Source organism: Escherichia sp. E1V33 (assembly GCF_004211955.1).
In the GTDB taxonomy this organism is placed as follows: Bacteria; Pseudomonadota; Gammaproteobacteria; order Enterobacterales; family Enterobacteriaceae; genus Escherichia.
Map to the genome: position 1 here is coordinate 1 of NZ_RHJI01000015.1, position 56,862 is coordinate 56,862.

A 56,862-nucleotide genomic window follows, 5' to 3' on the forward strand; every position below is an offset into this window, starting at 1 on the left:
GACAGCCTGACGGTTGACGATTTGGTGGCAGATATCGCCACCATCTTTCACTGGCCGCCATCCGTTACTGACGTTATGCCGCTGACCGAAGTGCTGGAATGGCGGTATAAAGCGATTCAGAGAAGCGGGGCCAGCCATGAGTGACAATAACCTGCGTCTGCAGGTGATTCTTAATGCGGTTGACAAACTCACCCGCCCATTTCGATCCGCGCAGGCCAGTTCAAGAGAACTGGCTGCTGCTGTCAAAAAATCCCGCGATGCAATAAAGCAGCTTGATCAGGCCGGGAGCAGTCTGGATAGCTTCCGAAAGTTGCAGGCAGAAAATCAGAAATTAGGCGACAGGCTGAACTATGCCCGCCAGCGTGCAAATTTGCTCAGTCAGGAACTGGGAGCGATGGGGCCGCCTTCGCAACGTCAGGTTGTTGCTCTGGGCCGTCAACGGCTGGCTGTTCAGCGCCTGGAAGAACGCCAGAAAAAGCTGCAGCAGCAGACGGCGCTTGTGCGTGCAGAACTTTATCGTGCTGGTATTTCAGCTAATGATGGCGCCAGTGCGACGGCCCGCATTACCCGTGAAACGATGCGTTATAACAGGCAGCTTTCTGAGCAGGAAGCGAGGTTACGACGTGTCGGGGAGCAACAGCGAAAAATGCACGCCGCCCGGGGGGCTTATTCCAGGCGTCTTGAAGTAAGGGATCGGATTGCAGGTGCCGGAGCCACCACCACGGCTGCAGGGCTGGCAATGGGCGCACCAGTGATGGCGGCAGTAAAAAGCTATACCAGCATGGAAGATGCCATGAAAGGTGTGGCAAAGCAGGTCAATGGTCTGCGTGACGATAATGGCAACCGCACTGCGCGTTTTTACGAAATGCAGGATGCCATCAAGGCTGCCAGCGAACAGTTGCCGATGGAAAACGGTGCTGTGGACTTCGCCGCACTGGTTGAAGGTGGGGCGCGCATGAACGTCGCAAACCCTGACGACAGCTGGGAAGACCAGAAACGTGACCTGCTGGCCTTCGCCAGCACGGCGGCAAAGGCGGCAACAGCCTTTGAGCTGCCAGCGGATGAACTGTCAGAAAGTCTGGGGAAAATCGCCCAGCTCTACAAAATACCTACCCGCAATATTGAACAGCTCGGTGATGCGCTGAACTTTCTGGATGATAACGCCATGTCGAAAGGGGCAGACATCATTGATGTCATGCAACGCCTGGGCGGTGTGGCTGATCGTCTGGATTACCGTAAAGCGGCGGCGCTGGGTTCCACCTTCCTGACACTGGGCGCTGCGCCGGAGGTTGCAGCCAGTGCAGCAAACGCGATGGTGCGTGAATTGTCCATTGCCACCATGCAAAGCAAGAGTTTCTTTGAAGGGATGAATCTGCTGAAACTCAATCCTGAAGTGATTGAAAAGCAGATGACGAAGGATGCGATGGGAACCATCCAGCGTGTGCTGGAGAAGGTAAATGCACTGCCGCAGGATAAGCGCCTGTCTGCCATGACCATGTTGTTTGGTAAAGAGTTTGGCGATGACGCAGCGAAACTGGCAAACAACCTGCCGGAACTGCAGCGCCAGTTAAAGCTGACAGCGGGCAATGATGCGCTCGGCTCCATGCAGAAAGAATCCGACATTAACAAGGATTCACTTTCTGCGCAGTGGTTGCTGGTCAAAACCACTGCACAGAATACCTTCAGCAGCCTGGGGGAAACGCTGCGCCAGCCGCTGATGGATATTCTGTACACGGTGAAAAGCGTCACGGGGGCGTTACGTCGCTGGGTGGAAGCTAACCCGGAACTGACGGGCACACTGATGAAAGTAGCAGCGGTTGTGGCTGCCGTTACCGTGGGCCTCGGCACATTAGCGGTGGTGCTGGCTGCAGTGCTGGGGCCGCTGGCAGTGATCCGTCTGGGATTCTCTGTGCTGGGTATCAAAACGTTACCTTCCGTTACGGATGCAGTAACACGAACCAGCAGCGCGTTGTCCGGGTTGGCAGGCGCGCCACTGGCAGTGCTTCGACGCGGGCTTGCTTCATCGGGGAGCACTGCGGGTTTGCTTACTGCGCCGCTGTTGTCTTTGCGCCGCACGGCATCACTGACGGGGAATGCCCTGAAAACTGTGGCAGCTGCGCCTGTTGCACTCTTGCGGTCCGGTTTATCCGGTTTACGTGCTGTTGCCGTGATGTTTATGAATCCACTGGCAGCACTACGCGGCGGGCTGACTGCCACAGGCGCGGTGCTTCGTGTGCTGGCATCCGGTCCGCTGGCGATGCTGCGCGTGGCCCTGTATGCCATATCTGGTCTGTTAGGTGCTCTGCTCAGTCCGATAGGTCTTGTGGTTACTGCACTGGCAGGCGTGGCGCTGGTTGTCTGGAAATACTGGCAACCCATCACCGCATTTCTCGGTGGCGTGGTGGAAGGATTCAAAGCAGCGGCTGGTCCCATCAGTGCCGCATTCGAACCACTTAAGCCTGTGTTTCAGTGGATTGGCGACAAAGTACAGGCGCTGTGGGGCTGGTTTACTGATCTGCTGACGCCCGTTAAGTCAACCTCTGCCGAACTGCAGAGTGCAGCGGCAATGGGGCGACGATTCGGGGAGGCACTGGCGGAAGGGCTGAATATGGTCATGCATCCGCTGGACTCCCTGAAATCCGGCGTTTCCTGGTTGCTGGAGAAACTCGGCATTGTCAGTAAAGAGGCTGCAAAAGCGAAACTGCCGGAAAGCGTGACGCGTCAGCAACCTGCGACGGTGAATGCAGACGGTAAAGTGATAATGCCATCGGGTGGTTTTCCGTCATGGGGATATGGCTTTGCGGGGATGTATGACAGCGGCGGGTATATCCCGCGCGGGCAGTTCGGCATTGTCGGTGAAAACGGGCCGGAAATTGTCAACGGTCCGGCAAACGTGACCAGCCGGAGAAATACCGCTGCACTGGCTGCGGTTGTCGCCGGAATGATGGGTGTTGCTGCCGCGCCAGCAGAGCTTCCACCGTTGCACCCTTTGGCACTTCCCGCGAAAGGCGGTGAAGCGATGGTGAGTCGCGCAGCTGCTGTGCCGCCCGTTCACCGGATTGAGGCACCGACGCAGATCATCATCCAGACGCAGCCAGGACAAAGTGCGCAGGATATTGCGCGGGAGGTGGCACGCCAGCTTGATGAACGTGAACGCAGACTGAAGGCAAAGGCCAGGAGTAACTACAGCGATCAGGGGGGATACGACGCATGATGATGGTGCTGGGATTGTACGTGTTTATGCTGCGCACCGTACCGTATCAGGAGCTGCAGTATCAACGCAGCTGGCGACATGCGGCAAACAGTCGGGTAAATCGTCGTCCGTCCACGCAGTTTCTGGGACCGGACAACGACATGCTGACGCTTTCCGGTGTTCTTATGCCGGAGATAACAGGCGGCAGGCTGTCGTTGCTGGCACTGGAGCAGATGGCAGAACAGGGGAAAGCATGGCCCCTGATTGAAGGCAGCGGCACGATTTATGGCATGTATGTGATTGAGGGACTGAATCAGACTAAAACGGAGTTTTTCCGCGACGGTATGCCGCGCCGGATTGAGTTCACCCTGTCGCTCAAACGGGTGGATGAATCCCTGTCCGATATGTTCGGTGATCTCAGTGCGCAGCTGAATAATCTGCAGGATACGGCAACATCTGCCTTAAGCGATATCAGTAAAACGGTGGGAGGGCTGCTGTCGTGAATTTCAGCTCTGAACTGCTTAACAAAGGCAACAAAACTCCGGCATTCAGTATCAGTATTGAAGGCAGGGATATCACTACTGTGCTGGACAACCGCCTGATGGGGCTGACGCTGACGGATAACCGGGGCTTTGAAGCGGACCAGCTTGATCTGGAACTGGATGATGCCGACGGAAAAATCGTGCTGCCGCGTCGTGGTGCGGTTATTACGCTGGCGCTGGGCTGGAAAGGGCAGCCGCTTTTCCCGAAAGGGGCATTCACGGTGGACGAGATTGAACACACTGGCGCACCGGATCGCCTGACTATCCGGGCGCGAAGTGCTGATTTTAGGGAAACGCTGAATACCCGTCGTGAAAAATCGTGGCACAAGACCACTGTCGGGGAAGTGGTGAAGGAAATAGCTGCGCGTCACAAACTGAAGATGGCACTGGGTAAAGACCTGTCTGATAAACCCGTGGATCATATAGACCAGACTAATGAGAGTGACGGCAGTTTTCTGATGCGGCTGGCGCGCCAGTACGGTGCTATTGCGTCGGTGAAAAATGGCAATCTGTTATTCATCCTGCAGGGTCAGGGTAAAAGTGCCAGCGGTAAACCTCTGCCGGTGATCACTATCACACGTAAGGACGGCGACAGTCACCGCTTTACCCTGGCGGATCGCGGAGCTTACACGGGCGTCATTGCCAGCTGGTTGCATACCCGTGAACCCGCGAAGAAAGAAAACACAACGGTGAAGCGTAAGCGCAGGACCAAGAAGCAGAAGAAAGAGCCGGAAGCGAAGCAGGGCGATTACCTGGTGGGGACGGATGAAAACGTGCTGGTACTTAATCGCACTTATGCCAACCGGAGCAACGCCGAACGAGCGGCAAAAATGCAGTGGGAACGCCTGCAACGCGGCGTTGCGTCATTCTCGCTGCAACTGGCAGAAGGACGGGCAGATCTTTATACGGAAATGCCTGTGAAAGTCAGTGGCTTTAAACAGCCGATAGATGATGCGGAATGGACCATTACGACTCTGACACATACCGTCAGCCCGGATAACGGTTTTACAACCAGTCTGGAACTTGAAGTGAGGATTGATGATTTCGAAATGGAATGAAATGTTCACAAAATAAATGTCTCGTGTATCATTATGTGATTGCACAATTTTGTGAGGGAGTTATACGGATATGATGAATTGCCCGAAATGCGGACACGCGGCACATACACGAAGTAGCTTTCGAGTATCTGAGCAAACTAAAGAGCGTTATTGCCAATGCCAAAACATAAATTGTGGTGCTACTTTTGTTACTCATGAGACGGTTGTGCGTTACATAGTTACTCCAAATTTAATCGACATTGCTCCTCCTCACCCTTCTACATGTGGTCAAGGACACATGAATTTTTGACAAAACTAACCCGCTGCGGCGGGTTTTTTCTTGGTTTTTTTTTAAATTCTGCTGCCATTTTGCTGCCATTTTGGTTATGGATAACAAAAAAGCCGCTCTAGTGAGCGGCTTAATTGTATGATTTTATTGATTAATTTGGTGGCCCCTGCTGGACTTGAACCAGCGACCAAGCGATTATGAGTCGCCTGCTCTAACCACTGAGCTAAGGGGCCATGGTAGCGGATTATAAAGTAACTCCGTGTCGCAATCCAGCCATTACCGCGCGCCTGCTGTTTTTATAAACAATGTATTTTCAATCCGTTATACTTTTCCTGGTGATGTTAGAAAGGAGTAAATATGGTTGAGGATATTTTGGCTCCAGGGTTACGGGTCGTGTTTTGCGGTATCAACCCTGGGCTTTCATCCGCCGGGACTGGTTTTCCCTTTGCTCATCCGGCAAATCGCTTCTGGAAGGTGATATATCAGGCCGGGTTTACCGACCGTCAGTTGAAGCCGCAGGAGGCACAGCATCTGCTGGATTATCGTTGTGGCGTCACCAAACTGGTAGACAGGCCAACGGTGCAAGCCAATGAAATTTCAAAGCAAGAGCTACACGCAGGTGGGCGTAAGCTGATTGAAAAAATTGAAGATTATCAGCCGCAAGCGTTGGCGATTCTGGGCAAACAAGCATATGAACAGGGATTCAGCCAGCGTGGTGCACAGTGGGGGAAACAAACGCTCAGCATTGGTTCGACGCAGATTTGGGTGCTGCCAAATCCCAGCGGTTTAAGTCGCGTTTCACTGGAGAAACTGGTTGAAGCGTATCGCGAGCTGGACCAGGCGCTGGTGGTGCGTGGGCGATAAAAAACGCCACCGAAAAGGTGGCGTTTGTGCAAAGGGACAGGTGCCGGGTGCGGCGTAACGCCTGATCCAGCCTACCGATTAATCGTCCAGGAAGCTACGCAGCACTTCAGAACGGCTCGGGTGACGCAGTTTGCGCAGCGCCTTCGCTTCGATCTGACGGATACGTTCACGGGTAACGTCGAACTGTTTACCCACTTCTTCCAGCGTGTGATCGGTGTTCATATCGATACCGAAACGCATACGCAGAACTTTCGCTTCACGCGCGGTCAGGCCAGCCAGCACGTCGTGTGTTGCCGCACGCAGGCTTTCGGTGGTCGCAGAATCCAGCGGCAGCTCGAGGGTGGTATCCTCGATGAAATCCCCCAGATGCGAATCTTCATCATCACCGATCGGCGTTTCCATGGAGATTGGCTCTTTGGCGATCTTCAGCACTTTGCGGATCTTGTCTTCCGGCATCAGCATACGTTCAGCCAGTTCTTCCGGCGTCGGTTCACGGCCCATCTCTTGCAGCATCTGGCGAGAAATACGGTTGAGTTTGTTGATAGTCTCAATCATATGCACCGGAATACGGATGGTGCGCGCCTGATCCGCGATAGAACGGGTGATCGCCTGACGGATCCACCAGGTTGCGTAGGTGGAGAACTTGTAACCACGGCGGTATTCGAATTTATCAACCGCTTTCATCAGACCGATGTTGCCTTCCTGAATCAGGTCAAGGAACTGCAAGCCACGGTTGGTGTATTTCTTGGCGATAGAAATAACCAGACGTAAGTTCGCTTCAACCATCTCTTTCTTCGCACGGCGGGCTTTCGCTTCACCGATGGACATACGACGGTTGATATCTTTAACCTGCTCGATGGTCAGGCCGGTTTCTTCTTCAATCTGCTGCAGTTTCTGCAGGGCGCGATGCACTTCTTCAGAGACATCGTGCAGTTTTTCCGACCACGGCTTGTTCATCGCAATTGCCGCGTTGAACCAGGTATCGCTGGTTTCGTTGCCGGTAAACAGGGTAATGAAGTTTTTCTTCGGCATTTTGCACTGCTCAACGCAGAGCTTCATGATCAGACGTTCTTGCGTACGAACGCGGTCCATCATGACGCGCATGCTGTTGACCAGGTAGTCAAACTGCTTCGGCACCAGGCGGAACTGTTTGAATACTTCAGACAGTTTCAGGATCTCTTCCTGAGCGGCGGCGTGACTGCGACCTTTCGCTTTGATGGTGTCACGCGTTACAACGTACTGAGCGCGCAGTTCCGCAAATTTTTCGCGAGCCAGTTCCGGGTCGATGCTGTTGTCATCATCGGCGCTGTCGTCATCGCCATCTTCTTCGTCTTCATCTTCGTCATCGTCCAGATCTTCCTGGGAAAGCTCAGAACCGACGTGAGTGGCGGTAGGTGCCAGATCTTCTTCTGCGTTCGGGTCAACAAAGCCGGTGATCAGATCGGACAGACGCGCTTCTTCTGCTTCAACACGATCGTACTGTTCCAGCAGATAGGTGATCGCTTCCGGATATTCAGCAACGGAGCATTGAACCTGGTTGATCCCGTCTTCAATACGCTTAGCGATGTCAATTTCGCCTTCGCGGGTCAACAGTTCAACGGTGCCCATTTCACGCATGTACATGCGTACCGGGTCAGTCGTGCGCCCGATTTCAGATTCCACGCTGGAAAGCACCTGCGCGGCGGCTTCGGCAGCATCTTCGTCCGCGGTGTTTTCAGCCAGCATCAGATCATCGGCATCCGGTGCTTCTTCCATCACCTGAATGCCCATGTCGTTGATCATTTGGATGATGTCTTCGATCTGATCTGAATCGACGATATCTTCCGGCAGATGGTCATTGACCTCGGCATAGGTCAGATAGCCTTGCTCCTTACCACGGGTGACAAGAAGTTTCAGCTGTGACTGCGGGTTTTGCTCCATAAGACGGTATCCACACTTATTTCATGAGGTTGGTGTTGGGCGATTGACCCGATGTCCTTCAGCCGTTAACGCTGAAATCCAACGGTTGTTTACCGCCAACGATAATTACGAGGGCGTACTTATATATTTGCCGCTGCCTCTCAGTGCGGCTGTCGGGGGCTTCCCGATCGCTCTTCGGCACTTAAGCCGTTAAATCACTTTTTCGCCAGCTCCTGGTTTAATGTCCAGAGCTCCAGGCGTTCTTCGTTGCTTAAACCATGCGTGCGCTCACGAGCGATTAACTCTTCCTGGCGCAGTTCAAGCAGCGAATCAAACATATGGTTGAGTGAGTCGGTGAAGGTTTGCTCAGCAATATTCTTATCTGCTATATCGTCCCACATCGACAGTTTTTCAAGGGTGGCAGCATTATTTGTACCACGATAGTGCTCTAAAAGTTGCCCGGTGGTCAGACCTGGCTGGGAGAGACAAGTGTTGACCAGTTCTCTGAATAAGCCAAGTCCAGGGAGCTTATTTTCATCCAGATTCTCAAGCGGCGGGACCAACGTCGCTAATTCTGGATTTTGCACCAGCAACCCTATAAGTATACGCATGGTCGTGCGTTTTAGCTGCGGAACAGGGCGAGAAACGCCGCTCTCTGCCGCTTTTGGCATTAATCGTTCAAGCTGGCTGTCATCAAGTATGCCTAATTTGTTGCCTAATTCCTGACGAAGATATATTCGCAGCGTTTCGCCCGGCACTTGCGATATCAATGGCAGTGCCAGCGTACTCAAACGTGCGCGCCCGTCAGGGGTACTCAGATCAACTTGCGGCATCAGGCTGTTAAACAGAAATGCGGAGAGTGGCATCGCCTGCTCCATCCGCGCTTCAAACGCTTCTTTACCTTCTTTTCGTACCAGCGTGTCAGGGTCTTCGCCATCAGGCAAAAACATAAAGCGTAGCTGACGGCCGTCTGTCATGTAAGGCAGCGCCGTTTCCAGCGCTCGCCAGGCGGCATCGCGGCCTGCACGGTCGCCGTCATAACAGCAAATGACATTGTTGGTCGCGCGGAACAACAGTTGTATGTGATCGGCGGTGGTTGACGTACCTAACGACGCAACGGCGTAATTAATGCCGTATTGCGCCAGCGCCACCACGTCCATATAGCCTTCGACCACAAGCAGACGATTGGGTTCAGCGTTATCCTGCTGCGCTTCATAAAGACCGTAAAGCTGGCGGCCTTTATGGAAAATGTCTGTTTCCGGCGAGTTCAGGTATTTGGGGGTATCGTTGCCCAGCACACGCCCGCCAAAACCAATCACCCGACCGCGTTTATCGCGAATGGGGAACATCACCCGCTCGCGGAAACGATCGTAACTGCGCCCCTGATCGTTAGTGACCAACATCCCCGCATCAATCAATGACTGGCGATTTTCTGGATTGCCGCCAAACCGCTTCAGGACGTTGTCCCAGCCGGGGGGCGCAAAACCAATCGCAAAGCGGGCGATAACCTCGTGGCTTAATCCGCGTTTTTCCAGATACTGGCGCGCAGACGTGGCAACAGGTTGCTGTAAAGATTGTTGGTAAAACGTATTCAGACCGTCCATCAACTGATAAAGCGTTTGCCGCTGATGGCGCTCGATCTGGCTGGGGCCGCTGCCTGCTTCAAATGGCACTTCAAGATTGTGCATTGCTGCCAGCTCTTCGACCGTTTCGACGAACTCAAGCTTGTCGTAGTTCATCAGGAAGTCGATCGCGTTGCCGTGCGCGCCACATCCAAAGCAGTGGTAAAACTGTTTCTCACCGTTAACGGTGAAGGACGGGGTTTTCTCGTTGTGGAATGGACAACACGCGTGGAAATTCTTGCCCTGCTTTTTCAGCTTCACACGGGCATCGATCAGATCGACGATGTCAGTGCGTGCCAGCAGATCATTAATGAATACGCGTGGGATTCGTCCAGCCATAGGCCCCGATTTTTAGCAATTCATAAACGAAAATAAGCCGCGCATTCCTTTCGGAAGCACGGCCTTACAACTACAACTCGGTCTGATCGGAGAGCAACGCTCTCGGGGAATTAGTACAGACGAGTGCGGCGTGCGTTTTCGCGAGCCAGTTTCTTCGCGTGACGTTTCACTGCAGAAGCTTTAGCGCGCTTACGTTCGGTAGTCGGTTTTTCATAGAACTCACGACGACGAACTTCCGCCAGAACACCTGCTTTTTCGCAGGAACGCTTGAAGCGACGCAGAGCTACGTCGAACGGCTCGTTTTCACGTACTTTAATTACCGGCATGTGCCTCTCACCTTTGATTAATTCGGTTTGCCGCTGGCATCAACGCCAGCTTATTTCAAAATGGTGCGGAATTTTACTGCAATTGCTGCTGCTTTGTAAAGCACCGCGGCCTTTTTTGAAAGGGACTTTTATAAGGGTGAGGAGTATACACGAGGCTTTCTCCAGGGGCGAACAAAGTTTTACATCAACCCGCATTGGTCCTACACTGCGCGGTAATAAAGCGAGGTAAAACAAGTCATGCGTGTACTGGGTATTGAAACTTCCTGCGATGAAACCGGCATCGCCATTTACGACGATGAAAAAGGTTTGTTAGCCAACCAATTGTATAGTCAGGTGAAATTGCACGCTGACTACGGCGGCGTCGTGCCTGAACTGGCCTCCCGCGATCATGTGCGTAAAACCGTACCGTTGATCCAGGCGGCGCTAAAGGAGTCTGGTTTAACGGCAAAAGACATTGATGCTGTGGCCTATACCGCAGGCCCTGGATTAGTCGGCGCGCTACTGGTTGGCGCGACCGTGGGGCGTTCTCTGGCGTTTGCCTGGGACGTTCCGGCGATCCCTGTACACCATATGGAAGGGCATCTGTTAGCGCCGATGCTGGAAGATAACCCGCCGGAATTTCCGTTTGTTGCGCTGCTGGTTTCCGGCGGTCATACGCAGTTAATCAGCGTGACTGGCATTGGTCAGTACGAGCTGCTCGGCGAGTCTATCGATGATGCCGCCGGTGAAGCGTTTGATAAAACCGCGAAGCTGCTGGGGCTGGATTATCCTGGCGGACCGTTACTGTCGAAAATGGCGGCTCAGGGTACTGCCGGGCGCTTTGTTTTCCCGCGTCCGATGACCGACCGTCCGGGGCTGGATTTCAGCTTTTCTGGTCTGAAAACCTTTGCGGCGAACACGATTCGTGACAACGGCACCGACGACCAGACGCGTGCTGATATCGCCCGCGCCTTTGAAGATGCGGTGGTCGATACGTTGATGATTAAGTGTAAGCGTGCGCTGGATCAGACGGGCTTTAAGCGACTGGTAATGGCCGGCGGCGTGAGTGCTAACCGCACGTTACGGGCGAAGCTGGCTGAAATGATGAAAAAACGCCGCGGCGAAGTGTTCTACGCGCGTCCGGAATTTTGTACTGATAACGGCGCGATGATCGCCTATGCCGGAATGGTGCGGTTTAAAGCAGGCGCGACGGCGGATCTCGGCGTTAGCGTGCGTCCACGCTGGCCGCTGGCGGAGCTACCGGCTGCGTAAAACTATTGGGTGCCGGAGAGCAGTTTCCGGCACCGTCCTCACTTAAAGCAATACCACGGGCATCCACAGTAAGCCGGTAATCACCAGCAACACGAGGAAGATCAGCCCAAAAATCGCCCCCAGTCGCCAGTAATCCACCGTTGGCAGATAACCACTGCCGTAGTAAATCGGGCTGGGTCCGGTGGCGTATGGTGTAAGAATGCTCCCCAGACCAATTGCCGCGCCAACCATCAGGCAGAACACCGGCAGCGGGATTTCCGGCATCGCCAGCGCGGCGGCGATCATCATCGGTGCGAGGGCGGAGGTATACGCCGTGGCGCTGGCGAAAAAGTAGCGCAGTAGATAAAAGACCACAATCAACGCCACCATCACCATCGTTGGCGAATAACCGCTTAAGCTGCCTGCTAACAGTTTGCCAAACCAGCTAATAAAACCGGTGTTGTTGAGTCCGGTGGCGAGGGTGATAAGCGAGGCTAGCCAGAAGAAAACGTTCCACGCGGCTTTATTACTGACAATGTCGTCCCAGCAGATAATGCGCAGCAGCAGCATCAGCGCTACCACGCTGTAACCGACCATCGCGGCATCGATATAATCACCGCCGAAAATCCACAGCACCAGCGCGCCTACCATCAGCCCCAGCATCCGTTTTTCACGCGAACAGAGCGGACCCATTGCCTGCAGTTCCGTCTCAGCCCAGCGCGGCACTTGATCGCCTGACTTCAGTACCGGCGGGTACAGCACGTAAGCCAGCCAGGGAACCAGCAGAACCAGTAAAATACTGAGCGGCAACATTCCCAGGAACCAGTCGCCCCAACTCAGCGTGGCGTGAGATGCGCTTTTCATCAGTCCAATTAACAGCAAGTTAGGTGCCATCGCCGTCAGGAAAATGGCGCTGGTCACGCAGTCGGCAACAATCCCCATCCACATGATGTACGAGCCAATGCTACGTGAACTGCTGTCGTTAGGCTGTGATTGATAGAGCGGCGGTAGGTTACGGATGATGGGATAGATAATCCCCGCACCGCGCGCCGAGTTGGACGGTGTTACAGGTGCCAGGATCAGCTCGGAGAACATCACCGCATAGCCGAGAAACAGCGTGCGATGCCCCATCTTTTTCACCAGAATCAGCGCGATACGTCGCCCCAGCCCGGTTTTTTCATAGCCTGTGCCAAACATAAAGGCGGCGAAAATCAGCCAGATAACCGAATTAGAAAAACCAGAAACAGCCCAGGAGAGGGATTTGGCGGTGAACTTAAAGCCTGACTGGGCGAGTTGGTCTTGGCTGAACAGCAGCCACGGCGAAAGAATGGCGATGATGGAGATACCCACCATCGCCACCACGGCACCCGGCACGGGTTCGAGGATCAGCCCAACGATCACGCCGGTAAAAACCGCAAAGTAGAGCCAGCTATGACACTCCAGCCCTGCGGGAACCGGAAGTAGAGCAATAATGGCGATGACCGCCAGCGGCGCAAGGTATCGCCACCATTCAGAGGAAGGTTTCATCGTGATAGACCTGCGAAGAAGGAGAGGGGGCGAGCCTCTCCGTGAGGGTTATTTGATGTAATGGACGTGCTCGCAGATCTCTTCCACGATGGGATCGCGGCGTTCGGCGAACAGCTTTTTGTTTTCGGCTATCAGGTTGTTTCCGTGGGTATCAATAGAGACAATCAGCGGGCCGAACTCTTTGACCCGGCAGACCCACAGCGACTCCGGCATCCCGAGTTCTGTCCAGTGCACTTCTTCAATCTCTTCCACCTGCGTTGCCGCCAGCACCGCGCAGCCTGCCGGGAAAATTACATGTAGCGCCTTGAATTTCTGGCAGCCTTCTTCGGTCAGCGGCCCCATTCCGCCTTTGCCGACCACCAGTTTCACGCCTGTCTGTTCAATAAACTCACGTTCAAAACTTTCCATACGCATACTGGTTGTCGGGCCAACGGACACCATCTCCCATTTGTCGCCGTTTTTGCGCACGATGGGGCCAGCGTGGAAAATCGCTTTGCCGTTGAGATCGTAAGGGATCGGACGTTTGAGTTCGATCAAGCGGCGGTGACAAACGTCGCGGCAGGTCACCAGTGTACCGGTCAGGTAGATCACATCGCCGACGCGAATATCTTGCAGATCTTCAGCTTTGATCGGGGTTGTCAGGATCTTTTTCATAACGCGCTCCGGGTGTGAGACAGATTTTCAAAGGAGAGATCGGCATGAACCAGCAGTGTGCCGCGACGATGCGCCCAGCAGCCTGTAGAAACAGCAACGCCGATGGTTGACGGATGGCGAGCGGCAGATTCGATATGCACGCCCATCACTGAACTGTTGCCAGTCAGCCCTTGTGGACCAATCCCCAGACGGTTGAGTCCTTCTTCCAGGCGTAGCTCCAGCTCTGCCGCTTTTGGATTGGGGTGGCGGCTGCCAATCGGGCGCAAAATGGCTTTACGCGAGAGTACGGCGGCGGTTTCCACCGAGGTGGCGATGCCCACGCCCACCAGTACCGGTGGACAGGCGTTTACTGCGAGGGTGGAGATATTTTCGAAGACGAATTTCACCACGCCTTCGTAGCCTTCTGACGGCATTAACACTTTCGAGCGGCCTGGTAGCGTGCAGCCGCCGCCTGCCATGTAAACTTCGATTTCCGCATCGTCACCGTCGGGGACGATATCCCAGGTGACCCACGGTACGCCGCTGCCGGTATTTTTGCCTGTGTTCACTTCGTCAAAAATTTCTACCGCATTGTGACGTAGTGGCGCTTTGACGGTTGCCTCTTCCACGGCTTGTTTGAGTATGCTTTGCAGCTCGCCAAGCAGTGGGAAGCGGGAACCGACTTTAACGAAGAACATAATCTCCCCGGTGTCCTGACAGGCAGGACGATTCAGGTCAATCGCTTTTTGCATGTTGTCGAACATCGTATGGTAGATAATTTTCCCCATCGACGACGTTTCGGCATCCTTTAGCTGTTTTAGTTTATCCACCACGTCATCAGGCATTCGGGTAGAAATCATGGCGGTAAAGTTAGCGACAATCTCCGTCAACTTATTCACTGCCTGTTGCTTATTACTTTCGCTCATCATGGCAACTCCAGTTTTTGTATTTGTCTGGAAAAATTCACCGCCACAAACTACCACTAAAAATGTGGTTTTATATTTTTTGCCACCGTGAATATGTAATTAACAGTTCGTGAATCAACGCGAAAATAAGAATGAATATTGCGCCAGAGCAGGGAATGGCAATGTTTTGCGAAATACACTGCGCTTATCACAACTGCGGATAATTAACGATGCTGAATAGCTGGCCTATAGCCAAAGACTTGCAGGTACTGGTGGAAATCGTCCATAGCGGGAGTTTTAGTGCCGCAGCGGCAACGCTTGGGCAGACGCCCGCTTTTGTCACCAAACGGATCCAAATCCTTGAAAACACGCTGGCAACGACGTTGCTTAACCGCTCTGCCCGCGGCGTGGCGCTGACTGAGAGCGGCCAACGTTGCTATGAACATGCGCTGGAAATCCTCACCCAATATCAGCGACTGGTTGATGATGTCACGCAAATCAAAACGCGCGCGGAAGGGATGATCCGTATTGGCTGTAGTTTTGGTTTTGGGCGCAGCTATATTGCGCCAGCCATTACTGAGTTGATGCGCAATTATCCTGAACTCCAGGTGCATTTTGAGTTGTTCGATCGGCAAATTGATTTAGTGCAGGATAATATTGATCTGGATATTCGTATTAATGATGATATTCCTGATTATTATATTGCGCATCTGTTAACGAAAAACAAAAGAATATTATGTGCAGCACCTGAGTATCTGCAAAAATATCCCCAGCCACAATCCTTACAGGAATTAAGTCGTCATGACTGTCTGGTGACTAAAGAACGCGATATGACCCATGGAATATGGGAGTTGGAAAATGGTCAGGAGAAAAAGTCGGTGAAGGTTAGCGGGCATCTTTCCTCCAACAGCGGCGAGATTGTTCTGCAATGGGCGCTGGAAGGGAAAGGAATAATGCTGCGTTCTGAGTGGGATGTGCAGCCCTTTCTGGCCAGCGGTAAGTTGGTGCGGGTGTTGCCGGAATATGCGCAAAGCGCCAATATCTGGGCTGTTTACCGGGAGCCGCTCTATCGCAGCATGAAATTACGTGTCTGCGTTGAATTTCTGGCAGCATGGTGCCAGCAACGGCTGGGCAAGCCCGACGAAGGCTATCAGGTCATGTAGATCCACCAGAAATCACTCGGGATCTTTTTCGCGCTTTCTTTTGAATTTCGTCCAGATTTTTGTCTCCTGGTGACGCCACAGACGCTGGATGTTGTCATGATGACGAAGCAGGATCAGGCAAGAGAGCATCGAAACCGGGAAGGTGAATTGTGGCTTAAACCACCAGACATAAAACGGAGCAATCAGTGCGCTGACAATCGCTCCCAGCGACGAATATCCACTCAATAGCACAGTAAGCAGCCAGGTCCCCGCCATCACGCCAGTTAGATCCCAACCGATTGGGGCAATAGCGCCAAAAGCGGTGGCAACGCCTTTTCCCCCTTTAAAACCGAAGAAAATGGGCCAGATGTGTCCAAGACAGGCGGCAATCGCAATTAATCCCAGCCAAAAGGGGCTGACGCCTAATTCATATGCCCCCCAGACAGGCAACATACCTTTTAGAACGTCAAAGATCAGCACTGCTACGGCTGCTCCTTTGCCACCCATGCGTAAAACGTTGGTCGCGCCAGGATTACCAGAGCCGCTGGTTCGCGGGTCGGGCAAGCCACAAAGGCGGCAAACCAGAATGGCACTGGAAATGGAGCCGCAGAGGTACGCGATGAGGATCATTCCAGGCGCGATTGCACTCATAAGCTGTTCCGTTTTGAAAATTCGTGTTAAACGATGAATCTGTGGATAATACGCACATTTCGCCGGAAGTGGTATCCGGGTTAGCCAAAAAGCGAGCAGGTCGTGATGGATATTGTATTTATAGAGCAACTTTCGGTAATCACCACTATTGGTGTTTACGACTGGGAACAGACCATCGAACAGAAATTAGTGTTCGATATCGAAATGGCGTGGGATAACCGTAAAGCGGCAAAAAGCGATGATGTGGCGGATTGCCTCAGTTACGCCGACATTGCAGAAACGGTGGTCAGTCACGTCGAGGGGGCGCGTTTTGCACTGGTGGAACGCGTGGCGGAAGAGGTGGCGGAACTGCTGTTAACACGCTTTAACTCGCCGTGGGTGCGTATCAAACTCAGCAAGCCTGGCGCTGTGGCGCGGGCGGCGAATGTCGGCGTCATCATTGAGCGTGGCAATAATCTGAAAGAAAATAATTAATTTTACAGCTGTTAAACCAAACGCTTATAACCTGGTCATACTGCAGTAGTTCGGACAAGCGTTACATTTTTATAATTTAGGGGTTTATTGATGAGCGATATGCACTCGCTGCTGGTGGCGGCAATCCTGGGTGTGGTCGAAGGATTGACAGAGTTTTTGCCGGTATCCAGCACGGGCCACATGATTATTGTGGGCCATTTGTTGGGGTTTGAAGGCGACACGGCAAAAACCTTTGAAGTCGTTATCCAGTTAGGATCAATTCTGGCTGTAGTAGTGATGTTCTGGCGGCGTCTGTTTGGCCTGATTGGCATTCACTTTGGTCGTCCGCCGCAGCACGAAGGTGAAGGCACGGGGCGTTTAACGCTGATCCACATTTTGCTGGGGATGATTCCCGCGGTGGTACTGGGGCTGTTGTTCCACGACACGATTAAGTCATTGTTTAACCCGATAAATGTCATGTATGCGCTGGTCGTTGGCGGTCTGTTGCTGATTGCCGCCGAATGCCTGAAACCAAAAGAACCGCGTGCGCCGGGCCTGGATGATATGACCTATCGGCAGGCGTTTATGATTGGCTGCTTCCAGTGTCTGGCGCTGTGGCCGGGGTTCTCTCGCTCCGGAGCGACCATTTCTGGTGGGATGCTGATGGGCGTGAGTCGTTACGCAGCTTCTGAGTTCTCGTTCCTGCTGGCGGTGCCGATGATGATGGGCGCAACGGCGCTTGATCTCTACAAAAGCTGGGGCTTCCTGACAACCGGCGATATCCCGATGTTTGCCGTTGGGTTTATCACTGCCTTCGTAGTGGCGCTGATAGCGATTAAAACCTTCCTGCAATTGATTAAGCGCATTTCGTTTATCCCGTTCGCCATTTATCGCTTTATTGTGGCGGCTGCGGTGTATGTCGTGTTCTTTTAATTGAGGAATAGTGTCAGATGCCTGTAATTGTCCACGATTGCGTTGGCCGGATAAGGCGTTCACGCCGCATCCGGCAATCAACGCCTGATGCGACGCTCGCGCGTCTTATCAGGCCTACAACTGTCGTTGACATGTAGCCGGATAAGGCGTTTACGCCGCATCCGGCAAAACGCCCAACCCTCATTCAGGCTTTGGGCAACGTTGTTCCTTCCAGTTGGCTACCGCTGCAATCCGACGGCGGGTCAGCTCTTCGCGGATCTCCACACCTTTAAATCCCGCTTCAACGACGGCTTTTGTCGGCACTGACAGTGCCACTTCCCAGGCTTCGCGCAACCAGCGGCCTTGCGGGTAGTCCGCCGATTCAAAACCGGTTCTGCCGCGCACGTCAGCCTCGCTGGTCAGCGCCAGTTGCTCGACACGCTGCGGTTTACGCCAGGCGTCAATGGAATCAAACAATTTAACAATGGTTTTCGGGTTCAGCATTGGGAAGGTGTGAATGAGATCGTGAAACTCAGCCACCAGTTTGGCTAAGTCACGAATTTCATTAGGCACGCGCAGACGCTGGCATAGTTGTTCCACTAACTTCACTCCCGCCGGACCGTGACCGTGATGACGCGGCCAAAGCTCTGGCGGCGTCAGTCCTTTACCGAGATCGTGGCATAACGTCGCGAAACGGACATCAACCTGCGGACTCAGCATCGCCGCCATCGAGAGCGTCATTAAGGTGTGAACACCTGTGTCGATTTCCGGATGCCATTTGGCGGGGGCCGGAACGCCGAATAATGCGTCAATTTCCGGGAATAAAACGCGCAGTGCGCCGCAATCGCGCAGCACCTGGAAGAACACCTGTGGATTGCGGGTGGTGAGAGCGCTTTCCGTCTCTTTCCACACCCGTTCTGGCGTCAGGTGTTCCAGTTCGCCCGCATGGGTCATTTCGCGCATTAGCGCCAGAGTTTCATCCGCAATACGAAAACCGAGGTGGGCATAACGCGCAGCAAAACGCGCCACGCGCAGTACGCGTAACGGATCTTCGCCAAAAGCGGGGGAAACATGGCGTAACAGACGATTTTGCAGATCGCCCAGACCGTTGTACGGGTCGATAATCTCGCCGTCACCGTCCTGGGCTAGCGCATTAATGGTCAGATCGCGACGCTTAAGATCATCTTCCAGTGTGACATCCGGCGCGGCATAACAGGTAAAACCAGTATAACCGGAGCCGGATTTCCGTTCGGTACGTGCCAGCGCATACTCTTCATGCGTTTGCGGATGCAGAAAAACAGGAAAATCGCGACCTACCTGCTGGTAGCCCGCGTCGAGCATCTCCTGTGGCGTACTGCCGACCACCACCCAATCTCTGTCTTTGACCGGTAGCCCTAACAATGCATCCCGTACCGCACCACCGACCAGATAAATCTTCACGCCATCTTCCCTTCGTCAAATACACAATTCCTAATAATAAGACAGTGCAACGAAGAAGGCGATTTAGTTCATCCAGCGATCTTTGCGTTTGCGCGTTGGGATCAGGTGCGGCAGTATCAGACCGAGCAGCAAGCCAAGCCCCAGCACTCCGCCGCCATACATAAACCATTGCATGATGATGGTGCGCTGTTTGTCATCTAACTGCACGCTGGCGGCATCGACCTTTTTCTGTGCGACAATCAGCTCGTTTTTCAGTTTCTGATTTTCTTCTTTTAACCCGTTGATCACGCTGTCACTTTGCGCCACTTTTTGCTGCATTTCTGCAGTGCGCTGATTCCAGGTGTTATCAATATTGGTGAGCTTATCGGTCAGCGTTTTGACCTGATTTTCCAGTACTGGTACACGGGTGCGCAGGCTTGGCTCGGTATTAAGCTCTTTTAACGGGATCCAGGCGGTACGGCCGGAGCTGTCTTTCACCTGGGCATAATTGGTGTTGGCGTCAGTTTGTAATAAGGTTACTTCCTCGCCCGCGTTAACCGTGCCCACGAGGCGATAATTATCCCCCGGACCGCTACGGACCCAGGTGTTTAGTTCGTCAGAAACATAGCGCTTTTCTTCGGCGTGCGAGACGGCAGTGGCGCTAAGTGCAAGTATAGTTAATCCGATCAGGCGTAATTTTGGCATCAGGCTGTCGTTATTGTCTGGGAAAGTGGAACGATAGTAGTGGCATCAGTGTCGCTACGCAAAGCATTCGCTATCAATCGGAATCCTCTGTGTCAGGTGCCACAGCTTCAATCTTTTACGCCCGTCAAATTGCCCGTTGCATGGCAATTTGGCGCAAAATACTATCTACTGACAAAAAAGATCGCATTAAGTTCGCCGTTCATCGTCACTAATGTGACATAACCGGATAAGTAAAGGCCATGGCTCAGGAAATCGAATTAAAGTTTATTGTTAATCACAGTGCCGTTGAGGCGTTGCGTGACCATCTCAATACGCTGGGCGGCGAGCACCATGACCCCGTGCAGTTGCTGAATATTTACTACGAAACGCCGGATAACTGGCTGCGTGGGCACGACATGGGCTTACGTATTCGTGGCGAAAACGGTCGCTATGAGATGACCATGAAAGTCGCAGGAAGAGTGACAGGCGGCTTACACCAGCGCCCGGAATATAATGTGGCGTTGAGCGAACCGACGCTTGACCTGTCGCAGTTGCCGACGGAAGTCTGGCCGAACGGCGAATTACCTGCCGATCTCGCTTCCCGCGTACAACCGCTGTTCAGCACCGATTTTTATCGCGAAAAATGGCTGGTGGAAGTAGATGGCAGCCAGATTGAAATCGCCCTCGACCAGGGCGAGGTGAAGGCCGGAGAATTTGCTGAACCTATCTGCGAGCTGGAACTGGAACTACTTAGCGGCGATACGCGCGCGGTGCTGAAACTGGCAAACCAACTGGTATCGCAAACTGGTTTACGCCAGGGCAGCCTGAGCAAGGCGGCGCGTGGCTATCATCTGGCGCAGGGTAATCCTGTGCGTGAAATCAAACCCACCACCATTTTGCATGTTGCGGCAAAAGCTGATGTAGAGCAGGGGCTGGAAGCGGCGCTAGAGCTGGCGTTAGCGCAATGGCAGTACCATGAAGAGTTGTGGATACGCGGCAACGAGGCGGCGAAAGAGCAGGTGCTGGCAGCAATCGGCCTGGTTCGCCATACCCTGATGCTGTTCGGGGGGATCGTGCCGCGTAAAGCGAGTACTCACTTACGTGATCTGCTGACTCAATGCGAGGCGACCATTGCTTCTGCAGTTTCGGCCGTGACGGCGGTTTATTCTACCGAAACGGCAATGGCGAAACTGGCGCTGACCGAATGGCTGGTGACTAAAGCCTGGCAGCCGTTTTTAGATGCCAAAGCACAGGGCAAAATTAGTGATTCCTTTAAACGCTTTGCCGATATCCATCTCTCTCGCCATTCCGCTGAATTGAAAAGCGTTTTTTGCCAGCCTTTGGGCGATCGCTACCCTGACCAGTTACCGCGCCTGACGCGTAGTATTGACTCAATACTGCTGCTGGCCGGTTACTACGATCCTCTCGTCGCGCAAGCCTGGCTGGAGAACTGGCAGGGGCTGCGTCACGCCATTGCGAGCGGGCAACGCATTGAAATTGAACATTTCCGCAATGAGGCAAACAATCAGGAACCGTTCTGGTTGCACAGCGGAAAACGTTAATCTGGCAAGGATAAAATCGCTTATGAAGCCGCTCTCTTCACCGTTACAGCAGTACTGGCAGACCGTTGTTGAGCGTCTGCCAGCGCCTTTGGCTGAGGAATCACTTAGTGCACAGGCGAAGTCAGTACTTACTTTCAGTGATTTTGTGCAGGATAGCGTAATTGCGCATCCAGAGTGGCTGACGGAGCTGGAAAGCGAGCCGCTACAAGCCGATGAATGGCAGTATTACGGCAAGTGGTTACAGGAGGCACTCAGTAATGTGAGTGACGAGGCCGGGTTAATGCGTGAATTGCGGCTGTTCCGGCGGCGCATTATGGTGCGCATCGCCTGGGCGCAAACGCTGGCGCTGGTCGCGGAAGAGAGCATTTTGCAGCAGCTCAGCCATCTCGCTGAGACGCTGATTGTTGCGGCGCGTGACTGGCTGTATGACGCCTGCTGTCGTGAGTGGGGAACGCCATGTAATGCGCAGGGCGAAGCGCAACCGCTGCTGATTTTAGGCATGGGTAAGCTGGGCGGTGGGGAACTGAATTTCTCCTCAGATATCGATCTGATTTTTGCCTGGCCGGAACATGGTTGCACACAGGGCGGACGCCGCGAACTGGATAACGCCCAGTTTTTTACCCGCATGGGGCAGCGGCTGATTAAAGTGCTGGATCAACCGACGCAAGATGGCTTTGTCTATCGCGTAGATATGCGCCTGCGTCCGTTTGGCGAAAGTGGCCCGCTGGTGCTGAGCTTTGCCGCGCTGGAAGATTATTACCAGGAGCAGGGGCGTGACTGGGAGCGTTACGCGATGGTCAAGGCGCGGATTATGGGTGATAGCGACGGCGCTTATGCTAACGAATTGCGTTCGATGCTGCGCCCGTTTGTTTTTCGTCGTTACATCGATTTCAGCGTGATTCAGTCTCTGCGCAACATGAAAGGAATGATTGCCCGTGAAGTGCGTCGACGCGGTTTGACCGACAACATCAAACTTGGCGCGGGTGGCATTCGTGAAATTGAATTTATCGTCCAGGTATTCCAGCTCATTCGCGGCGGGCGCGAACCGTCGTTGCAATCGCGCTCTTTACTGCCAACGCTCAGCGCCATTGCCGCGCTACATCTGCTTTCTGAAAACGATGCTGAACAATTGCGAGTGGCATATCTGTTCCTGCGGCGTCTGGAAAACCTGCTGCAAAGCATTAATGACGAACAAACCCAGACGCTTCCTGGTGATGAGCTTAACCGTGCGCGGCTGGCGTGGGCGATGGACTTTGCTGACTGGCCGCAACTGACCGGAGCGCTGACCGGACATATGGCCAATGTGCGTCGGGTGTTTAACGAACTGATTGGTGACGACGAAAGCGAAAGCCAGGAAGAGACTCTGTCGGAGCAGTGGCGTGAGCTGTGGCAGGATGCATTGCAGGAAGATGACACCACGCCCGTGCTGGCGCATCTTAGTGAAGATGATCGCAAACAGGTGCTGACGCTGATTGCCGATTTCCGCAAAGAGCTGGATAAGCGCACTATCGGGCCGCGAGGACGTCAGGTACTCGACCATCTCATGCCGCATTTGTTAAGTGACGTATGTGCGCGTAACGATGCCGTCGTCACGCTGTCGCGCATTACCGCCTTGCTGGTGGGGATTGTCACTCGTACGACCTATCTTGAACTGCTTAGTGAATTTCCCGCGGCGCTTAAACATTTGATTTCGCTGTGCGCCGCATCGCCGATGATTGCCAGCCAGCTGGCGCGTTATCCGTTATTGCTGGATGAACTGCTCGATCCAAACACCCTCTACCAGCCGACAGCGACGGATGCCTATCGCGACGAATTGCGCCAGTATTTGCTGCGCGTGCCGGAAGATGACGAAGAACAACAGCTTGAGGCGCTGCGTCAGTTTAAACAGGCGCAACTGTTACGCATCGCCGCAGCGGATATTGCCGGTACGTTGCCGGTAATGAAAGTGAGCGATCACTTAACCTGGCTGGCGGAGGCAATGATCGATGCGGTGGTCCAGCAAGCGTGGGTTCAAATGGTTGCCCGTTACGGAAAGCCGACTCACCTGAATGAACGTGAAGGTCGCGGCTTTGCGGTGGTCGGCTACGGTAAGCTGGGCGGCTGGGAGTTAGGCTACAGTTCAGATCTTGACCTGATCTTTCTCCATGATTGCCCGATGGATGTAATGACGGACGGCGAGCGGGAAATCGACGGGCGGCAGTTTTATCTGCGTCTGGCGCAACGCATTATGCATCTGTTCAGCACGCGTACTTCTTCCGGCATTTTGTACGAAGTGGATGCACGGCTACGCCCGTCCGGGGCGGCGGGAATGCTGGTGACTTCCGTAGAAGCATTTGCTGATTATCAGAAAAACGAAGCCTGGACGTGGGAGCATCAGGCGCTGGTGCGTGCTCGCGTGGTATATGGTGATCCACAATTGACCGCGCAATTCGACGCGGTACGCCGGGAGATTATGACGCTGCCGCGTGAAGGCAAAACCTTACAGACTGAAGTGCGGGAAATGCGCGAGAAAATGCGCGCCCATCTCGGCAATAAACATCGCGATCGCTTTGATATCAAAGCCGATGAAGGTGGAATTACCGATATCGAATTTATTACCCAATATCTGGTGTTGCGCTACGCCCATGAAAAACCGAAGTTAACGCGCTGGTCAGACAACGTGCGCATTCTGGAACTGCTGGCGCAAAACGACATTATGGAAGAGCAGGAAGCGATGGCGCTGACCCGTGCTTACACTACGCTGCGCGATGAACTTCATCATCTGGCATTACAAGAGTTGCCGGGCCATGTGCCGGAGGATTGCTTCGCTGCAGAGCGTGATCTGGTGCGGGCAAGCTGGCAGAAGTGGCTGGTTGAGGAATGAAATATGGTATTATCGCGCGCAAATTTTGAATCTCTCAGGAGACAGGAATGAAAGTAACGCTGCCAGAGTTTGAACGTGCAGGAGTGATGGTGGTTGGTGATGTGATGCTGGATCGTTACTGGTACGGTCCCACCAGCCGTATCTCGCCGGAAGCGCCAGTACCCGTGGTTAAAGTGAATACCATCGAAGAACGTCCGGGCGGCGCGGCTAACGTGGCGATGAACATCGCTTCTCTCGGTGCAAACGCACGCCTGGTGGGGCTGACTGGTATTGATGATGCGGCGCGTGCGCTCAGTAAAGCGTTGGCCGACGTGAACGTAAAATGCGACTTCGTTTCTGTGCCGACGCATCCGACAATCACCAAACTGCGGGTGCTTTCCCGTAACCAACAGCTGATCCGCCTGGATTTCGAAGAAGGTTTCGAAGGTGTTGATCCGCAGCCGCTGCATGAGCGGATTAATCAGGCTCTCGGTGCGATTGGCGCGCTGGTGCTTTCTGACTATGCGAAAGGTGCGCTGGCAAGCGTACAGCAGATGATCCAACTGGCGCGTAAAGCGGGCGTTCCGGTGCTGATTGATCCAAAAGGCACTGATTTTGAACGCTACCGTGGCGCTACGCTGTTAACGCCGAATCTCTCCGAATTTGAAGCTGTTGTCGGTAAATGTAAGACCGAAGAAGAGATTGTTGAACGCGGCATGAAACTGATTGCCGACTACGAACTCTCTGCGCTGTTGGTAACCCGTTCCGAGCAGGGGATGACGCTGCTGCAACCGGGTAAAACGCCGCTGCATATGCCAACCCAGGCGCAGGAAGTGTATGACGTTACCGGTGCGGGCGACACGGTGATTGGCGTACTGGCGGCAACGCTGGCAGCGGGTAATTCGCTGGAAGAAGCCTGCTTCTTTGCCAATGCGGCGGCAGGTGTAGTGGTCGGCAAACTGGGCACTTCTACGGTTTCTCCCATTGAGCTGGAAAACGCAGTGCGCGGGCGCGCAGACACTGGCTTTGGCGTGATGACCGAAGAGGAACTGAAGCTGGCCGTAGCGGCGGCGCGTAAACGCGGTGAAAAAGTGGTGATGACCAATGGCGTCTTCGACATCCTCCACGCCGGGCATGTCTCCTATCTGGCAAACGCCCGCAAGCTGGGTGACCGCTTGATTGTCGCCGTCAACAGCGATGCCTCTACCAAACGCCTGAAAGGGGATTCTCGCCCGGTTAATCCGCTCGAACAGCGTATGATTGTGCTGGGTGCACTGGAAGCGGTCGACTGGGTGGTGTCGTTTGAAGAAGACACGCCGCAGCGCCTGATTGCTGGCATCCTGCCAGACCTGCTGGTGAAAGGTGGCGACTATAAACCGGAAGAGATCGCCGGGAGTAAAGAAGTCTGGGCCAACGGCGGTGAAGTGCTGGTGCTCAACTTTGAAGATGGTTGCTCAACGACCAACATTATTAAGAAGATCCAACAGGATAAAAAAGGCTAACCGGAAAGCGGTTCACAGATCTCGCTTCATACCTGGCGGGCCTATTGACGCTGTTGTTTTTTCAACCTAGAGTAAAGGAACAAGGGTAAGGGAGGATTTCTCCCCCCTCTGAATTGGTTGTTAATAAGCCTGGAAACTTATGAGTAACAACACAATCAGTATGATGACGAGCTTCATCATAACCCTTTCCTTCTGTAAGGCCCCTTCCTCGGGAGGGGCTTTCCCGTTTCAGCCCCTTGCTGACTTCCCGATTGTTGATGAGCGCCGGACCCCGCGCAATGCTTTCCCTGAGGCAGTTTTGCCTTCCCCGAGCAGTCACGCAAAACGTTGCAACAACCTGATCATTTGCAGTTTTTAGCGGAACGCATATATAAAAAATCCCCGGCGTTTTGTGCCAGGGATGTGTGTTAATGAAACCTTCTTGACGCTGTTGTTTTTTCAACCTAGAGTAAAGGAACAAGGGTAAGGGAGGATTTCTCCCCCCTCTGAATGGCCGTTAATAAGCGTGGAAACTTATCAGTAACAGCACAATCAGTATGATGACGAACTTCATCATAACCCTTTCCTTCTGTAAGGCCCCTTCCTCGGGAGGGGCTTTCCCGTTTCAGCCCCTTGCTGACTCCCCGATTGTTGATTAGCGCCAGACCCCGCGCAACGCTTTCCCTGATGCAGTTTTTCCTTCCCCGAGCGGCCACGCAAAACGCTGCAACAACCTGATCATTTGCACTTTTTAGCGGAATGCAGATATAAAAAATCCCCGGCTTTTTGAGGCCGAGGATTTTTATAGCTGAAGATTTATTCTGCGTTTTCTGCGATGTGAGTCGTTGTGGTTAAGGGTGAAGTTAATGCCGCCAGCGAGCCGCCAGAAACACCGATTTCATTGAGCAAGGAGTCAATCAGCGGTGCCTGTGTGCGGTAAGAAAGCGCCGCTGATAATGCCTGTTCTGCCAGGTTTCCGCCACCAACGTTGCCTGATGCCGCATCCCCCGCAGCGCCCCCTCGGTTCAATCCATCGACCTGAATAATCTTGATGCCGTCGATTGACTTCATCGGTTCAACGGATTTCTCTATTACCGCAGGTAAAGACTGTAATAGCGCCAGTTTGAATTTAAGGCTGGTTTGCTCGTCAGAAAGTACGTTGATAGCGTCGTTCAGCGCACGTTGCGCTTCTGCTTCCGCCAGACCTTTTTTACGCGTAGCTTCAGCTAACTCAACGATCGCCGCCGCCTGCATCTCTGCCGCTTCTTTCTCTGCTTTCGCCCGCACGGTCAGTTCAACCGCTTTGGTTTCCGCATCCTGCGCTGCGGCAATCAGCGCTACCTGTTTGGCACGATCGGCTTCTGCTGTCTGGCGAGTGGTTTCTACGTTCTGCTGTGCGCTAACGGCTTCTGCTAAAGCCAGGTTTGCACGTGCTTCCGCCTGTGATTGTTGTTCCGATTTTGCAGCAATAGCGATCGATTTCGTCTGGTTGGCGATTTCGGTGACCTGCTGCTGTTCGATCTCTTTAATGCGAACCTCGCGTTCAGCCTCAACTTTTCTTGAGCGTACAGCCTGCTCGCGGTCGATTTCGGTTTCCTGTATTTGCCGTTCAGCCAGGATTCGCGTCTGTTCTGCCTCACGACGACGTTCAGCTTCAAAAGCAGCAATTTTCGCATTCTGCTCAGCGGTACGGGTTTTAACTTGCTGCTCCTGCTCAAGCGTCATAAACGCTTCTTGCTGTTCAATCTCCAGCTTGCGCGAAAGAGCGTCTCGATTTTTCTCACGCACCGCAACTTCTACATCCTGTTCAACTTCGTTACGCTCGCGACGACGGCGTTCCGTCTCCTGAGTTAGTTTGGTCAAACCTTCGGCGTCAAAGGCGTTGTTCGGGTTAAAATGCTCTTTCGAAGTCTGGTTAAAGTTGGTGAGTGAAACACTTTCCAGTTCCAGTCCGTTTTTCGACAAGTCTTCTGCCACGGTATTTTGAACACCCTGCACGAAGTTCTCGCGGGTGTCCTGTAATTCATGCATGGTCATTTGCGCAGCGGTGGCGCGTAGGGCATCGACGAATTTATCCTCGACCAGCATACGTAAATCTTCTGGTGATAGAGTACGTTGCCCCAGCGTCTGGGCCGCAGTGGCGATGCCCTCTACTGACGGTTTTACCCGTACAAAGAAAGCCACTACAACATCAACACGCATACGATCTTTCGTAATCAGGCTATCAATAGTAGAACGGCTGACTTCCAGCTTGAGCGTATTCATATTGATAGGAATGATTTCGTGGAAGATCGGCATTACGATTGCGCCGCCGCTCATTACCACTTTTTGCCCGCCTAACCCGGTACGAACAAATGCCTGCTCGGCAGATGCCCGACGATAAAGCCGCGCGAAAATAATACCGATAATAAACAGAACGCATACGGCGACAATCGCCATAAACATCCATGACGGTACTAAGTTAACAATATCATCCATTATTAAATTTCCTTTTGATTAAATATTTACAATATATTTGGCCAGGGATTTTTTTTCTGCCAAATACCGTGTTGCAGAAAGTCGGCAAATAATCAATACCTTGTCACCTTTGGTGAGGCTTTTTCCTTCTTCAGGTTCCAGTAATAAATAGTGTATTTGACCAAATTGATCGGTAAGTTTTCCTTCACAGGGTTTGCCAGATATTGCCTGATGACCGGTAATTAATGCCATGCAGCCAATATATTCTTTTTCTGTAATAGCAGAACTATGATCGCGAGGAATCCAGGGGGCGATTGTCTTGCCGATATAATGCACTGCAATAACAGTGAGCAGTAAACAAACAGGAACCACGAACAGGTTTGAGAGCGGGGCTTGCCAGACCGTCACGCAGGCATGCTGTAGAAGAATGCCGATAAGGCCAAAAAAACCAGCCAACAGGCAGAGGATGACGAGGGCTGGTAGCCTTCCAATATTAAGATAATGAAGTGCCTGACTAATATTACCTGTGGTTATGGAATCGTAATGATCAAGATGTGCGTCAAGAGCACCGGAGAGCATGTGACCGCAGACAATAGCAATTATTTCTAACAGGCCGATCAAAAGTACAAAGGAAATAGCGAAAAGATAAGGTGTGTTATAGTCGGCAAATAAAATCATCTGTCACTCCATCGTCCATTCAGTGACGCATTGTTTACTATGGTATGATTTCCTTCCTTACATTTATCTTTGCTAATAATAACATGCGTTAGCGAAATTTTAAAAGAGAAAGTCCATTAACGTTGTAATTATTTTTCAATAAAAAGTGTGATCCAAAACAATATATTTACGCACGTTATGTTTAAAGGCACTACACTGATTAAGGAATACTGAAATCAGAAAAAGCATATGGCCTTAAAAGGTATGCGATAACCGGAGGATGTGCTTATGGATCATGGTCTTAATTCTTTAAATAATTTCGATTTCTTAGCGCGTAGTTTTGCCAGAATGCATGCTGAAGGTCGACCGGTCGATATTCTGGCCGTCACTGGTAATATGGATGAAGAACACAGAACCTGGTTTTGCGCTCGTTATGCCTGGTATTGCCAGCAAATGACACAGTCAAGAGAACTGGAACTCGAACATTGATATTACGGGCCGTCAGGCCCGTTTTTGTGGTGCTTTATTCTGCTTTATCAACTGGCGGGATAGCGGGGGGAGATTGAACTTCTGCTGCCGGATTACTACGTGCTTCCAGTTCACTGATGCGCTGCTCCAGTAACGCCAGTTTCTCACGAGTCCGTAACAGGACCTGCGTCTGCACATCGAATTCTTCGCGGCTTACCAAATCGAGGCGAGTCAGCTGTGCTTGTAGGGTTTGGCGGATTTTTTTCTCCACATCTTCCCCGAACTCCCTGATTCCTTTAGGCATTGATTCGTGAACCTGGCGAGCAATTTGCTCAATTTTTTTCGGGTCAATCATTGTAGTTTCCCTGTACTGATAGGTGTTTAGTGCCATTGTAGTGCGATAAGGGTAAGTCATAAACCAGAATTATGTGAACCTATGCGTTGCTGCCGCTAATCATTAGCGTTATAGTGAATCCGCTTATTCTCAGGGCGGGGCGAAATTCCCCACCGGCGGTAAATCAACTCAGTTGAAAGCCCGCGAGCGCTTTGGGTGCGAACTCAAAGGACAGCAGATCCGGTGTAATTCCGGGGCCGACGGTTAGAGTCCGGATGGGAGAGAGTAACGATTCTGTCGGGCATGGACCCGCTCACGTTATTTTGGCTGTATGCCGCCACTCCTAAGACTGCCCTGATTCTGGTAACCATAATTTTAGTGAGGTTTTTTTTACCATGAATCAGACGCTACTTTCCTCTTTTGGTACGCCTTTCGAACGTGTTGAAAATGCACTGGTTGCGCTGCGTGAAGGACGCGGCGTAATGGTGCTTGATGATGAAGACCGTGAAAACGAAGGCGATATGATCTTCCCGGCAGAAACCATGACCGTTGAGCAGATGGCTCTGACCATCCGCCACGGTAGCGGTATTGTTTGCTTGTGTATCACCGAAGATCGCCGTAAACAACTCGATCTGCCAATGATGGTCGAAAATAATACCAGCGCCTATGGCACTGGTTTTACTGTGACCATTGAAGCTGCTGAAGGTGTGACTACCGGTGTTTCTGCCGCTGACCGTATCACGACCGTTCGCGCTGCGATTGCTGACGGTGCTAAACCTTCAGATTTGAATCGTCCTGGCCACGTTTTCCCACTGCGCGCGCAGGCGGGTGGAGTACTTACTCGTGGCGGTCATACTGAAGCGACTATTGATCTGGTGACGCTGGCAGGCTTTAAACCTGCAGGTGTGCTGTGTGAACTGACTAATGACGATGGCACCATGGCCCGCGCGCCAGAGTGCATTGAGTTTGCCAACAAACACAATATGGCGCTGGTCACTATTGAGGATCTGGTTGCATACCGTCAGGCGCATGAGCGCAAAGCCAGCTGAAAATAACGGCTAAAACTGGCGCGATAATCAAAGAAACCGAAGCTGTAGAAGGCTTCGGTTTTATTTTGCCCTTACCCTGCTGAATGTAAATTTCACCTCTTTATCTATGAGTAAATTTCACTAATATCAGCCAATCTTTTTCATTATGATCAAAATCATATAAATGTTCCGTTATTATGCGACCATATAAATATATCCGAAAATGGATATGTGAAATTTATGCGCTAAGTGTTTGGTATTGTTAAATATTAAGGGTAAAAAGGATGTTTATCTCCTGGTACTGGATTGTATTGATTGCGCTGGTTGTGGTGGGGTATTTCCTGCATTTGAAACGTTATTGTCGGGCGTTTCGCCAGGACAGAGACGCACTGCTTGAAGCGAGAAACAAATACTTAAACAGTGCGAGAGAAGAGACAGCAGAAAAGCTTGAGTAGTGTTTCTGTGATGCCTGCAGATGTTGTCCAGCATGGACAACATCTGAAGTTGTTTCAACCAATTCCCGCCGTTTGTAACAGCACTAAACTAAATCCCATTACTGACATCCCACACAGCACGCCATAGCTGGGGTTATTATTGGGATCAATCTCTTTGGCTAACGGCATTAATTCGTCCACGGAGAGCGCCACCATAATTCCTGCAACCGCCGCCATGATTGCCGCCATTACCACAGGGGAAATCATGCTACCGAGGATTAACCACGCCAGAACGCCGCCGAGAATTTCCGCCAGCCCAGAAATCCCCGCCCACAGAATCGCGGTGCGTTTCGACCCCGTTGCCGCGTAAACCGGCCCCGCAACCGCCAGACCCTCAGGAATATTGTGCAACGCTACGGCCAGTGCAATGCCAAAGCCCAGCTCCAGATTACTGCTTGCCGTGACAAAGGTCGCTATCCCTTCCGGGAAGTTATGCAGACTGATTCCAAGAGTGAGCAGAATGGCAGTGCGCTTGATCGATTTGGGCAACGGTTGCACCGATTTTTGCATTAAATCCTGCGGATGCGCATGCGGCAACATGCGGTCCAGACCAAAATAGCCCAGCAGACCAAAGATAAATATCCCGTAGCCCAGAACGGGGGACATTCCTTCGGCGGCTAATGCGGCAGGGAGCATCTCCATCAATGAGATAAGCAACATGATCCCCGCCGCAAACCCCAGCGAAAATGCCAGCAGTCGGTTCGAGGGTTTTTGCCCGAGAACGCCGAGAAACGCGCCAATAAACGTGGCTGCCCCCGCCAGTATGGTCAGAATGAGAGGTACTGACATCGACAACTCCTTATAAATCTTCACCTTCAGGCAGATCGTCAAAATAACTGATGATGATCATCATTGTTATCCGGGTTCTTACTCCGCCGAACAAGCGTATTGTGAGGATATCAAAATGACACCTTTAGTTAAGGATATCATCATGTCTTCAACACGTATGCCAGCATTGTTTTTAGGTCACGGTAGTCCGATGAACGTGCTGGAAGATAATTTGTATACCCGTAGCTGGCAGAAGTTGGGGATGACATTGCCACGCCCGAAAGCGATTGTCGTGGTTTCGGCTCACTGGTTTACCCGTGGAACAGGGGTGACTGCGATGGAGATGCCGTCAACGATTCATGACTTTGGCGGTTTTCCGCAGGCGCTGTACGACACCCATTATCCGGCACCTGGCTCACCGGCTTTGGCTCAGCGACTGGTTGAGTTGTTAGCGCCAGTACCTGTCACACTGGATAAAGAAGCCTGGGGCTTTGACCACGGCTCGTGGGGTGTGCTGATTAAGATGTATCCGCAAGCGGATATCCCGATGGTGCAGTTGAGTATCGACAGTAGCAAACCTGCCGCCTGGCATTTCGAAATGGGGCGCAAACTCGCGGCGCTGCGTGATGAAGGGATAATGTTAGTTGCCAGTGGCAACGTGGTGCATAACCTGCGTACAGTGAAGTGGCACGGTGATAGTTCACCGTATCCGTGGGCGACGTCGTTTAATGAGTATGTGAAAGCGAATCTGACGTGGCAAGGGCCGGTAGAGCAGCATCCTCTGGTGAATTATCTCGACCATGAAGGTGGCGCGTTATCGAACCCAACGCCGGAACACTATCTGCCGTTGTTGTATGTGTTAGGTGCGTGGGATGGGCAGGAGCCGATTACCATTCCGGTCGATGGCATAGAAATGGGCAGTTTAAGTATGTTATCGGTGCAGATAGGTTAACAATTACCGGATGGCGAATGCCATCCGGCATCATTGATTACTCAACAAAAATATGCGGATAAAACCGAGACATATCCTGGGTGATTAACGCACGGTCTTCACGAATCCCAATCCCGGCAGGTTGATCATTCACCAGCCAGCTACCAATCAGCATATAGCTATCACCGAATTTCGGTAACGGATGGAATTGCTGAACAATCATGCCTTCTTCGCCATACGGACCTTCCGCTGCTTCAATGGTTTTGCCATTCTCGATGATCGACACGTTTGCGCCTTCACGCGAGAAGATCGGTTTAACCACATATTTTTCCATTTCTGGATGATCATCTTCCGCAAAATAAGCGGGTAGCAGGTTCGGGTGATTCGGGAACATCTCCCACAACAGCGGCAGAAGCGCTTTGTTGGAGATAATGCTCTTCCACGCCGGTTCCAGCCAGCGTACGCCAGCATCTTCCAGCTTGGTGGAGAACATTTCGCGCAACATAAATTCCCACGGATACAGCTTGAACAGGTTGGAAATAACCTGATCCTGTAAATCCGTGAACTGGCCTTTTTCGCCTAAACCGATATCGTCGATGTAGAGGAACTCGGTGGCGATTTCAGCTTCGGTTGCGCAGTCCTGCAAATACTGAATGGTACCGCGATCTTCCACTGTATCGCGACAACAGGTGAGATGAAGCAACTGGAAGCCATACTGTTCACGCAGCTCGACAAAGCGATCAATAAGCTTTTCTTGCAGACTGTTAAACTGGTCGCTGCCTTCCGGCAGGTTGCCCGCGTTAAGCTGATCTTCCAGCCAGATCCACTGAAAGAACGCCGCTTCGTATAGTGACGTTGGCGTATCGGCGTTATTTTCCAGAAGTTTAGGTTCGCCAGTGCCATCCCACGCCAGATCAAGACGCGAATAAAGCGACGGCTGGTGAGTCAGCCATGACTGACGCACAAAACTCCAGGTGTGTTTTGGAATGCGGAATTTGGTCATCAGCTCATCGCTGGCGATCACTTTTTCCACCACTTTCAGGCACATCTGGTGCAGTTCGGCAGTGACTTCTTCCAGCTTTTCAACCTGGGCGAGGGTCAACTTGTAGTAAGCATCTTCACACCAGTACGGTTCGCCGTACATGGTGTGAAAATTGAAACCGTATTCGTGGGCTTTTTCGCGCCAGTCCGGACGCTCGGTAATACTGACTCTTTCCATCGGTATCAGCCACCCATTGAACGAGAAGAGGTGCCGGTTGCGCTACGCTGCATAGTGCTTTGTTTGGCAACAGATTCACCAAAACCGCCACGGGTAACGGTAGTGGTGGTCGCCGGTTTTGGTGCCATTGCAGTCTTCGGTACGGTCATGGTGCGGCCTGGCTGGGCTGCGCCATAGTTTTTACCGGTCGCGTCGGTATATTTACCGTACGCCGGGCTGGCTGGATTCTTCGAGGAGAACAACGGCTGTTGCGCAAAGCCCGCGCCGCCGCCCATCAGACGCCCCATCATGTAACCTGCCATCAGCGGCATCCAGAAACTCCCGCTGGATTGCTGGGCCTGCGCCTGGTTTTCTGGTGCCATGCCAGCCTGGGCAGGTGCCTGCTGGCACTGACCTTCGCCAAATTCGGCAATACAGTCTTCACGAGTGGCGTATTTCGGCGCAGTACGTTCTGCTTCTTTCAGCGCATTGTTGTACGCGGTGGTACATTCGGCGCTTTTGCCTGGGTTTGCGGCTGAACAATCGTCCGCATTTTGATACAGAGACACTGTTTCATCACTCTTTTCACAGCCAGCCAGCGTAAAAACAGTGGCAACCGCGAGAGCGACTGGTGTCAGATGGCGTGCGCTCCAGTTTTTGCGGAACGATGCGTGGCGTATGGATTTTGTCCGTTTCATTTTTGTCTTCCGGGACCAGTGGTAAATACCCATCAGAATAGAGGATGGCTGGTCGAAATTGAAGCGAGAAGGGGGAAGAATGCGGCAGATAACCTGTATCTTTACGTTGCCTTACGTTCAGACGGGGCCGAAGCCCCGTCGTCGTCAGTTACGGAAAGGGTTATGACCGTTACTGGTGGTAGTGCGTGCGGATGCTTGCTGCACGGCTGGTGCCGGGCTATCAGGCGCATAGCCATCAGCGATAGCATTTTGTTCCGGCGTTTGCGGCGCGACGTTTTCCGGGTTAGTGGAAACCGGCTTGCTTAGTGCATTGTTCAGTGCCAGCAGATCCTGCTCGTTCAACGTACCCAGAGCTGACTTAATATTCAGTTGGTTAATCAGGTAGTTATAACGTGCATTCGCCAGTTCCTGCTTGGCGTTGTACAGTGTAGTGGTCGCATCCAACACGTCAACAATGGTACGCGTACCAACCGAGTAGCCCGCTTCCATCGCGTCTAAAGAGCTTTGGGCGGAAACCACGGCTTGTTTGTAGGCGTTAATGCTACTGATAGATGCATTAATGTTGTTGAAGGAGGAACGTACGGTCTGCACGACGCTACGATGGGCGCTTTCCAGTTGCTCGCTGGCACCAACAAAGTTGTACTGTGCCTGTTTCACCTGCGAGTTAACCATTCCGCCCTGATAAATCGGCAGCGAGAAGCTCAGGCCCACTTTGTTCTGGCCCATATTGCTGTCGTCATACTGGCCTGCAGTCGCACCACGGGTTTTCGAGCCGCTATAAGAGGTGTCAGAAATTCCGGTAGAGGCCGTTAAATCCAGAGTCGGTAAGTGACCATCCTGCGCCAGGCGAATTTGCTCGCGCGCCAGGTCCTGGCTTAAACGGGCCTGTAACAGGGACAGGTTGCGTTTTTCGGCTTCTTTCAGCAGGGCGTTAACCGGCTGTGGTTTGTCAGTCTTGAAGTTTTCGACATTCAGCGCTGCCAGTTCCGGGTAGTAGTTACCGGTGATCTGACGCAGCTGCTCTACCGCGTTATCGAGGTTATTACGTGCGGTCACTTCGTTCGCCAACACGGTATCGTACTGTGCGCGGGCGTTTTGCACGTCGGTTATCGCCACCAGGCCCACGTTAAAGCGTTGGGTGGTTTGATCTAACTGACGGTAGATTGCCTCTTTTTGTGCCTGAGTATAAGAAAGTACGTCAATGGCATTCAACACGTTGAAATAAGCGGTCGCGGTGTTGAGGATCAAAGTTTGTTGATCGGTCTGATAAGTGACGTCCTGAATACCGGCAGCTTTTTCCTGCAAGGTCAGCGCACGCCATTTCGACATATCGAAAATGGACTGGGTCAACTGCAGGGACGCACTGGTTGCGTTAGAGTTGATGCCGTTCGCGTCGCGGTAACCGTTGCTGTAGGTGTAATCTGCACCTAAACCTAGCTGTGGCAGTAATGGACTGCGTGCTTCATTAATTTTTTCAAAGGCAGCATCACGATCGGCGGCAGACTTACGCAATTCCGGGTTACTAAGGCGTGCTTGCTGATAAACTTGCATCAGGTTCTCGGCCTGGCTCAACGAACTGAACCCAGAAAGGCTCAGGCCGATAAGAATGGGGAGCAATTTCTTCATTTGCATTCCTTGTGGTGAAGCAGTATTTAGCGCGATCAAACTGTAAAATTATTGCGGATTCTAGCAGAAGCCGCTACCGCAAAAGGTTGGCGTTACGTGCCATAGGGCGTTAATGTGCCTCAATTTAACACATGACTGCTCAAACGGCAGTCAAACGTCGCTGAAATTCACATTTTATTCACTATTAGTGCCAGGACATTAGCCATGCTTAAGCCAGACAACCTGCCCGTTACATTTGGCAAAAACGATGTAGAAATTATTGCACGAGAAACACTTTATCGCGGCTTTTTTTCATTAGATCTTTATAGATTTCGTCATCGTTTATTCAACGGGCAAATGAGTCATGAGGTCCGGCGGGAAATTTTTGAACGCGGTCACGCCGCAGTCTTGCTACCCTTTGACCCAGTGCGCGATGAAGTTGTACTGATTGAACAGATACGAATTGCCGCGTATGACACCAGCGAAACGCCCTGGTTACTGGAAATGGTTGCCGGGATGATTGAAGAAGGTGAGAGTGTGGAAGATGTTGCCCGTCGCGAAGCGATTGAAGAGGCGGGACTAAAAGTGAAACGGACCAAACCGGTGTTAAGTTTCCTGGCAAGCCCGGGCGGCACCAGCGAGCGTTCGTCTATTATGGTGGGCGAAGTGGACGCCACGACCGCAAGCGGTATTCATGGTCTGGCAGATGAAAACGAAGATATTCGCGTTCATGTGGTAAGTCGGGAACAGGCATACCAATGGGTAGAAGAGGGGAAAATCGACAACGCAGCGTCGGTCATCGCTTTGCAATGGCTGCAACTGCATCATCAAGAGTTAAAAAATGAGTGGGCATAAATGAAGCGTTACACACCTGATTTTCCTGAAATGATGCGCCTGTGCGAGATGAATTTTTCACAATTGCGCCGTTTGTTACCGCGCAATGACGCACCCGGTGAAACTGTAAGCTATCAGGTGGCAAACGCACAATATCGGCTAACGATTGTGGAATCGACCCGATACACTACCCTGGTGACTATTGAACAGATTGCGCCAGCGATCAGTTACTGGAGCCTTCCGTCGATGACGGTGCGTCTGTATCATGACGCGATGGTGGCTGAAGTGTGTTCAAGTCAGCAGATTTTTCGCTTCAAAGCGCGGTATGATTATCCTAATAAAAAGTTGCATCAACGCGACGAAAAGCATCAAATTAATCAGTTTTTAGCGGACTGGTTGCGATACTGTTTAGCACATGGAGCGATGGCGATTCCGGTTTATTAGCGTCGTGAAACCTAAGGACACCATTTGGAAAGCCTGTTAACCCTTCCTCTGGCTGGTGAGGCCAGAGTCAGGATTTTACAAATTACCGATACTCACCTGTTTGCGCAAAAGCACGAAGCCCTGTTAGGGGTGAACACCTGGGAAAGCTACCAGGCCGTGCTGGAGGCGATTCGCCCACACCAGCATGAATTCGACCTGATTGTCGCGACAGGTGATTTAGCGCAGGATCAAACGGCTGCGGCCTATCAGCACTTCGCTGAAGGCATCGCAAGCTTGCGTGCGCCCTGCGTCTGGCTGCCGGGCAACCATGATTTCCAGCCTGCGATGTACAGCGCGCTACAGGAAGCGGGTATATCTTCAGCGAAACGCGTGTTTATCGGTGAACAGTGGCAAATCCTGTTGCTGGACAGCCAGGTGTTTGGCGTACCGCACGGTGAGTTGAGCGAGTTTCAACTCGAGTGGCTGGAACGTAAACTGGCTGATGCGCCAGAGCGCCATACCTTGCTTTTGCTGCATCATCATCCGTTGCCTGCGGGCTGTAGCTGGCTTGACCAACACAGTCTGCGTAACGCGGGTGAACTGGATAACGTGCTGGTGAAGTTTCCGCACGTCAAATATCTGTTATGCGGCCACATCCATCAGGAACTGGATCTCGACTGGAACGGTCGTCGCCTGCTGGCAACGCCATCGACCTGCGTGCAGTTTAAGCCGCACTGTTCCAACTTCACGCTGGACACCATCGCGCCCGGTTGGCGTACGCTGGAACTCCATGCAGATGGCACCCTGACCACAGAAGTACACCGCCTGGCAGATTCCCGTTTCCAACCAGATACCGCTTCAGAAGGTTACTGATGTCGACGCTTCTTTATTTACACGGTTTCAATAGTTCGCCGCGTTCTGCGAAAGCGAGCTTGTTGAAAAACTGGCTGGCGGAACATCACCCTGACGTTGAGATGATCATTCCGCAGTTGCCGCCGTATCCTTCCGATGCGGCAGAACTGCTTGAATCCATTGTGCTGGAACATGGCGGTGATTCGCTGGGGATTGTTGGTTCGTCACTGGGCGGGTATTACGCCACCTGGTTGTCGCAATGTTTTATGCTGCCTGCAGTGGTGGTAAACCCGGCGGTGCGCCCGTTTGAACTGCTGACGGACTATCTCGGTCAGAACGAGAACCCCTACACCGGGCAGCAATATGTGCTAGAGTCTCGCCATATTTACGATCTCAAAGTCATGCAGATTGACCCGCTGGAAGCGCCGGATTTGATCTGGCTGCTGCAACAGACGGGAGATGAAGTGCTGGATTACCGCCAGGCGGTGGCGTACTACGCCTCCTGCCGCCAGACCGTAATAGAAGGCGGCAACCACGCATTCACGGGCTTCGAAGATTATTTCAACCCGATCGTCGATTTTCTTGGTCTGCACCATCTCTGACGATCAACTCGAATTACTAACTTAAACCATGACGCAAACTTATAACGCTGATGCCATTGAGGTACTCACCGGGCTTGAGCCGGTTCGCCGCCGTCCGGGGATGTATACCGATACCACTCGCCCTAACCATTTGGGGCAAGAAGTTATTGATAACAGTGTGGATGAAGCACTGGCCGGTCACGCAAAACGCGTGGACGTTATTTTACATGCTGACCAGTCGCTGGAAGTGATTGACGATGGCCGTGGGATGCCGGTGGATATTCACCCGGAAGAAGGTGTTCCGGCGGTAGAACTGATTCTTTGCCGTTTGCACGCGGGCGGTAAATTCTCTAACAAAAACTACCAGTTCTCTGGCGGTCTGCACGGCGTGGGGATCTCGGTGGTTAACGCCCTGTCGAAGCGCGTAGAAGTTAACGTGCGCCGCGATGGTCAGATTTATAACATCGCCTTTGAAAATGGCGAAAAGGTGCAGGATTTGCAGGTTGTCGGTACTTGCGGTAAACGCAACACAGGCACCAGCGTGCACTTCTGGCCGGATGAAACTTTCTTTGACAGCCCGCGCTTCTCTGTTTCCCGTCTTACACATGTGCTGAAAGCCAAAGCGGTACTGTGCCCGGGCGTTGAGATTACTTTTAAAGATGAGATCAACAATACCGAACAACGTTGGTGCTATCAGGACGGTCTGAACGATTACCTCGCGGAAGCGGTGAATGGCCTGCCGACGCTGCCGGAAAAACCGTTTATCGGTAATTTTTCTGGCGATACCGAAGCGGTGGACTGGGCGCTACTGTGGCTGCCGGAAGGCGGTGAACTGCTGACCGAAAGCTACGTCAACCTGATCCCAACGATGCAGGGCGGTACGCACGTTAACGGTTTGCGTCAGGGCCTGCTGGATGCGATGCGCGAGTTCTGCGAATACCGCAACATTCTGCCGCGCGGCGTGAAGCTGTCGGCGGAAGATATCTGGGATCGCTGCGCCTATGTGCTGTCAGTAAAAATGCAGGATCCGCAGTTTGCCGGACAGACCAAAGAGCGTCTCTCTTCGCGTCAGTGCGCGGCATTCGTTTCTGGCGTGGTGAAAGATGCCTTCACCTTGTGGTTGAACCAGAACGTTCAGGCGGCTGAACTGCTGGCGGAGATGGCGATTTCCAGCGCCCAGCGTCGTATGCGTGCCGCTAAAAAAGTGGTGCGTAAAAAGCTGACCAGCGGACCGGCGCTGCCTGGAAAATTGGCTGACTGTACCGCGCAGGATCTTAACCGTACCGAACTGTTTCTTGTCGAAGGTGACTCCGCAGGCGGCTCCGCCAAGCAGGCGCGCGATCGTGAATATCAGGCGATCATGCCATTGAAAGGTAAGATCCTTAACACCTGGGAAGTCTCTTCCGACGAAGTGCTGGCCTCGCAGGAAGTGCATGATATTTCGGTGGCGATCGGTATTGATCCTGACAGCGACGATCTTAGCCAACTGCGTTATGGCAAGATCTGTATCCTGGCGGATGCTGACTCAGATGGTCTGCACATTGCCACGTTGCTCTGCGCCTTGTTTGTAAAACACTTCCGTACGCTGGTGAAACACGGTCACGTATATGTAGCGCTACCACCGCTCTATCGCATTGACCTAGGCAAAGAGGTCTATTACGCCTTGACGGAAGAAGAGAAAGAGGGCGTGCTCGAGCAATTAAAACGCAAGAAAGGCAAGCCAAATGTCCAGCGTTTTAAAGGTCTGGGTGAAATGAACCCGCTGCAACTACGTGAAACCACGCTCGACCCGAACACTCGCCGTCTGGTGCAGTTGACCATTGACGATGAAGATGATCAGCGTACCGACGCGATGATGGACATGCTGTTGGCGAAGAAACGCTCGGAAGACCGCCGTAACTGGTTGCAAGAGAAAGGCGACATGGCGGAGATTGAAGTTTAAAGAAAGGAACATTGCCCGGTCAGGATGGCCGGGCAAACAAGGCGGGTTTAAATCCCCGGTTGCAGGATGCGGATATTCATCTCCAGCACATCGCCTTTTACGGCTTCGCTGTACGCTTTCATGTGCGGGGTCTGCAAGTGCGCTTCAAGATGCGCGATGCTTTCCCACTGCTCAATCATCACGATAGAATCCGGCGCCAGAGACTGGAAACCAACGCCAGCAGCGTAATCCACCATCGGCGCATAGCCGTGGCAACCTTCTTCCTTCAGTACGGTCGGAACGATTTTAGCAAACTGATCCAATACCGCCTGACGGTGATGTTGGCCAGGACGAGTACGGATTTCTGCGATTACTGTAAGCATGGTTAACTCCTTCTAAAGCCAGAGCCCTAGTTAACCAAAAATCTCTACAAGATGCTTGCGATATTCTTCAGTATAGCGGGGAACATCAGGCATTTTTATCACGTCATTAGCGATAAATGTTGGCAGCGGTTCCATACCGAGGAATTGGTTTGCTTTATGGAACGGCAGATACACACCGTCAACGCCAACGCCGTGGAAGAATTGGTCTTTTTCGGTGAAGGCTTCCATTGGTGCGTTCCAGGTCAGGGAAAGCATATATTTTTTGCCCTGCACCAGGCCGCCGGAGCCGTATTTTTTCGACGGGTCTTTACGAGTACGACCATCGCTGGCATACAGCGTGCCGTGACCTTCGGTGAACACATCATCGATATATTTCTTCACCGTCCACGGTGCGCCCATCCACCAACCAGGCATCTGCCAGATCACCACATCAGCCCAGAGAAAGTTTTGTACTTCCGCTTTGACATCGTAGTCGCTCTCAGCGCGAACGATGCGGACATCATGTCCGAGGTCGCGCAGCGTACCATCCGCGACTTCGGTCAGGGTGTCGTTCAGTTGACCATTAGAATGGGCGAATTTCTTCGCGCCGTTGATAATCAGGATGTTGCTCATTTTTTATCCTCAAGGTGAGACGTTTGCCGACTATAGTACGTCACCGAGCGGTACGGTGAAATTAGCAAAATGTGCAAAGTCTTTTGCGAATATTGCAAAAATATAACCGTTACCAGCTCACTTTCGCCTCAAATCCACCTTGTTTTGCATTCCCAAACTCAACATTCATGCCATGCAGCTTGGCGATTTGCCGGACAATCGACAGCCCAAGCCCGCTACCGGTGGCGGTTTGTCCTGGCGGGCGGTAGAAACGTTCACCGATTCGTTCCAGCGCCTCCGGCGTTACACCGGGACCGTTGTCTCTTACGGTGAAATTATCTGCATTCAGGGTGACGTCCACCACGCTGCCTTGTGGACTGTAGCGTACGGCGTTATCCAGCAGATTTCGTACCAGCAGACTTAACAATAGTGGTTGTCCTGTGCGTTTGATGCCGTGTGCGTTGAGCGTCAGCCGTACGTCAATTTTTGCCTGCTGCGCCGTATGGTAAATATCCATCACTGACGATTGCAGAAGATCTTCAAGCGGAATCTCCGCCACATCCTGAAGATTATCCAACGAGTCCAGTCGTGACAGGGTGAGCAACTGATCAACCAGGCGTGTGGCGCGATCGATCCCCGAATGTAATTGCATCAGTGCTTTTTTTCGTGCCTGTGGATCATCGTCAGAAAGCTGCGCGACTTCGGTTTGTACTTTCAACGCTGTTAACGGGCTACGCAATTCGTGGGCCGCGTCGGAAGTAAAACGGCGCTCACGGACCATCATCGCATGTGTGCGGGCGAACAGTTGATTCAACGACTCGACCAGTGGACGTACTTCGCTAGGTACGCCAGTAGCGTTAAGAGGTTTTTCCGAGTCAGGGTCACGCATACGTAGCGCCAGCGCCAGTTTGTTCAGCGGCGCGAGTTCACGCCCCAGTAGTACCATCATGATGATTAACATAATGGGCAGGGCGATAAGCCACGGGATCAGTTGTCCGATGACAATTGCCAGCGCCATGTCCTCGCGGTATTCCCACTCCTGACCCACTACAATGCGGTATTTCTCATCAGGAGATGTCATCCAGACAAAACGCCAGGGATCATCTTCATTTACCAGTTGACCGTTAGTAAATCCTTCACGTTGATAGCTGTAGGGAATATCTTTTCCGTTATCGCCATCATTGAGCACCATTTTGCCGTCGTGGGTAAAGATGGCAAAGGTCAATGCGTCGTCATCCACATGACCGTGTTTGAATTTATTTGGCGTCCGTGCCATGCGATCCGCAGCGTTAATCTCGTTGAGATCGAGCGTGCTTAACCGTTTGGCAAATAGCATCAGTTGGGTATCGAACAGTTCATCGACGTTATCCGTAGTTTGTTTCCAGGCGACAAAGCTGGAAAGCAACCAGGTCACCGAGGCCAGAATCAAAAAGATCAGCGTCAGCCTGACTCGCAGGCTAAGGCGTTGGGTAAATTTCATTTCTCACCTAATGTGTAGCCTATACCGTGAACAGTACGAATAAAGTCACTGCCAAGTTTGCGCCGCAGGTGATGTACATGCACTTCGACGGCATTGCTGGTGACCTCTTCGTCCCAGGTATACAGTTTTTCTTCAATTAGTTTGCGCGGCAGTACCCGACCGACGTTGCGCATCAGTAGTTCCAGCAGGGCAAACTCTTTTGGCTTTAACGTTAAGGATTCACCTGCCAGGGTGGCGATCCGTTTGCCGGGGTCGAGCATTACGTTACCGTGATGCAACTCATTACTGGCTTGCCCGTTGCTTCGACGCATTAGTGCTTCCAGCCTCGCGGCCACTTCTATCAACGCAAAAGGTTTGCACAGATAATCGTCGGCCCCCAGGCGCAAACCTTCCACGCGTTCGGCCAGAGCATCGCGCGCAGTCAGGATCAGTACTGGCTCACGCTGACCTTTACCCCGCCACTCACGTAAAATATCGCGACCATCCATTCCCGGTAAGGTGAGATCAAGGATCACCGCGTCATAAGGCGCGCTATAAAGCGCCTCTTTTCCCTGACGACCTTCCGTAAACCAGTCGACGCTAAAACCCATCTTACTCAGACCTGTTTTGATGCCATCGCCAATCAGCATGTCATCTTCTATCAGTAAAATTCGCATCTTTTCATCCCTGCGATAACTGTATTTGTTGCAAGTAAACCGTGTTGTAACGTGCTCTGTACAGCCCTAAATTTTCTTTTTTTTCCTTAAGAAGTTGTTAAGGACTATCTTGTTTAATACTCGGAAACAGACATTAAAGGGAGTAACAAACATGAAAAAATTCGCAGCAGCAATTGCAGTAATGGCACTGTGCAGCGCACCGGTTATGGCAGCAGAGCAGGGTGGTTTTTCTGGCCCATCGGCAACGCAAAGTCAGACCGGAGGATTCCAGGGGCCGAACGGCAGCGTAACTAACGTAGAAAACGCGAAATCTCTGCGTGACGACACCTGGGTAACTCTGCGTGGCAATATCGTTGAGCGCATCTCCGACGATCTGTACCTGTTCAAAGATGCCAGCGGCACCATCAATGTCGATATCGACCACAAACGCTGGAACGGTGTGACAGTGACGCCGAAAGATACGGTTGAGATTCAGGGCGAAGTGGATAAAGACTGGAACTCTGTTGAAATTGACGTCAAACAGATCCGCAAAGTAAACCCGTAACTGTACCGCTCCCGGGACGCGTTCCCGGGAATAATTTCGCAGGGAGGCAAAATGACAAACCTGACACTGGATGTAAACATTATCGATTTCCCATCAATCCCTGTGGCAATGTTGCCACATCGCTGTAGCCCTGAATTGCTCAACTACAGCGTGGCAAAATTTATCATGTGGCGCAAAGAGACGGGGCTTTCTCCTGTTAACCAAAGCCAGACTTTTGGTGTCGCCTGGGACGATCCTGCCACCACCGCGCCAGATGCGTTTCGCTTCGATATCTGCGGCAGCGTTAACGAACCGATTCCGGAGAATCGTTATGGCGTGAGTAATGGTGAACTTATCTCGGGACGTTATGCCGTAGCCCGCCATGTTGGCGACCTGGATAACATATCTCACACCATCTGGACCATCATTCGCAGCTGGCTTCCTGAAAGCGGCGAGAAAATGCGTAAAGCACCAATTCTGTTTCATTACACCAACCTGGGCGAGGGGATGGCAGAGCAGCAATTGAAAACGGATGTTTATGTGCCGCTAATGTGAAGGGGAGCTTTTCCGGAGTCTCCGCTCGCTTCGCAACAAGTCTTTCGTTACAACAATCATAGCGATCCAGGCACGCTCGACCTGCAAAAGGATGAGGAGAATACTGCCGCGCAGATTGTGCTGGATCTGTTTGAAGGTCTGGTATGGATGGACGGCGAAGGCAAAGTGCAACCCGCTCAGGCCGAGTCCTGGGAAGTGAAGAGAACGTCGGTCACTGGAAAAACGCGCAGTATGACGCGTTATTGAATCAGGCCGCGCAAACCACCGATGCGGGGAAACGTAATGCGCTGTATCAACAGGCCGAGGCTATTATCAACCAGAAGGCTCCGCTCATTCCCATTTACTATCAACCGCTGATCAAACTGCTTAAACCCTACGTTGGCGGTTTCCCGCTGCACAATCCTCAGGATTATGTCTACAGCAAAGAGCTGTATATCAAGGCACATTGATGCCTTTATCGCCGTCGGAGCACGTCCGGCGGCGCTAATGACGCTGATCTCCTGTGACTCGACGCGGCAGATAATGTAGTATCTCCAGCAATATTGCCCCTTTGAAGGCTGGCGAATAAGTTGAGGAATCAGAATTAATGAGCGATATGGCAGAGCGCCTTGCGCTGCATGAGTTTACGGAGAACGCCTACTTAAACTACTCCATGTACGTGATCATGGACCGTGCGTTGCCGTTTATTGGTGATGGTCTGAAACCCGTTCAACGCCGCATTGTGTATGCGATGTCAGAACTGGGCCTGAATGCTACCGCCAAATTTAAAAAGTCGGCTCGTACCGTCGGTGACGTACTGGGTAAATACCATCCGCATGGCGACAGCGCCTGCTATGAAGCGATGGTGCTGATGGCGCAGCCATTCTCTTATCGTTATCCGCTGGTGGACGGGCAAGGGAACTGGGGGGCGCCTGACGATCCGAAATCGTTCGCGGCAATGCGTTACACCGAATCCCGCCTGTCGAAATATTCCGAGCTTTTATTAAGTGAACTGGGGCAAGGAACGGCGGATTGGGTGCCAAACTTCGACGGTACGTTGCAAGAGCCGAAAATGCTCCCCGCCCGCTTGCCGAATATTTTACTTAACGGCACCACTGGCATTGCCGTCGGCATGGCGACGGATATTCCGCCGCACAACTTGCGTGAAGTCGCGCAGGCGGCAATCGCTTTAATTGAGCAGCCCAATACCACGCTCGACCAGTTACTGGATATCGTGCAGGGGCCGGACTACCCGACCGAAGCGGAAATCATTACCTCCCGCGCCGAGATCCGCAAAATATATGAAAACGGTCGCGGTTCTGTGCGTATGCGCGCGGTGTGGAAGAAAGAAGATGGCGCAGTGGTTATCAGCGCACTACCGCATCAGGTTTCTGGCGCGCGTGTACTGGAGCAGATTGCTGCGCAAATGCGCAACAAGAAGCTGCCGATGGTTGACGATCTGCGCGATGAATCTGACCACGAGAACCCGACCCGTCTGGTGATCGTGCCGCGTTCCAACCGCGTGGATATGGAGCAGGTGATGAATCACCTCTTCGCGACCACCGATCTGGAAAAGAGCTATCGTATTAACCTCAATATGATCGGTCTGGATGGGCGTCCGGCGGTGAAAAACCTGCGGGAAATCCTCTCCGAATGGCTGGTGTTCCGTCGTGATACCGTACGCCGCCGTCTGAACTATCGTCTGGAGAAAGTCCTCAAGCGCCTGCATATCCTGGAAGGTTTGCTGGTGGCGTTTCTCAACATCGACGAAGTGATTGAGATCATTCGTAATGAAGATGAACCGAAACCGGCGCTGATGTCGCGCTTTGGCATTACGGAAACTCAGGCGGAAGCGATCCTCGAACTGAAACTGCGTCACCTCGCCAAACTGGAAGAGATGAAGATTCGCGGTGAGCAGAACGAGCTGGAAAAAGAGCGTGATCAGTTGCAGGGCATTCTGGCTTCCGAGCGCAAAATGAATAACCTGCTGAAGAAAGAGCTACAGGCCGACGCCCAAGCGTATGGCGACGATCGCCGTTCGCCGCTGCAGGAACGCGAAGAAGCGAAAGCGATGAGCGAGCACGACATGCTGCCGTCTGAGCCGGTTACCATTGTGTTGTCGCAGATGGGCTGGGTACGCAGCGCTAAAGGTCATGATATCGATGCACCAGGTCTGAACTACAAAGCGGGCGATAGCTTTAAAGCCGCAGTGAAAGGCAAGAGCAACCAGCCTGTGGTGTTTGTTGACTCTACCGGACGCAGCTACGCCATCGACCCCATTACGCTGCCCTCAGCGCGTGGTCAGGGCGAACCGCTCACCGGTAAACTGACGTTGCCGCCAGGCGCTACCGTTGATCACATGCTAATGGAAAGCGACGATCAGAAACTGTTGATGGCTTCCGATGCAGGTTATGGATTCGTCTGTACCTTTAACGATCTGGTGGCGCGTAACCGTGCAGGTAAGGCTCTGATTACGCTGCCAGAAAACGCGCATGTTATGCCGCCAGTGGTGATTCAGGATCCTTCCGATATGTTGCTGGCGATTACTCTGGCTGGACGTATGCTGATGTTCCCGGTCAGTGAACTTCCGCAACTGTCGAAGGGTAAAGGTAACAAGATCATTAACATCCCGTCGGCAGAAGCCGCTCGTGGCGAGGATGGTCTTGCACATCTGTATGTCCTGCCCCCACAAAGTACGCTGACGATTCATGTCGGGAAACGCAAAATCAAACTGCGGCCGGAAGAGTTGCTGAAAGTGACGGGTGAGCGTGGCCGTCGCGGCACATTGATGCGCGGTTTACAGCGTATCGACCGTGTCGAGATTGATGCTCCGCGACGAGCTGACAGCGAAGAGTAAAATGCAGGAGAGGGTCGTACCTTCTCCTGCCAGTAAGGTAAGCCGGATGAAACGTTGAAGTCGTCATCCGGTGCCGCATTTAGTTCGTGTAAACAATAAAAATTCCCTTGAAACCGTTGTTTATTCATGCGTTGCGATTAACAATACGCTTTTCCGGAGAGCGGCTTTTAACAATGCCCTAACCTGATTTCAGGTGACGTACAATGCCAGTCTCTCAGACCTTCAGAGGGTGTTATGCTATATATCTTTCGTCTTATTATTACCGTTATTTACAGCATCTTAGTCTGTGTATTCGGCTCCATTTACTGCCTTTTCAGCCCGCGTAATCCGAAGCATGTGGCCACCTTCGGGCATATGTTTGGTCGTCTTGCGCCGCTGTACGGCCTGAAGGTCGAATGTCGCAAACCTGCTGATGCTGAAAGCTATGGTAATGCTATCTATATTGCTAACCATCAGAACAACTATGACATGGTGACGGCATCAAACATCGTGCAGCCGCCGACAGTCACTGTGGGTAAAAAGAGTTTGCTGTGGATCCCCTTCTTTGGGCAGTTGTACTGGTTAACCGGTAACTTATTGATCGACAGAAACAACCGTACTAAGGCACACGGCACCATCGCGGAAGTGGTGAATCACTTCAAAAAACGCCGAATTTCTATCTGGATGTTCCCGGAAGGTACGCGTAGCCGTGGTCGCGGTCTGTTGCCATTTAAAACGGGGGCTTTTCATGCGGCAATTGCGGCAGGTGTGCCGATTATTCCCGTGTGTGTTTCCACAACTTCGAATAAGATTAATCTTAATCGGCTGCACAACGGTCTGGTTATCGTAGAGATGCTGCCGCCAATTGATGTTAGCCAGTATGGCAAAGATCAAGTTCGTGAGTTGGCTGCCCATTGTCGTTCGATCATGGAACAAAAAATCGCAGAACTCGATAAAGAAGTCGCAGAGCGCGAAGCTGCCGGAAAAGTTTAAGTCGGCAATCTGGATTTTTTGCGGGAACGTTTTCCTGCACAGTTTTACTTTAGCCAGTTTTACATGGAGCAAATATGTCACTCAGTCGGCGTCAGTTCATTCAGGCATCGGGGATCGCACTGTGTGCAGGCGCTGTCCCCCTGAAGGCAAGCGCAGCCGGGCAACAGCAACCGTTACCCGTTCCGCCGCTGCTTGAATCTCGCCGTGGGCAACCGCTGTTTATGACAGTACAGCGCGCGCACTGGTCATTTACGCCAGGGACGCGTGCGCCAGTCTGGGGGATCAATGGTCGTTACCTTGGGCCGACAATCCGTGTCTGGAAGGGCGACGATGTTAAGCTGATCTACAGCAACCGCCTGACAGAAAATGTCTCAATGACGGTGGCCGGGCTACAGGTGCCTGGTCCGCTGATGGGCGGCCCGGCGCGCATGATGTCGCCAAACGCTGACTGGGCGCCCGTGTTGCCAATTCGCCAGAATGCCGCGACCTTGTGGTATCACGCTAATACGCCGAACCGCACGGCTCAACAAGTCTATAACGGCCTTGCCGGGATGTGGCTGGTGGAAGATGAAGTCAGCAAGTCTCTGCCCATTCCTAACCATTATGGTGTCGATGATTTTCCGGTCATTATCCAGGATAAACGGCTGGATAACTTTGGTACGCCAGAATATAACGAACCGGGAAGCGGCGGCTTTGTTGGTGATACGCTGCTGGTTAACGGTGTACAAAGCCCGTACGTTGAAGTTTCGCGTGGCTGGGTGCGCCTGCGTTTATTGAATGCGTCCAACTCCCGTCGTTATCAATTGCAGATGAGCGACGGACGTCCATTGCATGTAATTTCAGGCGATCAGGGATTCCTGCCTGCGCCAGTGTCGGTAAAACAACTTTCCCTGGCGCCGGGCGAGCGTCGTGAGATTCTGGTGGATATGAGCAATGGTGATGAAGTGTCCATCACCTGTGGTGAAGCGGCGAGTATTGTTGATCGTATTCGTGGCTTCTTTGAGCCATCCAGCATTCTGGTTTCCACACTGGTGCTAACGCTGCGCCCGACCGGGCTGCTGCCGCTGGTCACTGACAGCCTGCCGATGCGCCTGTTGCCGACTGAAATTATGGCCGGTTCGCCGATTCGCAGTCGCGATATCAGTCTGGGTGATGATCCGGGTATCAATGGGCAACTGTGGGACGTCAACCGTATTGATGTCACCGCGCAGCAAGGAACGTGGGAGCGCTGGACCGTACGCGCGGACGAGCCGCAAGCGTTCCATATTGAAGGTGTGATGTTCCAGATCCGTAACGTGAATGGTGCGATGCCGTTCCCGGAAGACAGAGGCTGGAAAGATACCGTTTGGGTTGATGGACAAGTTGAGTTGCTTGTCTATTTCGGCCAGCCTTCCTGGGCGCACTTCCCGTTCTACTTTAATAGCCAGACGCTGGAAATGGCCGATCGCGGCTCGATAGGGCAGCTGCTGGTCAATCCGATACCGTAATCGGCATACTCGCCCGAGAGGGCGAGTATGGAATACTTTTCGATTTCTCTTTCGTTCCGGCTTATAATCCCCGGCCTTTGATTATTTTTTTATCATTTCTGGAAGCAAAATGAGCTCTATCTCCCTGATCCAACCGGATCGCGACCTGTTCTCCTGGCCGCAGTACTGGGCCGCCTGTTTTGGACCGGCACCGTTTTTGCCGATGTCTCGTGAAGAGATGGATCAACTTGGCTGGGATAGCTGCGACATCATTTTGGTTACTGGCGACGCGTATGTCGATCACCCAAGCTTCGGGATGGCGATTTGCGGTCGTATGCTGGAAGCGCAGGGCTTTCGCGTCGGGATCATCGCCCAGCCGGACTGGAGCAGCAAAGACGACTTTATGCGTCTGGGTAAACCGAATCTGTTTTTCGGCGTTACCGCAGGCAACATGGATTCGATGATCAACCGTTACACTGCCGATCGCCGTTTACGTCATGACGATGCCTACACGCCGGATAACGTCGCGGGTAAGCGTCCGGATCGCGCCACACTGGTCTATACCCAGCGTTGTAAAGAGGCGTGGAAAGATGTGCCGGTGATCCTCGGCGGTATTGAGGCCAGTCTGCGCCGTACCGCACATTATGATTACTGGTCTGATACCGTGCGCCGTTCGGTGCTGGTGGATTCCAAGGCCGACATGCTGATGTTCGGTAACGGTGAGCGTCCGCTGGTGGAAGTGGCGCATCGTCTGGCGATGGGCGAGCCGATTAGTGAAATCCGCGATGTGCGTAATACTGCGATTATCGTGAAAGAAGCGCTGCCTGGCTGGAGCGGCGTGGATTCCACCCGTCTCGATACCCCAGGGAAAATAGACCCGATCCCGCACCCGTATGGTGAAGACCTGCCGTGCGCTGATAACAAACCGGTGGCACCGAAAAAACAAGAAGCCAAAGCCGTTACCGTGCAGCCGCCGCGCCCGAAACCGTGGGAAAAAACCTACGTGTTGTTGCCTTCATTCGAGAAAGTGAAAAGCGACAAAGTACTGTACGCTCATGCTTCGCGTATTCTGCACCACGAAACTAACCCAGGCTGCGCCCGTGCGTTGATGCAAAAACACGGCGACCGCTATGTGTGGATCAACCCACCTGCAATACCGCTTTCTACCGAAGAGATGGATAGCGTCTTTGCGCTGCCGTACAAACGTGTCCCGCATCCGGCCTATGGTAATGCCCGTATTCCGGCTTACGAAATGATCCGTTTCTCGGTCAACATTATGCGTGGCTGCTTTGGCGGCTGCTCTTTCTGTTCTATCACCGAGCACGAAGGGCGCATTATTCAGAGCCGTTCGGAAGATTCGATCATTAATGAGATCGAAGCGATCCGCGACACTGTTCCTGGTTTTACGGGCGTGATTTCCGATCTCGGTGGGCCAACTGCCAACATGTATATGTTGCGCTGCAAATCGCCACGCGCCGAGCAGACCTGCCGCCGTTTATCATGCGTTTATCCGGATATTTGTCCGCATATGGATACGAATCACGAACCGACGATCAATCTCTATCGCCGTGCTCGGGATCTCAAAGGCATCAAGAAGATCCTGATCGCCTCTGGTGTGCGGTACGACATCGCCGTGGAAGATCCTCGCTATATCAAAGAGCTGGCAACCCATCACGTCGGTGGTTATCTGAAGATTGCCCCGGAACATACCGAAGAAGGGCCGCTGTCGAAGATGATGAAGCCGGGCATGGGCAGCTATGACCGCTTTAAAGAGTTGTTCGACACCTACTCGAAACAGGCAGGTAAAGAGCAGTATCTGATCCCGTATTTCATCTCTGCGCACCCCGGTACGCGTGATGAAGACATGGTTAACCTGGCGCTGTGGCTGAAAAAGCATCGCTTCCGTCTTGACCAGGTACAGAACTTCTACCCGTCGCCGTTGGCTAACTCAACAACCATGTATTACACCGGCAAAAACCCGCTGGCGAAGATTGGTTACAAGAGTGAAGATGTCTTCGTACCGAAGGGCGACAAACAGCGTCGTTTGCATAAAGCGTTGTTGCGTTACCACGATCCGGCAAACTGGCCGTTAATCCGTCAGGCACTGGAAGCAATGGGTAAAAAGCATCTGATTGGCAGTCGTCGTGATTGCTTAGTGCCTGCGCCAACCATTGAAGAGATGCGTGAAGCACGTCGTCAGAACCGCAATACCCGTCCGGCGTTGACCAAACATACGCCGATGGCGACCCAGCGTCAGACGCCAGCCGCCGCAAAGAAAGCGCCAACTGCGCAACCTCGCCCGGTGAATGCTGGTGCGAAGAAACGGCCTAAAGCGGCTGTTGGACGTTAAAAAATATCCCCGGTAACAGAACGCTGCCGGGGATTTTTTTATCATTCTGAGTACATACGCAAGCAGCGCAGGCAATCAAAATAGTCCTGAGCATCAAGACGCGTATTGGCTCTGTTAGCTTCAGATTTTGCCGCATAGATTTGTGGGCGTAATGTTTTCATATCCTGCTCGAGCCGGGCGATTTTGGCATTTAATGTTTGCACATTGCTCGCCAGCTGATTGACCTTTTGCTCATTGACGCACCCGCTTAATAAGCCGATTACCAGAATTAGTGTTCCCACGCTGAAAATCTTTTTCATTATTTATTTTTCCCTGTTTGTTATTATTCTGACTTATAGTTGATTGACGTTTAGTGGCGTATTACCACCGTGGCGGGTGCGCCCAAATTCCGTCTGGCCATCTCCCGGCATCATCCAGCCGTGTATTGACTTTTTCTGCTGCTTCTTTCGCTGCTTGGATTTCCTGACGTAGAGCGTTGATATCCTGTTGGAGTTGATTAATTTTTATATTTATCAGATGAATATCATTTTCTACATGACTGATTTTTTCATTATTGACGCAGCCTGTGAGTATGAACATTAGAAAAAAGAGTAGCAGTTGATTATTCATTTCCAGTTTCCTTTATCTGGTATTAATTATTCAGCTCACTGCTGTAATCTGGCGGCAGTTTTTGCTTCAATCTGTTTAAGTAAGCTTCCGCTACCTGGGCGGATAAAATCGGCGATTTCCCACTTACCTTCACGACGCTGTAAAACGAGTTCTTGTTCTTCGCTGTTGCCATTGGTCAATGCAAAACGAACAGAAATACGGGCGGAGTCGGCAGTTTTCTCCAGCACACGAATTTCATCAACGCGTGAAAATAACGACTCTTCGCCAAAACAGATTGGGTTGTCGTAGATAAATTGCCGCTCTAATTGCATATCTTCATCGGAGTTGCTGCCAGTCTTGAAGGTGGTTTTATAGAAGGCATTAACAGCCTGGCGATAGGTGTTGGAAACAACCCACGTCCAGGGCCAGCTATAATGAGTGATATGGTCAAACAACTCGGCGACAAAGGCTTCAGGCTGCTCTTTTTGCAGCGATGCTAGTACCGCCAATATTTTTTCATTCTCACCATTAACTGACTGCCAGACGCTGCCATGATTGCTGACAATATCATCAATCACCCAACGACCATTTTCTGCCACCATCTTCAGTGTTTGCGTGGTCTTTTCTTTATCGTCTTTATAGGGACGAAAGCGCACAAGGGCATCCACGTGATCGGCATCCGTTTGAGTAACCGCGACACTTTCTAACACGAGATCGCCGTAATCCTGACAATCGCAAATCGGATCGTAATCCAGCCAGCCAATATTACCCGGCAGTGTGAGGTTGTCATTCAGGGTTAACACCTTTTGCATTCGCGTTGATGTTATTGCTTGCTCACTGTTATCAGCGAAATAAGGAACGCTAGCCCCACCGGTATAGTATTGATAAATCTGCCTGACTGTTTGTTCAGCGGTCAGCGAGGGGGATTGCGCCTGGATGGTAAAACTTAAAAAGGCAGTCAAAAACAGAACCATTATTTTCATCTGTTTTTCACCTCTGCATCGCGTTTATCCCTGGTGTAGATGAGTTGTTCCTTTAAGAGCTTCCAGCTCCGCATGATGATGTCCTTATAATTGGCGTTTCTGAACAGGGGAGAGTAACAACGGGCGGTAGGCGAGGGGAATAAATGATTTCTGAAAAGTCCGGTAGCGGAACATTACCGCTACCGGGAGAATTTGTGCGTTAGCCGCTGAACTGGTCGGGATCGGGGCCGAGGCGTTTACCCTGGTCGAGTTTCGCAATGTCACCAAGTTCGTCTTTGTCGAGACGGAAATCCCAGACATCGAAGTTTTCAGCAATTCGTGAAGGGGTGACCGATTTCGGGATTACGACCAGGCCGTTATCCAGATGCCAACGGATAACAATCTGCGCCGGGGTTTTGCCATACTTATCTGCCAGATCGCGAATGATTTTCTGATCGAATACGCCTTTCCCTCCCTGGGCTAATGGGCTCCAGGATTCGGTCTGGATTTTGTGTGTGGCGTTCCAGGCATGCAACTGACGTTGCTGCATCAGCGGGTGAAGTTCTATCTGGTTAATAACAGGCGCCACGCCAGTTTCATCAATCAGGCGCTGAAGATGGTGGATCTGGAAATTGCAGACGCCGATACTTTTGATTAATCCCTCTTTTTGCAGCTCAATCATTCCTTTCCATGCTTCGACATAATGGTCGATTGCGGGAACGGGCCAGTGTATTAAGTAGAGGTCGATATAATCAAGCTGGAGTTTTTTCAGACTGTCGAGCAGGGCTTCGCGGGGGTGCTTGTGGTTGTCGTTCCACAGCTTAGTGGTGATGAACAGCTCTTCTCTGTTAAGTGTGGAATTTTTCAGGGCTTTGCCGACACCTTCTTCGTTCTTGTAGGCGGCGGCAGTATCAATCGAGCGATAACCCACTTCTAAGGCTTTTTGAATCGCGGTGATAACTTCCTCATTACTTGCTTGCCAGACGCCCAGTCCCAGCTGGGGCATGACATTGCCATCCTGTAGCTTAATAACGGTTGGATTAGCCATACGTTCCTCCTTATATGAACTCACCGGAGCAGGCTCCGGTGAGATGTTGTGAACTTAAGTCTGGACGAAATGCCCGAAAACGAAAGTTTGAGGCGTAAAAAGCTTAACGGGCGGCTTCGTAGATGCGGCGGCTGACTTCCAGCGTAATGTCATGATTTTCGCCCAGTTGGGTCATACCGTGTTCTTCCAGTTTTTTCAGCAATGCCGGGATAGAGCTGCCGTCCAGACCGTAGTCGGAAAGATGCGTCGGCACGCCTAATTGCTCGAAGAAGTTACGGGTAGCGGCAATCGCGGCGTCAATGCGCTCGTCGTCGGAACCTTCGGTGATGTTCCAGACGCGTTCAGCGTATTGCAGCAGTTTCGCGCGCTTGGTGTCGCGTTTTTCATTCCACAGTGCAGGCAGGACGATGGCCAGCGTTTGTGCGTGATCCAGACCATGCATAGCGGTCAGTTCGTGGCCCAGCATATGCGTTGCCCAGTCCTGCGGTACGCCAGCGCCTATCAAACCGTTCAGCGCCTGAGTCGCTGCCCACATGACGTTGGCGCGAACATCGTAGTTTTCTGGCTCTTTCAGGGCCTTCGGACCATCTTCGATCAGCGTCAGCAAAATGCCTTCTGCGAAACGGTCCTGAATTTTGGCATCAACCGGTTTGGTCACATACTGTTCCACGGTGTGCACAAAGGCGTCCACTACGCCGTTAGCCACCTGGCGCGGCGGCAGGGTGTAGGTATAAACAGGATCGAGTACGGCAAATACTGGCTGAACATGGGCAGAATGGAACGCCTGTTTGTCGCCAGTGGTTTTACGGGAGATAACCGCACCCGCGTTAGATTCAGAACCGGTCGCTGGCAGCGTCAGCACACAGCCCATCGGGATAGCGCTTTTAATCTCTTTGCCGCCAGTTTGCAGGATATGCCACGGATCGACATTTTCAGGATAATTTGCTGCCGCGGCGATAAATTTGGTGCCATCCAGCACGGACCCGCCGCCAACCGCCAACAGGAAAGTCACTTTCTGTTGGCGTACCAGTTTTACGGCGTTCATCAGCGTTTCATAAGCCGGGTTTGGTTCGATACCGCCAAACTCCAGCACGTCCATACCTTTCAGGGCATCCAGAACTTGATCGAGGACGCCGGTTTTTTTCACGCTACCACCGCCGTAGGTAATCAATACGCGGGCGCCATGAGGAATTTGCTCGCGTAAGCCAGCGATAGCGCCTTTACCAAACAGAATGCGGGTCGGAGTGTGCAGATTAAAGTTATTCATTACTTGCTCCCTTTGCTGGGCCAATATGAGGGCAGAGATCGGTCTGCCTGATGTTTTTCATTGTGGTCGCCAGCGCCGTGGCTCTCAATGCTCATTTCTGCCAATGTCTTGCCTATTTCTCCAGAGTGCTGGAGAAATGGTACAAAATTGCGCACAATCAAATTGCCGCATTAATCCTAAGAAATTACGCGATATGAAACGTGAAGAGATATGCCGCCTACTGACGGATAAAATTAATAGACTGAAAGATAAAGAAAATAGTTTGTCAGATATGTTGCCTGATGTGCGCTTATTGTATGGCGAGAACCCCGGTGCGCGTACGCCAGTGATGTATGAGCCTGGCATCATAATTCTCTTTTCAGGGCATAAAATCGGTTATATCAA

Annotated in this window: 55 protein-coding genes, 1 tRNA gene, 2 pseudogenes and 1 riboswitch (1 of these 59 only partly in view); of the genes and pseudogenes, 30 read left to right on the top strand and 28 right to left on the bottom strand. The window is 52.2% G+C overall.

What is annotated here, in order from left to right:
• Positions 1-24 precede the first annotated feature (24 nt).
• From D9742_RS14005 to D9742_RS14025, 5 genes are all read left to right on the top strand, one after another.
• On the top strand, positions 25-144 hold the full coding sequence (locus D9742_RS14005; RefSeq protein ID WP_000763312.1) for a GpE family phage tail protein: 120 nt from the start codon (positions 25-27) through the stop codon (positions 142-144).
• Positions 137-3,214 carry a phage tail tape measure protein gene (locus D9742_RS14010; protein WP_130237304.1) on the top strand — a complete coding sequence of 1,026 codons (3,078 nt, stop codon included), beginning with the start codon at positions 137-139 and terminating at the stop codon, positions 3,212-3,214. The genes D9742_RS14005 and D9742_RS14010 overlap by 8 nt, the downstream gene beginning before the upstream one ends.
• Positions 3,211-3,696, top strand: coding sequence for a phage tail protein (locus tag D9742_RS14015; protein ID WP_000980391.1), 486 nt, complete (start codon positions 3,211-3,213; stop codon positions 3,694-3,696). The genes D9742_RS14010 and D9742_RS14015 overlap by 4 nt, the downstream gene beginning before the upstream one ends.
• The gene (locus D9742_RS14020; RefSeq protein ID WP_096985622.1) at positions 3,693-4,793 is read left to right on the top strand and encodes a phage late control D family protein; all 1,101 of its coding nucleotides are present in this window, start codon (positions 3,693-3,695) and stop codon (positions 4,791-4,793) included. The genes D9742_RS14015 and D9742_RS14020 overlap by 4 nt, the downstream gene beginning before the upstream one ends.
• Before the next feature lie 70 nt (positions 4,794-4,863).
• Positions 4,864-5,082 (top strand): ogr/Delta-like zinc finger family protein, encoded by a 219-nt coding sequence (locus tag D9742_RS14025; protein ID WP_130237305.1) that lies wholly within the window; start codon positions 4,864-4,866, stop codon positions 5,080-5,082.
• Between the two features lie 136 nt (positions 5,083-5,218).
• On the opposite strand, the gene D9742_RS14030 is transcribed toward D9742_RS14025, so the two are convergent.
• A tRNA-Ile gene (locus tag D9742_RS14030) sits at positions 5,219-5,294 on the bottom strand.
• A 124-nt stretch (positions 5,295-5,418) separates the two neighbouring features.
• Between D9742_RS14030 and mug the strand changes: the two genes are divergently transcribed.
• Positions 5,419-5,925, top strand: a complete 507-nt coding sequence (gene mug, locus D9742_RS14035) for a G/U mismatch-specific DNA glycosylase (protein ID WP_000228930.1) — start codon at positions 5,419-5,421, stop codon at positions 5,923-5,925.
• A gap of 78 nt (positions 5,926-6,003) precedes the next feature.
• Here mug and rpoD read toward each other — a convergent pair whose 3' ends face one another.
• The 3 genes from rpoD to rpsU all read right to left on the bottom strand — a co-directional run bounded on the left by rpoD (position 6,004) and on the right by rpsU (position 10,111).
• Entirely contained in the window at positions 6,004-7,845 is a 1,842-nt protein-coding gene (gene rpoD / locus D9742_RS14040) for an RNA polymerase sigma factor RpoD (RefSeq protein WP_000437371.1), read from the bottom strand.
• Between the two features lie 194 nt (positions 7,846-8,039).
• Complete coding sequence (gene dnaG / locus D9742_RS14045) at positions 8,040-9,785, bottom strand: DNA primase (RefSeq protein ID WP_000918827.1); 1,746 nt, start codon at positions 9,783-9,785, stop codon at positions 8,040-8,042.
• A gap of 110 nt (positions 9,786-9,895) precedes the next feature.
• Positions 9,896-10,111: a 30S ribosomal protein S21 gene (gene rpsU, locus D9742_RS14050; RefSeq protein WP_001144069.1), complete on the bottom strand. Its 216-nt coding sequence runs from the start codon at positions 10,109-10,111 to the stop codon at positions 9,896-9,898.
• A 237-nt stretch (positions 10,112-10,348) separates the two neighbouring features.
• Between rpsU and tsaD the strand changes: the two genes are divergently transcribed.
• A complete protein-coding gene (gene tsaD / locus D9742_RS14055; protein ID WP_001264352.1) occupies positions 10,349-11,362 on the top strand; it encodes a tRNA (adenosine(37)-N6)-threonylcarbamoyltransferase complex transferase subunit TsaD in 1,014 nt (337 codons plus the stop codon).
• A gap of 42 nt (positions 11,363-11,404) precedes the next feature.
• Here tsaD and ttdT read toward each other — a convergent pair whose 3' ends face one another.
• Genes ttdT through ttdA form a run of 3 tightly spaced genes read right to left on the bottom strand, consistent with a single transcriptional unit; the run spans position 11,405 to position 14,430 of the window.
• Positions 11,405-12,868: an L-tartrate/succinate antiporter gene (gene ttdT / locus D9742_RS14060; protein ID WP_130237306.1), complete on the bottom strand. Its 1,464-nt coding sequence runs from the start codon at positions 12,866-12,868 to the stop codon at positions 11,405-11,407.
• A 48-nt stretch (positions 12,869-12,916) separates the two neighbouring features.
• On the bottom strand, positions 12,917-13,522 hold the full coding sequence (gene ttdB, locus D9742_RS14065; RefSeq protein WP_000722957.1) for a L(+)-tartrate dehydratase subunit beta: 606 nt from the start codon (positions 13,520-13,522) through the stop codon (positions 12,917-12,919).
• Complete coding sequence (gene ttdA, locus D9742_RS14070) at positions 13,519-14,430, bottom strand: L(+)-tartrate dehydratase subunit alpha (RefSeq protein WP_000986804.1); 912 nt, start codon at positions 14,428-14,430, stop codon at positions 13,519-13,521. The genes ttdB and ttdA overlap by 4 nt, the downstream gene beginning before the upstream one ends.
• A gap of 206 nt (positions 14,431-14,636) precedes the next feature.
• Here ttdA and ttdR point away from each other — a divergent pair, with 206 nt between their 5' ends.
• Entirely contained in the window at positions 14,637-15,569 is a 933-nt protein-coding gene (gene ttdR, locus D9742_RS14075) for an L-tartrate utilization transcriptional activator TtdR (protein WP_130237307.1), read from the top strand.
• A 12-nt stretch (positions 15,570-15,581) separates the two neighbouring features.
• Here the strand turns inward: ttdR and plsY are convergent, their stop codons facing one another.
• Complete coding sequence (plsY, locus tag D9742_RS14080; RefSeq protein WP_130237308.1) at positions 15,582-16,199, bottom strand: glycerol-3-phosphate 1-O-acyltransferase PlsY; 618 nt, start codon at positions 16,197-16,199, stop codon at positions 15,582-15,584.
• A 105-nt stretch (positions 16,200-16,304) separates the two neighbouring features.
• Between plsY and folB the strand changes: the two genes are divergently transcribed.
• Both folB and bacA read left to right on the top strand, forming a co-directional pair.
• Positions 16,305-16,673: a bifunctional dihydroneopterin aldolase/7,8-dihydroneopterin epimerase gene (gene folB / locus D9742_RS14085; protein WP_010347879.1), complete on the top strand. Its 369-nt coding sequence runs from the start codon at positions 16,305-16,307 to the stop codon at positions 16,671-16,673.
• A 90-nt stretch (positions 16,674-16,763) separates the two neighbouring features.
• Positions 16,764-17,585, top strand: coding sequence for an undecaprenyl-diphosphate phosphatase (gene bacA / locus D9742_RS14090; protein ID WP_130237309.1), 822 nt, complete (start codon positions 16,764-16,766; stop codon positions 17,583-17,585).
• Between the two features lie 180 nt (positions 17,586-17,765).
• On the opposite strand, the gene cca is transcribed toward bacA, so the two are convergent.
• Together cca and D9742_RS14100 are read right to left on the bottom strand one after the other, a co-directional pair.
• Positions 17,766-19,004 carry a fused tRNA nucleotidyltransferase/2',3'-cyclic phosphodiesterase/2' nucleotidase/phosphatase Cca gene (gene cca / locus D9742_RS14095; protein ID WP_130237310.1) on the bottom strand — a complete coding sequence of 413 codons (1,239 nt, stop codon included), beginning with the start codon at positions 19,002-19,004 and terminating at the stop codon, positions 17,766-17,768.
• A 63-nt stretch (positions 19,005-19,067) separates the two neighbouring features.
• Positions 19,068-19,688 carry a TIGR04211 family SH3 domain-containing protein gene (locus tag D9742_RS14100; protein ID WP_130237311.1) on the bottom strand — a complete coding sequence of 207 codons (621 nt, stop codon included), beginning with the start codon at positions 19,686-19,688 and terminating at the stop codon, positions 19,068-19,070.
• Positions 19,689-19,927: 239 nt separating this feature from the next.
• On the opposite strand from D9742_RS14100, the gene ygiF reads away from it, so the two are divergent.
• From ygiF to hldE, 3 genes are read left to right on the top strand one after another with little or no spacing between them, the layout of a single operon-like run.
• Positions 19,928-21,229, top strand: a complete 1,302-nt coding sequence (gene ygiF, locus D9742_RS14105; RefSeq protein WP_130237312.1) for an inorganic triphosphatase — start codon at positions 19,928-19,930, stop codon at positions 21,227-21,229.
• A 22-nt stretch (positions 21,230-21,251) separates the two neighbouring features.
• The gene (gene glnE / locus D9742_RS14110; protein WP_130237313.1) at positions 21,252-24,092 is read left to right on the top strand and encodes a bifunctional [glutamate--ammonia ligase]-adenylyl-L-tyrosine phosphorylase/[glutamate--ammonia-ligase] adenylyltransferase; all 2,841 of its coding nucleotides are present in this window, start codon (positions 21,252-21,254) and stop codon (positions 24,090-24,092) included.
• Between the two features lie 47 nt (positions 24,093-24,139).
• A complete protein-coding gene (hldE, locus tag D9742_RS14115; protein WP_130237314.1) occupies positions 24,140-25,573 on the top strand; it encodes a bifunctional D-glycero-beta-D-manno-heptose-7-phosphate kinase/D-glycero-beta-D-manno-heptose 1-phosphate adenylyltransferase HldE in 1,434 nt (477 codons plus the stop codon).
• A gap of 120 nt (positions 25,574-25,693) precedes the next feature.
• On the opposite strand, the gene D9742_RS14120 is transcribed toward hldE, so the two are convergent.
• The 4 genes and pseudogenes from D9742_RS14120 to D9742_RS14135 all read right to left on the bottom strand — a co-directional run bounded on the left by D9742_RS14120 (position 25,694) and on the right by D9742_RS14135 (position 28,687).
• Complete coding sequence (locus D9742_RS14120) at positions 25,694-25,753, bottom strand: type I toxin-antitoxin system Ibs family toxin (RefSeq protein WP_130237485.1); 60 nt, start codon at positions 25,751-25,753, stop codon at positions 25,694-25,696.
• 316 nt (positions 25,754-26,069) lie between these two features.
• A complete protein-coding gene (locus D9742_RS14125) occupies positions 26,070-26,129 on the bottom strand; it encodes a type I toxin-antitoxin system Ibs family toxin (protein WP_100733770.1) in 60 nt (19 codons plus the stop codon).
• Between the two features lie 239 nt (positions 26,130-26,368).
• On the bottom strand, positions 26,369-28,030 hold the full coding sequence (locus tag D9742_RS14130; RefSeq protein ID WP_130237315.1) for a flotillin family protein: 1,662 nt from the start codon (positions 28,028-28,030) through the stop codon (positions 26,369-26,371).
• A gap of 26 nt (positions 28,031-28,056) precedes the next feature.
• A pseudogene (locus tag D9742_RS14135) lies at positions 28,057-28,687 on the bottom strand (OB-fold-containig protein).
• 267 nt (positions 28,688-28,954) lie between these two features.
• Between D9742_RS14135 and glgS the strand changes: the two are divergent.
• Positions 28,955-29,155 carry a cell surface composition regulator GlgS gene (gene glgS / locus D9742_RS14140; RefSeq protein WP_064529619.1) on the top strand — a complete coding sequence of 67 codons (201 nt, stop codon included), beginning with the start codon at positions 28,955-28,957 and terminating at the stop codon, positions 29,153-29,155.
• Between the two features lie 34 nt (positions 29,156-29,189).
• On the opposite strand, the gene ubiK is transcribed toward glgS, so the two are convergent.
• Positions 29,190-29,489: a ubiquinone biosynthesis accessory factor UbiK gene (gene ubiK / locus D9742_RS14145; RefSeq protein ID WP_064529620.1), complete on the bottom strand. Its 300-nt coding sequence runs from the start codon at positions 29,487-29,489 to the stop codon at positions 29,190-29,192.
• A 121-nt stretch (positions 29,490-29,610) separates the two neighbouring features.
• Positions 29,611-29,759: riboswitch (FMN riboswitch) on the top strand.
• Between the two features lie 104 nt (positions 29,760-29,863).
• On the opposite strand from ubiK, the gene ribB reads away from it, so the two are divergent.
• Together ribB and yqiD are read left to right on the top strand one after the other, a co-directional pair.
• Entirely contained in the window at positions 29,864-30,517 is a 654-nt protein-coding gene (gene ribB / locus D9742_RS14150) for a 3,4-dihydroxy-2-butanone-4-phosphate synthase (RefSeq protein WP_130237317.1), read from the top strand.
• Positions 30,518-30,780: 263 nt separating this feature from the next.
• Positions 30,781-30,951: a protein YqiD gene (yqiD, locus tag D9742_RS23175; protein ID WP_165382779.1), complete on the top strand. Its 171-nt coding sequence runs from the start codon at positions 30,781-30,783 to the stop codon at positions 30,949-30,951.
• Between the two features lie 54 nt (positions 30,952-31,005).
• Here yqiD and zupT read toward each other — a convergent pair whose 3' ends face one another.
• Positions 31,006-31,779 (bottom strand): zinc transporter ZupT, encoded by a 774-nt coding sequence (zupT, locus tag D9742_RS14155; protein ID WP_001439213.1) that lies wholly within the window; start codon positions 31,777-31,779, stop codon positions 31,006-31,008.
• Positions 31,780-31,921: 142 nt separating this feature from the next.
• Between zupT and ygiD the strand changes: the two genes are divergently transcribed.
• On the top strand, positions 31,922-32,710 hold the full coding sequence (gene ygiD / locus D9742_RS14160; protein ID WP_205712875.1) for a 4,5-DOPA dioxygenase extradiol: 789 nt from the start codon (positions 31,922-31,924) through the stop codon (positions 32,708-32,710).
• Positions 32,711-32,747: 37 nt separating this feature from the next.
• On the opposite strand, the gene D9742_RS14165 is transcribed toward ygiD, so the two are convergent.
• The 3 genes from D9742_RS14165 to tolC form a co-directional block, all read right to left on the bottom strand.
• Positions 32,748-33,908, bottom strand: coding sequence for a glutathionylspermidine synthase family protein (locus D9742_RS14165; protein ID WP_097512912.1), 1,161 nt, complete (start codon positions 33,906-33,908; stop codon positions 32,748-32,750).
• Between the two features lie 5 nt (positions 33,909-33,913).
• Positions 33,914-34,585: a DUF1190 family protein gene (locus tag D9742_RS14170; protein WP_130237319.1), complete on the bottom strand. Its 672-nt coding sequence runs from the start codon at positions 34,583-34,585 to the stop codon at positions 33,914-33,916.
• Positions 34,586-34,729: 144 nt separating this feature from the next.
• Entirely contained in the window at positions 34,730-36,211 is a 1,482-nt protein-coding gene (gene tolC, locus D9742_RS14175) for an outer membrane channel protein TolC (protein ID WP_130237320.1), read from the bottom strand.
• A 204-nt stretch (positions 36,212-36,415) separates the two neighbouring features.
• On the opposite strand from tolC, the gene nudF reads away from it, so the two are divergent.
• The 5 genes from nudF to parE are packed head-to-tail and all read left to right on the top strand — an operon-like array spanning position 36,416 to position 40,822.
• Complete coding sequence (gene nudF / locus D9742_RS14180) at positions 36,416-37,045, top strand: ADP-ribose diphosphatase (RefSeq protein WP_130237321.1); 630 nt, start codon at positions 36,416-36,418, stop codon at positions 37,043-37,045.
• On the top strand, positions 37,046-37,468 hold the full coding sequence (locus D9742_RS14185; protein ID WP_000833390.1) for a DUF1249 family protein: 423 nt from the start codon (positions 37,046-37,048) through the stop codon (positions 37,466-37,468).
• A 24-nt stretch (positions 37,469-37,492) separates the two neighbouring features.
• On the top strand, positions 37,493-38,320 hold the full coding sequence (gene cpdA / locus D9742_RS14190; RefSeq protein WP_130237322.1) for a 3',5'-cyclic-AMP phosphodiesterase: 828 nt from the start codon (positions 37,493-37,495) through the stop codon (positions 38,318-38,320).
• Complete coding sequence (gene yqiA / locus D9742_RS14195) at positions 38,320-38,901, top strand: esterase YqiA (protein WP_000105733.1); 582 nt, start codon at positions 38,320-38,322, stop codon at positions 38,899-38,901. Before cpdA ends, yqiA begins: the two co-directional genes overlap by 1 nt.
• A gap of 28 nt (positions 38,902-38,929) precedes the next feature.
• Complete coding sequence (parE, locus tag D9742_RS14200; RefSeq protein ID WP_130210353.1) at positions 38,930-40,822, top strand: DNA topoisomerase IV subunit B; 1,893 nt, start codon at positions 38,930-38,932, stop codon at positions 40,820-40,822.
• A 47-nt stretch (positions 40,823-40,869) separates the two neighbouring features.
• On the opposite strand, the gene D9742_RS14205 is transcribed toward parE, so the two are convergent.
• From D9742_RS14205 to qseB, 4 genes are all read right to left on the bottom strand, one after another.
• Positions 40,870-41,184 (bottom strand): putative quinol monooxygenase, encoded by a 315-nt coding sequence (locus D9742_RS14205; RefSeq protein ID WP_130237323.1) that lies wholly within the window; start codon positions 41,182-41,184, stop codon positions 40,870-40,872.
• Between the two features lie 30 nt (positions 41,185-41,214).
• Positions 41,215-41,796, bottom strand: a complete 582-nt coding sequence (mdaB, locus tag D9742_RS14210) for an NADPH:quinone oxidoreductase MdaB (RefSeq protein ID WP_000065441.1) — start codon at positions 41,794-41,796, stop codon at positions 41,215-41,217.
• Positions 41,797-41,905: 109 nt separating this feature from the next.
• Entirely contained in the window at positions 41,906-43,255 is a 1,350-nt protein-coding gene (gene qseC, locus D9742_RS14215) for a quorum sensing histidine kinase QseC (protein ID WP_130237324.1), read from the bottom strand.
• Positions 43,252-43,911, bottom strand: a complete 660-nt coding sequence (gene qseB, locus D9742_RS14220) for a quorum sensing response regulator transcription factor QseB (protein WP_130237325.1) — start codon at positions 43,909-43,911, stop codon at positions 43,252-43,254. The genes qseC and qseB overlap by 4 nt, the downstream gene beginning before the upstream one ends.
• A 151-nt stretch (positions 43,912-44,062) precedes the next feature.
• Between qseB and ygiW the strand changes: the two genes are divergently transcribed.
• From ygiW to D9742_RS14255, 7 genes and pseudogenes are all read left to right on the top strand, one after another.
• The gene (ygiW, locus tag D9742_RS14225) at positions 44,063-44,455 is read left to right on the top strand and encodes an OB fold stress tolerance protein YgiW (RefSeq protein WP_096251400.1); all 393 of its coding nucleotides are present in this window, start codon (positions 44,063-44,065) and stop codon (positions 44,453-44,455) included.
• Between the two features lie 51 nt (positions 44,456-44,506).
• Positions 44,507-44,989 carry a GyrI-like domain-containing protein gene (locus D9742_RS14230; protein ID WP_130237326.1) on the top strand — a complete coding sequence of 161 codons (483 nt, stop codon included), beginning with the start codon at positions 44,507-44,509 and terminating at the stop codon, positions 44,987-44,989.
• Between the two features lie 194 nt (positions 44,990-45,183).
• Positions 45,184-45,438: pseudogene (locus tag D9742_RS14235) on the top strand (ABC transporter substrate-binding protein); the annotation flags it as partial.
• A gap of 137 nt (positions 45,439-45,575) precedes the next feature.
• On the top strand, positions 45,576-47,825 hold the full coding sequence (parC, locus tag D9742_RS14240) for a DNA topoisomerase IV subunit A (protein WP_130223942.1): 2,250 nt from the start codon (positions 45,576-45,578) through the stop codon (positions 47,823-47,825).
• Positions 47,826-48,059: 234 nt separating this feature from the next.
• Entirely contained in the window at positions 48,060-48,797 is a 738-nt protein-coding gene (gene plsC, locus D9742_RS14245; RefSeq protein ID WP_130223945.1) for a 1-acylglycerol-3-phosphate O-acyltransferase, read from the top strand.
• A 74-nt stretch (positions 48,798-48,871) separates the two neighbouring features.
• Positions 48,872-50,284, top strand: coding sequence for a cell division protein FtsP (gene ftsP / locus D9742_RS14250; RefSeq protein ID WP_130237327.1), 1,413 nt, complete (start codon positions 48,872-48,874; stop codon positions 50,282-50,284).
• A gap of 109 nt (positions 50,285-50,393) precedes the next feature.
• Positions 50,394-52,613, top strand: a complete 2,220-nt coding sequence (locus tag D9742_RS14255) for a YgiQ family radical SAM protein (RefSeq protein WP_130237328.1) — start codon at positions 50,394-50,396, stop codon at positions 52,611-52,613.
• Positions 52,614-52,654: 41 nt separating this feature from the next.
• Here the strand turns inward: D9742_RS14255 and yqhH are convergent, their stop codons facing one another.
• The 5 genes from yqhH to yqhD all read right to left on the bottom strand — a co-directional run bounded on the left by yqhH (position 52,655) and on the right by yqhD (position 56,478).
• Entirely contained in the window at positions 52,655-52,912 is a 258-nt protein-coding gene (gene yqhH, locus D9742_RS14260) for a lipoprotein YqhH (RefSeq protein WP_130237329.1), read from the bottom strand.
• Positions 52,913-52,973: 61 nt separating this feature from the next.
• On the bottom strand, positions 52,974-53,222 hold the full coding sequence (locus D9742_RS14265) for an LPP leucine zipper domain-containing protein (protein WP_130237330.1): 249 nt from the start codon (positions 53,220-53,222) through the stop codon (positions 52,974-52,976).
• A gap of 35 nt (positions 53,223-53,257) precedes the next feature.
• Positions 53,258-54,184, bottom strand: a complete 927-nt coding sequence (locus tag D9742_RS14270) for a YbjP/YqhG family protein (protein WP_130237331.1) — start codon at positions 54,182-54,184, stop codon at positions 53,258-53,260.
• Between the two features lie 199 nt (positions 54,185-54,383).
• Positions 54,384-55,211, bottom strand: coding sequence for a 2,5-didehydrogluconate reductase DkgA (dkgA, locus tag D9742_RS14275; protein ID WP_130237332.1), 828 nt, complete (start codon positions 55,209-55,211; stop codon positions 54,384-54,386).
• Between the two features lie 103 nt (positions 55,212-55,314).
• On the bottom strand, positions 55,315-56,478 hold the full coding sequence (yqhD, locus tag D9742_RS14280) for an alcohol dehydrogenase (protein WP_130237333.1): 1,164 nt from the start codon (positions 56,476-56,478) through the stop codon (positions 55,315-55,317).
• A gap of 193 nt (positions 56,479-56,671) precedes the next feature.
• Here yqhD and yqhC point away from each other — a divergent pair, with 193 nt between their 5' ends.
• Positions 56,672-56,862 carry the beginning of a DNA-binding transcriptional regulator YqhC gene (yqhC, locus tag D9742_RS14285; protein ID WP_138158408.1) on the top strand. It continues 709 nt past the right edge of the window, so the window shows 191 of its 900 coding nt (coding positions 1-191); its start codon is at positions 56,672-56,674; the stop codon falls past the right edge of the window.

Excerpts from the sequence above, each read along its gene's own strand:
- D9742_RS14010 (WP_130237304.1), top strand. The coding sequence starts at position 137 with ATGAGTGACAATAACCTGCGTCTGCAGGTGATTCTTAATGCGGTTGAC.
- D9742_RS14015 (WP_000980391.1), top strand. The coding sequence starts at position 3,211 with ATGATGATGGTGCTGGGATTGTACGTGTTTATGCTGCGCACCGTACCG.
- D9742_RS14025 (WP_130237305.1), top strand. The coding sequence starts at position 4,864 with ATGATGAATTGCCCGAAATGCGGACACGCGGCACATACACGAAGTAGC.
- mug (WP_000228930.1), top strand. The coding sequence starts at position 5,419 with ATGGTTGAGGATATTTTGGCTCCAGGGTTACGGGTCGTGTTTTGCGGT.
- rpoD (WP_000437371.1), bottom strand. The coding sequence starts at position 7,845 with ATGGAGCAAAACCCGCAGTCACAGCTGAAACTTCTTGTCACCCGTGGT.
- dnaG (WP_000918827.1), bottom strand. The coding sequence starts at position 9,785 with ATGGCTGGACGAATCCCACGCGTATTCATTAATGATCTGCTGGCACGC.
- rpsU (WP_001144069.1), bottom strand. The coding sequence starts at position 10,111 with ATGCCGGTAATTAAAGTACGTGAAAACGAGCCGTTCGACGTAGCTCTG.
- tsaD (WP_001264352.1), top strand. The coding sequence starts at position 10,349 with ATGCGTGTACTGGGTATTGAAACTTCCTGCGATGAAACCGGCATCGCC.
- ttdT (WP_130237306.1), bottom strand. The coding sequence starts at position 12,868 with ATGAAACCTTCCTCTGAATGGTGGCGATACCTTGCGCCGCTGGCGGTC.
- ttdB (WP_000722957.1), bottom strand. The coding sequence starts at position 13,522 with ATGAAAAAGATCCTGACAACCCCGATCAAAGCTGAAGATCTGCAAGAT.
- ttdA (WP_000986804.1), bottom strand. The coding sequence starts at position 14,430 with ATGATGAGCGAAAGTAATAAGCAACAGGCAGTGAATAAGTTGACGGAG.
- ttdR (WP_130237307.1), top strand. The coding sequence starts at position 14,637 with ATGCTGAATAGCTGGCCTATAGCCAAAGACTTGCAGGTACTGGTGGAA.
- plsY (WP_130237308.1), bottom strand. The coding sequence starts at position 16,199 with ATGAGTGCAATCGCGCCTGGAATGATCCTCATCGCGTACCTCTGCGGC.
- folB (WP_010347879.1), top strand. The coding sequence starts at position 16,305 with ATGGATATTGTATTTATAGAGCAACTTTCGGTAATCACCACTATTGGT.
- bacA (WP_130237309.1), top strand. The coding sequence starts at position 16,764 with ATGAGCGATATGCACTCGCTGCTGGTGGCGGCAATCCTGGGTGTGGTC.
- D9742_RS14100 (WP_130237311.1), bottom strand. The coding sequence starts at position 19,688 with ATGCCAAAATTACGCCTGATCGGATTAACTATACTTGCACTTAGCGCC.
- ygiF (WP_130237312.1), top strand. The coding sequence starts at position 19,928 with ATGGCTCAGGAAATCGAATTAAAGTTTATTGTTAATCACAGTGCCGTT.
- glnE (WP_130237313.1), top strand. The coding sequence starts at position 21,252 with ATGAAGCCGCTCTCTTCACCGTTACAGCAGTACTGGCAGACCGTTGTT.
- hldE (WP_130237314.1), top strand. The coding sequence starts at position 24,140 with ATGAAAGTAACGCTGCCAGAGTTTGAACGTGCAGGAGTGATGGTGGTT.
- D9742_RS14130 (WP_130237315.1), bottom strand. The coding sequence starts at position 28,030 with ATGGATGATATTGTTAACTTAGTACCGTCATGGATGTTTATGGCGATT.
- glgS (WP_064529619.1), top strand. The coding sequence starts at position 28,955 with ATGGATCATGGTCTTAATTCTTTAAATAATTTCGATTTCTTAGCGCGT.
- ubiK (WP_064529620.1), bottom strand. The coding sequence starts at position 29,489 with ATGATTGACCCGAAAAAAATTGAGCAAATTGCTCGCCAGGTTCACGAA.
- ribB (WP_130237317.1), top strand. The coding sequence starts at position 29,864 with ATGAATCAGACGCTACTTTCCTCTTTTGGTACGCCTTTCGAACGTGTT.
- yqiD (WP_165382779.1), top strand. The coding sequence starts at position 30,781 with ATGTTTATCTCCTGGTACTGGATTGTATTGATTGCGCTGGTTGTGGTG.
- zupT (WP_001439213.1), bottom strand. The coding sequence starts at position 31,779 with ATGTCAGTACCTCTCATTCTGACCATACTGGCGGGGGCAGCCACGTTT.
- ygiD (WP_205712875.1), top strand. The coding sequence starts at position 31,922 with ATGTCTTCAACACGTATGCCAGCATTGTTTTTAGGTCACGGTAGTCCG.
- D9742_RS14165 (WP_097512912.1), bottom strand. The coding sequence starts at position 33,908 with ATGGAAAGAGTCAGTATTACCGAGCGTCCGGACTGGCGCGAAAAAGCC.
- D9742_RS14170 (WP_130237319.1), bottom strand. The coding sequence starts at position 34,585 with ATGAAACGGACAAAATCCATACGCCACGCATCGTTCCGCAAAAACTGG.
- tolC (WP_130237320.1), bottom strand. The coding sequence starts at position 36,211 with ATGAAGAAATTGCTCCCCATTCTTATCGGCCTGAGCCTTTCTGGGTTC.
- nudF (WP_130237321.1), top strand. The coding sequence starts at position 36,416 with ATGCTTAAGCCAGACAACCTGCCCGTTACATTTGGCAAAAACGATGTA.
- D9742_RS14185 (WP_000833390.1), top strand. The coding sequence starts at position 37,046 with ATGAAGCGTTACACACCTGATTTTCCTGAAATGATGCGCCTGTGCGAG.
- yqiA (WP_000105733.1), top strand. The coding sequence starts at position 38,320 with ATGTCGACGCTTCTTTATTTACACGGTTTCAATAGTTCGCCGCGTTCT.
- parE (WP_130210353.1), top strand. The coding sequence starts at position 38,930 with ATGACGCAAACTTATAACGCTGATGCCATTGAGGTACTCACCGGGCTT.
- D9742_RS14205 (WP_130237323.1), bottom strand. The coding sequence starts at position 41,184 with ATGCTTACAGTAATCGCAGAAATCCGTACTCGTCCTGGCCAACATCAC.
- mdaB (WP_000065441.1), bottom strand. The coding sequence starts at position 41,796 with ATGAGCAACATCCTGATTATCAACGGCGCGAAGAAATTCGCCCATTCT.
- qseC (WP_130237324.1), bottom strand. The coding sequence starts at position 43,255 with ATGAAATTTACCCAACGCCTTAGCCTGCGAGTCAGGCTGACGCTGATC.
- qseB (WP_130237325.1), bottom strand. The coding sequence starts at position 43,911 with ATGCGAATTTTACTGATAGAAGATGACATGCTGATTGGCGATGGCATC.
- ygiW (WP_096251400.1), top strand. The coding sequence starts at position 44,063 with ATGAAAAAATTCGCAGCAGCAATTGCAGTAATGGCACTGTGCAGCGCA.
- D9742_RS14230 (WP_130237326.1), top strand. The coding sequence starts at position 44,507 with ATGACAAACCTGACACTGGATGTAAACATTATCGATTTCCCATCAATC.
- parC (WP_130223942.1), top strand. The coding sequence starts at position 45,576 with ATGAGCGATATGGCAGAGCGCCTTGCGCTGCATGAGTTTACGGAGAAC.
- plsC (WP_130223945.1), top strand. The coding sequence starts at position 48,060 with ATGCTATATATCTTTCGTCTTATTATTACCGTTATTTACAGCATCTTA.
- ftsP (WP_130237327.1), top strand. The coding sequence starts at position 48,872 with ATGTCACTCAGTCGGCGTCAGTTCATTCAGGCATCGGGGATCGCACTG.
- D9742_RS14255 (WP_130237328.1), top strand. The coding sequence starts at position 50,394 with ATGAGCTCTATCTCCCTGATCCAACCGGATCGCGACCTGTTCTCCTGG.
- yqhH (WP_130237329.1), bottom strand. The coding sequence starts at position 52,912 with ATGAAAAAGATTTTCAGCGTGGGAACACTAATTCTGGTAATCGGCTTA.
- D9742_RS14265 (WP_130237330.1), bottom strand. The coding sequence starts at position 53,222 with ATGAATAATCAACTGCTACTCTTTTTTCTAATGTTCATACTCACAGGC.
- D9742_RS14270 (WP_130237331.1), bottom strand. The coding sequence starts at position 54,184 with ATGAAAATAATGGTTCTGTTTTTGACTGCCTTTTTAAGTTTTACCATC.
- dkgA (WP_130237332.1), bottom strand. The coding sequence starts at position 55,211 with ATGGCTAATCCAACCGTTATTAAGCTACAGGATGGCAATGTCATGCCC.
- yqhD (WP_130237333.1), bottom strand. The coding sequence starts at position 56,478 with ATGAATAACTTTAATCTGCACACTCCGACCCGCATTCTGTTTGGTAAA.